Source organism: Bacteroides sp. D55t1_190419_B8 (assembly GCF_015558905.1).
GTDB classification, from domain to species: domain Bacteria; phylum Bacteroidota; class Bacteroidia; order Bacteroidales; family Bacteroidaceae; genus Bacteroides; species Bacteroides vicugnae.
Genome location: NZ_JADMOU010000008.1, coordinates 1 through 57,671 on the forward strand (window position 1 = coordinate 1; position 57,671 = coordinate 57,671).

Annotated in this window: 30 protein-coding genes, 1 tRNA gene and 1 pseudogene (1 of these 32 running past the window's edge); 14 read left to right on the forward strand and 18 right to left on the reverse strand. The window is 43.8% G+C overall.

Translation table 11 applies throughout. The annotated features are described in order from the left end of the window. Positions 1 to 75: 75 nt before the first annotated feature. From I2I13_RS09435 to I2I13_RS09475, 9 genes and pseudogenes are all read right to left on the reverse strand, one after another. Positions 76 to 3,142: pseudogene (locus I2I13_RS09435) on the reverse strand (two-component regulator propeller domain-containing protein); the annotation flags it as partial. Positions 3,143 to 3,359: 217 nt separating this feature from the next. Further along, on the reverse strand, positions 3,360 to 5,066 hold the full coding sequence (locus I2I13_RS24475; protein WP_229128603.1) for a sialate O-acetylesterase: 1,707 nt from the start codon (positions 5,064 to 5,066) through the stop codon (positions 3,360 to 3,362). A 14-nt stretch (positions 5,067 to 5,080) separates the two neighbouring features. Further along, positions 5,081 to 6,811: a RagB/SusD family nutrient uptake outer membrane protein gene (locus I2I13_RS09445; RefSeq protein WP_195649318.1), complete on the reverse strand. Its 1,731-nt coding sequence runs from the start codon at positions 6,809 to 6,811 to the stop codon at positions 5,081 to 5,083. Positions 6,812 to 6,826: 15 nt separating this feature from the next. Next, on the reverse strand, positions 6,827 to 9,991 hold the full coding sequence (locus I2I13_RS09450) for a SusC/RagA family TonB-linked outer membrane protein (protein ID WP_195649319.1): 3,165 nt from the start codon (positions 9,989 to 9,991) through the stop codon (positions 6,827 to 6,829). Between the two features lie 46 nt (positions 9,992 to 10,037). Further along, a complete protein-coding gene (locus I2I13_RS09455) occupies positions 10,038 to 11,720 on the reverse strand; it encodes a fasciclin domain-containing protein (RefSeq protein WP_195649320.1) in 1,683 nt (560 codons plus the stop codon). Between the two features lie 44 nt (positions 11,721 to 11,764). Beyond that, complete coding sequence (locus I2I13_RS09460; RefSeq protein ID WP_195649321.1) at positions 11,765 to 13,564, reverse strand: fasciclin domain-containing protein; 1,800 nt, start codon at positions 13,562 to 13,564, stop codon at positions 11,765 to 11,767. A 24-nt stretch (positions 13,565 to 13,588) separates the two neighbouring features. Next, positions 13,589 to 15,205 (reverse strand): RagB/SusD family nutrient uptake outer membrane protein, encoded by a 1,617-nt coding sequence (locus I2I13_RS09465; protein ID WP_195649322.1) that lies wholly within the window; start codon positions 15,203 to 15,205, stop codon positions 13,589 to 13,591. Between the two features lie 11 nt (positions 15,206 to 15,216). Continuing rightward, complete coding sequence (locus I2I13_RS09470) at positions 15,217 to 18,543, reverse strand: TonB-dependent receptor (RefSeq protein ID WP_195649323.1); 3,327 nt, start codon at positions 18,541 to 18,543, stop codon at positions 15,217 to 15,219. A 36-nt stretch (positions 18,544 to 18,579) separates the two neighbouring features. Continuing rightward, positions 18,580 to 21,000: a fasciclin domain-containing protein gene (locus tag I2I13_RS09475; protein WP_195649324.1), complete on the reverse strand. Its 2,421-nt coding sequence runs from the start codon at positions 20,998 to 21,000 to the stop codon at positions 18,580 to 18,582. Between the two features lie 326 nt (positions 21,001 to 21,326). Here I2I13_RS09475 and I2I13_RS09480 point away from each other — a divergent pair, with 326 nt between their 5' ends. Both I2I13_RS09480 and I2I13_RS09485 read left to right on the forward strand, forming a co-directional pair. Next, positions 21,327 to 22,817 (forward strand): glycoside hydrolase family 28 protein, encoded by a 1,491-nt coding sequence (locus I2I13_RS09480; protein ID WP_195649325.1) that lies wholly within the window; start codon positions 21,327 to 21,329, stop codon positions 22,815 to 22,817. Positions 22,818 to 22,836: 19 nt separating this feature from the next. Continuing rightward, a complete protein-coding gene (locus I2I13_RS09485; RefSeq protein WP_195649326.1) occupies positions 22,837 to 24,729 on the forward strand; it encodes a rhamnogalacturonan lyase in 1,893 nt (630 codons plus the stop codon). 296 nt (positions 24,730 to 25,025) lie between these two features. Here the strand turns inward: I2I13_RS09485 and I2I13_RS09490 are convergent, their stop codons facing one another. From I2I13_RS09490 to I2I13_RS09510, 5 genes are all read right to left on the reverse strand, one after another. Continuing rightward, the gene (locus I2I13_RS09490) at positions 25,026 to 25,961 is read right to left on the reverse strand and encodes a rhamnogalacturonan acetylesterase (protein ID WP_195649327.1); all 936 of its coding nucleotides are present in this window, start codon (positions 25,959 to 25,961) and stop codon (positions 25,026 to 25,028) included. Positions 25,962 to 26,061: 100 nt separating this feature from the next. Beyond that, the gene (locus I2I13_RS09495) at positions 26,062 to 27,675 is read right to left on the reverse strand and encodes a fimbrillin family protein (protein ID WP_195649328.1); all 1,614 of its coding nucleotides are present in this window, start codon (positions 27,673 to 27,675) and stop codon (positions 26,062 to 26,064) included. A 49-nt stretch (positions 27,676 to 27,724) separates the two neighbouring features. Beyond that, positions 27,725 to 29,521: a fimbrillin family protein gene (locus tag I2I13_RS09500; RefSeq protein WP_195649329.1), complete on the reverse strand. Its 1,797-nt coding sequence runs from the start codon at positions 29,519 to 29,521 to the stop codon at positions 27,725 to 27,727. A gap of 27 nt (positions 29,522 to 29,548) precedes the next feature. Continuing rightward, positions 29,549 to 30,448 (reverse strand): fimbrillin family protein, encoded by a 900-nt coding sequence (locus I2I13_RS09505; protein WP_195649330.1) that lies wholly within the window; start codon positions 30,446 to 30,448, stop codon positions 29,549 to 29,551. 11 nt (positions 30,449 to 30,459) lie between these two features. Continuing rightward, entirely contained in the window at positions 30,460 to 31,332 is an 873-nt protein-coding gene (locus I2I13_RS09510; RefSeq protein WP_195649331.1) for a FimB/Mfa2 family fimbrial subunit, read from the reverse strand. 248 nt (positions 31,333 to 31,580) lie between these two features. Between I2I13_RS09510 and I2I13_RS09515 the strand changes: the two genes are divergently transcribed. From I2I13_RS09515 to I2I13_RS09535, 5 genes are all read left to right on the forward strand, one after another. Next, positions 31,581 to 33,695: a hypothetical protein gene (locus I2I13_RS09515; protein ID WP_195649332.1), complete on the forward strand. Its 2,115-nt coding sequence runs from the start codon at positions 31,581 to 31,583 to the stop codon at positions 33,693 to 33,695. A gap of 118 nt (positions 33,696 to 33,813) precedes the next feature. Further along, positions 33,814 to 35,052, forward strand: coding sequence for a rhamnogalacturonan acetylesterase (locus tag I2I13_RS09520; RefSeq protein ID WP_195649333.1), 1,239 nt, complete (start codon positions 33,814 to 33,816; stop codon positions 35,050 to 35,052). 25 nt (positions 35,053 to 35,077) lie between these two features. Continuing rightward, positions 35,078 to 37,615, forward strand: a complete 2,538-nt coding sequence (locus I2I13_RS09525) for a glycosyl hydrolase 115 family protein (protein ID WP_195649334.1) — start codon at positions 35,078 to 35,080, stop codon at positions 37,613 to 37,615. Between the two features lie 21 nt (positions 37,616 to 37,636). Then, positions 37,637 to 40,471: a glycoside hydrolase family 2 TIM barrel-domain containing protein gene (locus I2I13_RS09530; RefSeq protein ID WP_195649335.1), complete on the forward strand. Its 2,835-nt coding sequence runs from the start codon at positions 37,637 to 37,639 to the stop codon at positions 40,469 to 40,471. A gap of 58 nt (positions 40,472 to 40,529) precedes the next feature. Next, complete coding sequence (locus tag I2I13_RS09535; protein ID WP_195649336.1) at positions 40,530 to 41,294, forward strand: hypothetical protein; 765 nt, start codon at positions 40,530 to 40,532, stop codon at positions 41,292 to 41,294. A gap of 76 nt (positions 41,295 to 41,370) precedes the next feature. Here I2I13_RS09535 and I2I13_RS09540 read toward each other — a convergent pair whose 3' ends face one another. Beyond that, entirely contained in the window at positions 41,371 to 41,643 is a 273-nt protein-coding gene (locus I2I13_RS09540; RefSeq protein WP_004296482.1) for an HU family DNA-binding protein, read from the reverse strand. A gap of 221 nt (positions 41,644 to 41,864) precedes the next feature. Between I2I13_RS09540 and I2I13_RS09545 the strand changes: the two genes are divergently transcribed. The 5 genes from I2I13_RS09545 (at position 41,865) to secDF (ending at position 49,818) form a co-directional block, all read left to right on the forward strand. After that, a complete protein-coding gene (locus I2I13_RS09545) occupies positions 41,865 to 42,539 on the forward strand; it encodes a rhomboid family intramembrane serine protease (protein ID WP_008776855.1) in 675 nt (224 codons plus the stop codon). Further along, positions 42,520 to 43,425, forward strand: coding sequence for a rhomboid family intramembrane serine protease (locus I2I13_RS09550; protein ID WP_195649337.1), 906 nt, complete (start codon positions 42,520 to 42,522; stop codon positions 43,423 to 43,425). The genes I2I13_RS09545 and I2I13_RS09550 overlap by 20 nt, the downstream gene beginning before the upstream one ends. Before the next feature lie 4 nt (positions 43,426 to 43,429). Then, on the forward strand, positions 43,430 to 44,515 hold the full coding sequence (locus I2I13_RS09555) for an endonuclease/exonuclease/phosphatase family protein (protein WP_148365598.1): 1,086 nt from the start codon (positions 43,430 to 43,432) through the stop codon (positions 44,513 to 44,515). Between the two features lie 32 nt (positions 44,516 to 44,547). After that, positions 44,548 to 46,632 (forward strand): M3 family metallopeptidase, encoded by a 2,085-nt coding sequence (locus I2I13_RS09560; RefSeq protein ID WP_195649403.1) that lies wholly within the window; start codon positions 44,548 to 44,550, stop codon positions 46,630 to 46,632. 165 nt (positions 46,633 to 46,797) lie between these two features. Further along, the gene (gene secDF / locus I2I13_RS09565) at positions 46,798 to 49,818 is read left to right on the forward strand and encodes a protein translocase subunit SecDF (RefSeq protein ID WP_148365599.1); all 3,021 of its coding nucleotides are present in this window, start codon (positions 46,798 to 46,800) and stop codon (positions 49,816 to 49,818) included. A 175-nt stretch (positions 49,819 to 49,993) separates the two neighbouring features. Here the strand turns inward: secDF and I2I13_RS09570 are convergent. Then, positions 49,994 to 50,065 (reverse strand) — tRNA-Arg (locus I2I13_RS09570). Positions 50,066 to 50,268: 203 nt separating this feature from the next. Here I2I13_RS09570 and I2I13_RS09575 point away from each other — a divergent pair. Both I2I13_RS09575 and I2I13_RS09580 read left to right on the forward strand, forming a co-directional pair. Beyond that, the gene (locus I2I13_RS09575; RefSeq protein ID WP_195649338.1) at positions 50,269 to 52,119 is read left to right on the forward strand and encodes a 2-oxoacid:acceptor oxidoreductase subunit alpha; all 1,851 of its coding nucleotides are present in this window, start codon (positions 50,269 to 50,271) and stop codon (positions 52,117 to 52,119) included. Positions 52,120 to 52,122: 3 nt separating this feature from the next. After that, positions 52,123 to 53,133: a 2-oxoacid:ferredoxin oxidoreductase subunit beta gene (locus tag I2I13_RS09580; RefSeq protein WP_148365601.1), complete on the forward strand. Its 1,011-nt coding sequence runs from the start codon at positions 52,123 to 52,125 to the stop codon at positions 53,131 to 53,133. Between the two features lie 103 nt (positions 53,134 to 53,236). On the opposite strand, the gene I2I13_RS09585 is transcribed toward I2I13_RS09580, so the two are convergent. Further along, a complete protein-coding gene (locus I2I13_RS09585; RefSeq protein ID WP_195649339.1) occupies positions 53,237 to 55,237 on the reverse strand; it encodes a RagB/SusD family nutrient uptake outer membrane protein in 2,001 nt (666 codons plus the stop codon). Positions 55,238 to 55,248: 11 nt separating this feature from the next. Further along, positions 55,249 to 57,671 carry the 3' portion of a TonB-dependent receptor gene (locus I2I13_RS09590; protein WP_195649340.1) on the reverse strand. Its footprint extends 844 nt past the window's final position, so 2,423 of the gene's 3,267 nt are visible here — the last part of the coding sequence; the start codon falls outside the window, past its right edge; the stop codon is at positions 55,249 to 55,251.

A 57,671-nucleotide genomic window follows, 5' to 3' on the forward strand; every position in this document is an offset into this window, starting at 1 on the left:
AAGGCTAAAAGCTGGGTGGGATGAAAAATATTTATCAAAACTTTTACAGGATAATGATTTTTAATGCGTCTGCCCTGTTACCTTATCCAAGTTGCCTTTATCAATAAACATTTTATAGGAAGGAACAGAAGGATTAAATTGAAAATCCATCTTCTTCTGTTCGGCTATATCGCCGAAGCTAAGGAATATTTCATAGAGAAATGAGATCACATCTGTTTCCTCCAACGACAAGGCGAGTTTATTATTCTGCATTTTGCGAAATTCCAATAACTGATTAATCAACCTCAACATACGCTGTGTACTCTTATCCATCGTTTTCAGCGGATGAACCAGTTCTTTCGGAATATCACCGATACGCTGTATCCGTTCCAGTGCACCTTGAATCAATGTTAGCGGGGTGCGGAACTCATGAGAGATATTGGTAAAGAAAACCAGTTTATATTCGGTCAACTGCTTCTCTACACTGATTCGATTGCGTAAACGGTTGAAATTGCGAACTACACGATACGTAAAATAAAGAGCTACCATAGCCAACAAAGCATAGCAAAGGAAAGCCCATCCCGTTTTCCAGAAAGGCGGCTTGATAACGATAGTCAGAGTCGTCTCTTTATCACTCCAAATGCCCGCCTCATTGCAGGATTTTACATGCAGGATATAAGTACCGGAATTCAGATATTTGTAAGAAGCAAAATTAAGTGAGGAAGGAGCACTCCATTCCTTGTCATAGTTTTCAAGCCAATACATATACTTGGCCTGTCCGCTATCGGAATAATCAAAGGTAGAGAAGTCTATCAGGAAAGAATTCTGAAAATACTTCAGTTCCATTTCGCTGGAGTAAGCCAACGAATAAGTCAGCGGAGAATCCGTTCCACCGGGAATCACCTGAATACCATTCACATATAAATCAGTAAATACTACCGGAGAGAAAGATTCATTGCTCTTTATTTGTTTGGGATCAATGACGGTCAATCCGTAGTTCGTGCCGAACAACAATTTCCCGTCTGCTCCTACATAAGCACAGTTTTCACTGTATACATTGCTCAATGTATAAGAAGAAAAGAAATAATTATCGAACGAACGGATATCAGGATCAAATTTGGAAATCCCGTATTCGGTCGCAATCCAAAGTTTTCCCTCCTTGTCTTCCAAAATGGATTGTACAACATTGTTAACCAACCCCTCTTTAACGCCATAGTGTTCATACTTCAGGACATTGTAATTATCTTCCGGCTGGCAGAGATTAAGTCCCATACCCGAAGTACCTGTCCAAATCCGTCCTTTACTATCCTGAAAGATGCATCTAATTTCATTGCTGCAAAACTTGCCGTTCGTATGGCTGAACCAATGATAATTTTCAGGATCGGCTATCAAAGAATCAGGATGGAAGATGCAGATTCCCTCACTGGTTCCCATCCAGATCATTCCATTCCTGTCTTCCTGGAACACACGAACCATCTGCACGCCATACCTTCCCTGAAAGAAATGCTGAAACTTATATTTACCATTGGGAGTAGTTTCAGCCAAATCAAGTCCGCCGCCAAATGTTCCGATCCACATACGGTCTTTGGCGTCTCGGCAAATAGCGAAGATATTATTATTGGATAAGGTGGCAAGATCTAGTTTGTCATGCCTGTACCAATCATTTCCTATTTTCAACCCTTCACCACGAGTCCCCATCCACAGTTTCCCATCAGCGTCTTTCTCGACAGCATAGATATTCGACTGAAAATAGGTCTTGTTCATCTTCTGATTGAAATGTGTATCATACGAGCCCTCCTTTACGAGTGGTAATACCAATATCTCCATTCGGCATTTCCCCTATCGTACGTATAGCATTGGAACGGTCGAATAATTCCGGATTTTCCGGATAAATGCGGGAAGTCCCCTCATTCAGTACCGAAATACGGGCTACTCCCGAGTATTCCGAGCTTACCCAAATTCCTCCTGCCCTATCCTCCATGACAAATAGAAGAAAGTCGGAATTGATATAACTATTTTCTGTAATGCCGGCGGCAAAATGTTCCAACTTGTCCTCTGCAGTGTTATAAGCAAATAGACCGTTTCCGTAAGTCGAGATCCAGATGATTCCCCTTGAATCATGGACGATATGATAACGTTCAAAGTCAATATGGTCGAGCTTCTCTTCAGGAATCAGTTGAAAAGATTTAGTCTCACCCGTAGCGGCAAGCATATAATGAACACGTCCGGTATGATTATAAATCCAGTAATCCCCGTGATTGTCACGAATAACTTCTCCTTTCTTTATATTCAGGTGAGGATCGGGAGTCAGTGTATAAGTTATGAGGTCATAATTATAGACCCCTGCGGTGGTAAGTATCACCCATTTGTCTTTTATGCGAAAGTCATCGGTAAGAGACGTTTTTCCTGCAACAGAAGAGATTGCCGCCTGTTTTACCAGTTCCCGGGCTTCTTCCTGATAAGAATAAATATCGCCGTTCTCTGTGAGGAAATAAACAGTATTTCCGTTAGCCAGCAAAGAGACAAAATGCAGGGAGCGATTTACAATCTTTACTTCGCCATTAACTACTAATGCCAGTCCGCGTTTGGTTCCTATCCAAATACGTCCATTCTCATCTTCACGTACAAAGTTCACCCGGTTATCCGGCAAATTGCCGGCTTCTGTTTTGAATACGGTAGAAGTCAGCGTACCATTTTCCTGATGAACCACCCGTCGGGAACCATTGTCCGGATGCCAAAGCCAAACATCACCACCAGAAGCCAAAAAGAGTTTTGAATAATTCCGATCCTGTTCCTCCGGTTCCATATAATTCACGAAACAGGCTTTCCGCAAATCATAACAGCTATACAACCGGACAGTAGTCCCCATCCAAAGAAAGCCATGCTTATCTTCGGTGATATTAAAAATCCGGTTATCTGCCAGTGACGGCTTTCCATCATTTCCCGGCTGAAAAGTTAGAAACGAATTACCATCATAACGGCTTAACCCGTTCAATGTTCCCAGCCACAAAAAGCCTTTACTATCCTGATACATGTACCGGACAGAGTTACTGGGCAGGCCATCACTTGTTTTCATTTGGTGGGATCGCAATTCGATACTAGCATATGTATCAAGAGCGGAGACTATGAACAAAATAAAAGCGAACAGGAATCTTTGTTTTATCATAGATTTCAAGATTAATAATAAATTGTCTAACAAAAATAGCGAAGAATTTTGGAATAATAAAATTAGTCCGAACCGGAAATAAAACGAATCCACGCTTCATCCAGTCCAGACTTTACATAATTATCAAACAATCTAAAAACCTCTATATTTACCTATTCCGGCATATTCAAAGAATACCGGTATATTCAAGTGGGGCATATTCTTTACAATTCATTTATAGGGTTTCCAACCAATTTTCCAAATCTCTCATCATTTCGGCACGCTGTGCAAATGGTCTTTTATTATATCCCCATCCATGCTTACCATTAGCATAGATATGTATTTCCGAAGGTATTTTCTGTGCTATCAGTGCCTTGTGATAATTCACAGAATGAACAGGCTTCACACTTTGGTCATCACCGGACAGCGCAATGAAAGCACAGGGAGTCTTTTTATTTACCTGCCATTCATTACTATATTTCTTTACCAACTTTGAATTTGGATTCTCTCCCAACAGATGCTTTTTCGAACCTTGATGAACATTCCGACCACCCATTGTAATCACCGGATAAAAAAGAATCTGAAAAGCCGGACGTAATTTAGCAGGAGCATGAGTAGCAACAGTAGAAGCCAAATGTCCACCAGCCGATGATCCCATTATCCCGACACTGTCCGGAAGAATATTCCACTCCTTCGCATGTTCTTTTATGTAGCGCATTGCCTCATAAGCATCCGAAACCGGAACTTCGGGATTACCGTTTGGCATCCGGTATTTCAGTACGACTGCCGCTATACTCCTTTTATTGAAATATAAAGCCCAGTCATATCCTTCATTTTTCATAGCTAAATGGTCATACCCGCCTCCGGGACAAATCAGAATAGCTTTAACCGGCTTCTCCGAAGCAGGAAGAAATACCCTGACAGACGGTTTATAATTATGCTTTTTATCGTCGTATCCTTCCGGTTCCTTGCCATTCGAATTAGGCAATCCCTTCTCCCATAAATCAATATCAAATGGTGATTGCATAGAGGTTACATTCACAGAAGAGGCTTGTATCATTGTATCATACATCTGCTTACCCAAATATTCGGCAGATGTCTTATCGAAATGAAGACGATCTTTCAACAAAGTAGCTTTCGACATATCTATTAAATAAGCATTCTTATCTTCCGAAGCCAGTCGCTTCATCGCTGCTTCCACTTCTGCATTATAGCGTTTGTTCGACTTGGCGACAGAACCGAAAATGAAAGGCAATTCTGAATAGTCTTCACCTGTTTTACGGGTGAGATGGTCACGTACATAGCTCACTACATTTTTCAGATTTTCATAATAATCCGGTCCATAGGCCGAATCACTTTCTCCCTGATGCCACAGAAAAGCGTCTATATGATAACCTTCCGGCAAATGTGACAGTGTTTTTGAAACGCTATTACTTATTTGTTGAGCGAATGAAAGAAGTAACGATTTTCCCTTTTTCGCTGTAGGAGTATTTTGTGCCAACCATTCCGGTGTCGCAGACCAATACCCACCACGGGAATCTGTATTCTCCGACGTTATTGATGTGCCACCTACCGCCCATTTTATTACATAGAACTCTTTCTGATATAACTGTTCCAACAGGTAATAAGTGACAGCATCATAGCCCCAACGGTTACGACGAGGCCAAAAGGGAACAAACTTCCCATCCACACGATTCTGTGAAATTTTACAATATTTATAAGCTCCTTTTGCAAAACCGGTACTATCTATTCCCATACTCTTGATATATTCCGGCAAATCCGCAACAGGCACCCGTCCGTCAGTATTCGACTGTCCGGCTACAATAATGACATGAGCGGGTTCCTGTGCACGTGTTGACGGACATAAAATTCCCAATATCAACAGACAAAAACAATGCCTCATCACTTTGCATACATACAAGTCCTTTAAAACAGTTTTCATCCTTCTTCCTATTATTACTTTGATACATTTAGATACCATTTATCCTCCGACGAGAGATCCGGCATTGTCAATCCCGAACGTTCATATTTTTTGCCGATCACCTTTTTCAGGTATTCACTGCCGGAGCCTGCCTTTTCTTTATTCATGCGTCTTGCCACACGGACAAGATCTCCCCAGCGATGACCCTCGAACGCACATTCCAATGCGACCTCTTCGATCAACATCTTTTCCATACACTGTACCTCTGTCTCGTCTTGTTGTGGTTCTAGTGGTTTCGCTTTCAACGAAACACGTCCCCGTATCCCGTTAAATTCCCGCCAGGGAGCACGATGATAAGGTGCATCCATCGAACGCGCATCGAAATAGAAGGGCGCTGGATAAGGTTCACCGGGACCGTAGCCTGTCTGCCTGTTCTGGTCGCCGTACTCGTCTCCCCATGTATATGTATTCTTGAAACCTTCATTCAGAATGGAATAGGCCAAATCCGTATATCCACAACGGTTGGCTGCCTCTGCGTAACGTAACAGAACCAATGCTGCACGATTCAAGAACCAGCGTCCACGCTTCATATAAGGCTTGGCCGGATCATAGTCGTACAGATATTTCTGCACTACACACTGGCCGTCCACCCATTTGAAGGAAGAGTCTTCCCCACGTCCGTCAAACGGTGCTCCATTGGTTTGTCTCTGGGAAGCCCACAGACTTTCGACTGCATAATCCGAGGGTTTCAATTGATATTTTCCCTTTCCCTGATTGGCAAACAGTTCAATCATTGGATAATAAGGCTCAAATTTTTCATCATAACTAATAGTCCAGATCAATTCACTCCATAAAGCCGACTTGTCTGCCTGAAAGGAAAACATATTCAACCATGTATTTTTATAGCTGTTTATATCCCCTTCCATATAGCGCTCATAGAAGACTTGAAAATAGGTATCGCCACCTGTGGAGTAAGTCCCGCAGCGATATCTTACACTATTAGCCGTTGCCGATTTATCTTCATCGGTTGCCAGGAATTTACGGTACTGCACAGCTGCTTCTCTATAATTATTGTTCCACAGATACAAATCACCCAACAGGATACGCTTATTAATAAAGAAACGCTTCAAGTCATACGTGTCAAGCTTATACTGTACCAGCGCACTGTTCTTGTAATCATCCAGTGTAGGAAGATTCTCCATACATTCTATCAATAACGGTAGCAGTTCATCCAGTCCTATTTTGGTCTGATGTTCCAACTTCTGCGCATCCTCTACTGATACGGTAGGAGTGGTCACATACACAAGTTTACCGAAATACATACCCACTTGCAAATAAGTCCAGCAACGGATAGCGGCAACGTCCGAATAGCGCTCCGCATATTCATCCTGCGTCATCCGGTTGTTGGCCAACATCTCGTCGAAACCGGCGAGCATATCATTACAGTTCTGAATGACAGCATAATAATTCGTCAGGTCGGCATATTTATTGTTGGCAGAAGGAGTATTGGCACTAATTTCCTGCAATTCAATGGACGCATTATTCGTAACGTCCATCAGGTCGGCACGCAATTCTCCCAGTACAACAGTCTGTTCCGCCAGGTTCATAAACAACCCATATAAACCCAAGATGGCATTATCCGCATCAGGGATTGTGTTATAGTGGTTCTTATATTCAACGACAGATTCAAGTTCCGTATCCACACAAGCTGTGAATGTGCTTATCAGCACTCCACAAAGCATGATTATATTTCTGATTGATTTCATAGTCCGTACTCCTTTTTATAATCCTAGTTTTAATCCCACATAAAATGTACGCGCCTGTGGCGTCATAAAAGCATCGATGCCATAACCCAACGGGTTAGTGCTGGCACTGAATTCAGGATCGTACCCTTTATATTTCGTCCAGGTGCAAATATTCTCCGCTACTGCATAAACCTGTATACCTGTAATGAGCCCCTTCTTTATAGGCACATCATACGCCACCGTCAGATTCTTGAATTTCAGATAAGAACCGTCTTCAATCCAGCGGTCGGAAAAACGGGCATTTCCCATCGGATCACCGTAAGTCACTTTAGGCATACTGGTCACCTGTCCTTCCGCTCTCCAACGGTTTAGGACTGCCTGCGTCTGATTTTCCAATCCTGACATAGATTCCAAAGTCCGGCGGGTATAATTATAGACATCATTTCCCAGAGAATAAGTAAACCGGGCCGAGAAAGTGAAATTCTTCCACAGGATACGCGTATTTAATCCTCCGTAAATATCCGGGTTAGGATCACCAATTACTGTCATATCTTCTTCATTGATATATTTGTCACCATTCATGTTCACAAACCGTACATCACCGGCTCCGAACGGTACGTCTGCCAAACCGGAACGTACCTGCAGTCCGTCTGCCTCTGCATCTTCCGTAGTGGCGTATATGCCATTCGTTTTATAGCCATAGAATACTCCCATAGGTCTTCCTACTTCCGTAAGGATAGTTCCGTCGGCAATATCCGTCAGATAGCTGTTTCCTTTCAGTTCGGTTATTTTGTTTTTATAATGCGATACGGTTGCTCCCAAATCCCATTTTAACGAAGGCAGGTTGAGTACGCGGGCATTGATTGCCACATCAACGCCTGTGTTTCTCATCTCCCCGCTGTTATCTATATAAGTAGAAAAACCGGAATAAGAAGTTATAGGTGAATAAGCAATCATATCCTTAATGGTGGAACGGTAGACGTCCACACTCAATGACAGACGTTCATTCATCACAGCCACATCCACACCGGCATTCAGACGAGCCATCCGTTCCGGTTTCAGATTCTTGTTTACCAGATTTCCCCGTACCAGTCCGTAATTACCCAGCAGATTCTGTGAGGAATAATAACGGCGGGCTGCATAATTGCCAATATCATCATTACCGGACATAGAATATCCGCCACGGACCTTCAGTAAATCCACCCAGGATAATTGGCGCATAAAGTTCTCCGACGATACCATCCAGGCTGCCGACAACGCCGGGAAGACCTGGAACTGTCCTATATCTTCTCCATAACGGGAAGAAGCGTCAGCCGAAAGGGTTGCATTCACAAAATATCTGTTTTTCAATGAATAAGCCACATTTCCATAGAATGAAAGCCAGTTCCACGTTCCAATGGAACCACCCATCTGACGAAGGTCGTTCAAGCCATACTGTAACGAGCGGAATCTGTCACTAGTTGAATTATACGATTTGCCCCAGTCATCCTCACTCCGGTTATTGAAATAACGCATCCCTAAGGTAGCATCCAACTGGTGCTCTACACCCAACTTAAACAGATAGTTGGCACGGGTTTCGTCAAACAAGGAAAATATGCGTTCCGTACGATACTGCATCTGATTGGTCACTTCGGATGTAGCGACATCCTCATAAGGAATTCCCTCCTCCGGACGGAAAATACGCTCTTTCTCCTTATTCAGGCGGAGTCCGAAACGGGTGCTCAATGTCAGTTCTTTCCAGATTTTATATTTAAGATGTATATTGGCGAAGAATCCGTAGCTGATATTCTCCTGCAGCATATTATCTACAATGGCAGTCGGATTTGACATACCGAAAAGATCCACTTCTTCATAATTCGGAGATAGCTGATCCTGTTCGTTATAAGTAAAACTCGCCATAAAGGGAGATTTGACCAATGAAGCATAAACCGGATTCTGCGGACTGACACTTCCTTCCTGCATCAGGTTCTTCTTGCCATACACAAAATTCATATTGGTCTGTACCGTAAACTTCGGTGAGAAGTTTATATCCGTATTGATACGGGCCGAGAAACGGGAGAAGTCAGTACCTTCCACCAGTCCTTCGTTTTGCAAATATCCCAATGACAAAGCATAGAGTGCAACATCATCACCACCCATCACACCAATGGAGTAATTCTGTTTGAATCCTTGTACAAACAATTGATCCTGCCAGTCCGTATTCTTGTTATAACGGTAGTAATCGGCGTTTCCCTCGTATCCCCAAGAATGTTGTTCGGGCTTCGTATCATTGATAAACGGAAGTTTCTGTATGTCACCGGCAGAATATCCCCGGCTCTGATATACATCCATCAGATAACGTTTCGACTGCACGGCATCCAACATTGGAATACTGCTCGGTTTTAAGTTCATACCGGTCGTTATCTGTGCGGTAATTCGTGTTTCGGCATCCTTGGCACGCTTCGTCTCAATAACAATGGCACCATTACTTCCTTTTACCCCATACAACGTAGCCGCATCCTTCAGGACAGTGATCCGTTCAATATCCTTCACATCAATCGTACTCATCGGAGTAGACAGATAGCCGTCTATCAGAGATACCCCTGCCGAAAGATTTTCCACTACCATTCCGTCAATAATCAGCAATGGCTGGTTGTTGGTGTAGATAGAGTTGAATCCTCCTATAAACATATTTGCGCCGGCATTTTCCATACCCGAACGGAATAAAGTATTCAGTCCCGGCACTGTTCCCTGAAGCAACGCTTCCGGACTGGTGGCCGGACTCAAGGAGTTATCCCCGTTCAACTGGGTCAGAGCCGTTGTCATCTGACTACCCGCCATATCACCCAGCGGGGTCAACACATCTTCAAACAGACTCTTATGCGTTTCATCATACAAACGCACCGTTATCTCTTTCTCACCACGCAAGGGAATCCGTTTCTGCTGGTATCCGGGACTTGAAACCAGTAGTTCCACCTCATAAGAAGGAATCCGGATTGAAAACTTACCGGACTCATCCGTCATAGCCGTACTAAGGCCCGGCACTGCGACACGTACACCATTCAACGGACTGCCCGTAGCCGCATCTACAATAGTACCCGATGCCCTTTCCTTATACTCTATCCGCTTCTTCACTTTCAGTGTACGCACTTTCTTGTTGAACTTCTGTGCATTCCCGGATAAAGCAAATACACAAGCTATCAGAAGAAATATATATTTCATTTTATTATTCATAGCATTATCTTTCCTTTAGTCGTTTCACTTCTCGTTACTCTCCATCCGCTATGCGGGGAACAAACTTGATGTAATCAAGAAACATCATTCCACCACGTTGACTCGCTTTGGAATATTCATGGCAACCGGCAGTGTTACAAACCATCACCTGCACCTTTCCCATCCGCGGCACTTCAAAGTCATAAGCATCGGCCTCCTCTACCGGTGTAGTAGGAATCATATAAGAGCCCAGATTATACTTACGGAGATGTACCGGCGTGTTTTTATACATTTCATCACCTGCTATCGAATATCCTACAAAACCACATTCCTTTCCCCAATAATTATTATCTATGGAAGAAGTACTCCCCGACGGACGACGTAACACCGGATCGCCCGGCATAGAAGCCAGTAACTTCTGACAAACCGCGAGTGTAGTGGCCTCATCCGCTTCTTCATTCTGTCTGATATGGTTCTCCATATCATCATACGACCCCAGATATACATCATAAATCACTGAATTCAAGTTGACCGCATATTGAAGATAGAAGTTGGCATCAGTATTCATATTACTTGTATTAAAAGTGAAGGAATACTCCGCCCCGGTGACAGGGTCTGTCTGATAACTTCTTGAAGAAACCATCACATCCTTCCCACCGCTTGCCCATGTGCGGAGACGGGTATAAGTTTTGGAAGCAGCATAAGTGTCCAGATAATCTTCTGCTTCTACAACTACTGTCTTTACTTTATTTTCCTTTATTTTAATATCAACCCCGTTCAAGAAACGTATCGTTCCGTTGGAAGCCTGATATTCCCTGACTCCGCCCAGTTCAAAAGATACCGCCTTGGAGAAATCAACTTCTACGCCACTCAAAGCTGTTGTCGTTCCCGGTTTGAAAACCAAATCCCGGATCAGTTCATCCGTCACCAAAGAATCTGTGAGCTCTTCACTACTCTGATTCATATATTTGGCATATTTTTCTTTCAGGCTCTGGAAATTCACCTGCCTCAACAAAACAAAAGTATAGGCAGAATCCTCGTCGTTAACCGGCATCTCCTCAAAGAAGTAATTGCGTGTCGTCCAAATCGTATCATATACCGGCTGTCCTTTTTCATTCACTCCCTTTTGTATACTCCTGTCCTTATCCATTATTTTCGTAGTCTTAGCATACAAGCTGTCCAGTTGTTCATACTCTTCGGGATACAATGCGCGCAAATACTGCAAATATTCATCAATATTCATCAATGGTTCCATTACCTTATCTACCACATGGAGCATTCCGTTACTACAAAGTACATCCGAATGTTCCGGCTCAAAGGTTAACTCATTCATTATCCTGTTTTTCCCGTTAATCATCTTCAAATGATTGCCCGGTTGTAAAAGCTCCGTCAGGTTGAAAGTGCCGAAAGCAATATGGTTTCTGACCATCAGCAGTTTAGCCTCTTCATTCCATTCATCTTCTGTCAGGCTTTTCACATACTCGGCAAAAGCCTCGTCTGCAGGTGCAAGAATCGTATATTCATAAGCTCCCTGCAATACCTTGTCATAACCTGTTTCCTGCAACAAAGTATAAAAGCCTGAAAGTTCTCCATTCGCTTTGACAGCCTCCAGCACACTTCCTTCGAGAGTAGGTATATCTACCGCCACATAATTGTCCCACTGGTTATTGCAAGCTGCAACCAGTGTTGCAACTACCAATACCAATGCCCATCGTATTTTATTGAATTTTCGTTTCATGATTTTTCGTTTATCGATTATTTAGATTCCACATCCTTCTGTTCTCATTCATACGGCCATACTTCCTCTTTGCCCGGAGAGTATTCACCGATTTCCATTCCTGTCAAATCAAGCATAGGCCAAACCTGATCTTCAGTTGTAGGAATAAACTGAATCATATCCAGCATTATACCAACAGAATCGTCTTTCTCCAAATCAAACCGTAACACATGACGTCCACTCGAGAATACCTTTATAACTCCCAATAAATTACTGTTCATATAGACATGCGGATAATAGGTATACTGTTTCCATCCGTAATTAGTCTCCATCGCAGCATGATCTACCATCCTGACTCCGCGCTCGTCCGTCTTTTCCTTACCGTCTGCACCTTTCACATAAGAAATGGCAGAAACTCGTTTTACAGTTACAATCTTATCCAGGATTTGATCTTCCTGCCCTTCCTGTTTGAAAGTAGTTTTAAGAGTCGGGCCATTTTTATTGGCATCCGTATGACGATAGCACAACCACACTTTATACGTTCCTTCAATCAGTAAGGGAAGTGTAAACTCAACTGCTGTAATCAAATCACTCTTTCTCATACGGAAAGTCAGATAATCCCCATTGACACATTGCATTTGCTGATTTAATGTAGGTTTATTCTTATCCAGCACCTGGGCAACCGTATAGGTGATGGCAGCAGTACTACTTCCGCGCCCGTATTCTATCTTAATATCCTGGGTCAACTGGCCTTTCTCAAATTTCTTTGTCTCTTTGAGATAAGAAGCCGATGCCTTGATTTCCGGTAAAGTACACACATCGAAGTTTACCCGGTAAGGTGCCCTTTCTTTGATTTCCAACATACCATCTACTTCCTGCAATACACCATCCGCACAAGTCCGGTCTGCATATTCGCTATCCCGTATCAACTCTATTCCCGGTTCGTATCCGGCTACACTGTTGAACCTGTTCAATACAATCTTTTGTCCGTCCATGATACAGGCAATCACCTGATTCTCGACCTTTGTCATTACGGCCGAACTACTCATCAGGTCCACTACATACTGGCGACCGGTTCCAATATGATAAGTGAGGAAGTTTTGAACTAATGTTTCGCTATCATTTATACCCGGAGTATTCTTCTTCAGACGTGTTATCAACTCGTTCTTATTATGAATACCTTCATTATTGAATGTTTCATTACTCTGCACATAGACCGTATAACAAGTATCAGTTGTCATCACCGAATTGAGATAGTTCTCATACTCGGCAAACAAATCTATAAAAAGCGAGTAACGTTCCATCGGCAAGGCAGCCACCTGTTCACGCAATGTCAGTTCCGGCCTTTCCAATACGGCATCTACAATGTGCAGAATACCGTTACCTAAAACCACATCTTTCGTCAACAGACGTGCATTACGGTCTACTTCCACATATATGGTTCCGTTTTCATCACTTTTGGTTTGCGTAGTGAGATAATAGTCGCGTATATTGGCTGTCGGCATCTTTCCGTCCTGAAAGCGCGACGAGGTAATCGTATCATTGATTACATGATAACCTACACACTCGTTCGCTTCTTCTTTGGAAAGCTGTTCTATATCTATTCTGTTTTCTTCCAGGTATTTCCGCACGGCATTATCCGTCGGCACCATACAAGTATAAGCACCATAGGCATGCAACATCCCGCGATAGTCGGACTTATCGACAATCTTGAGGAACTCGCCCAAATGGTCGGCCATATATTCATCGAGCATCTGCTGCTCGGTGGTCTGATATACGGTTCCATCAAGGGGATCATCGCAGGCATTCAGAAAACAGAGCATTAACAAACTCACAATCAGGTTCAATCCTATTTTGTTTTTCATATTCATATAGATTCCTCCCATTGATTAGTTAGCATAAAATTCATTTTGTTCCAGCAAAGGATTAGCATCTATTTCTTCACTGTAAATAGGTAAATAATGACTGTGATAATTGCGATACTTGGCCTTCAAGCTGTTAACTTTGCTGGCCGGAGCGCTATATTCTGCCAATGTCATCAGGTAATTGAGATTCTCACCGTCATAATTGTTACGTTTTGCCTGACGCAACACATCAAACCAACGTTTTCCTTCAAATATCAACTCCCGTCCGCGTTCTGCCAACACAAATTCTTCCATAGCCTTTCCACTATACGAACCTTCCGTTTGCCCGATGTCCGTGGTAGCCACTGCGGTAGAGCGATCTCTTATCACTTTCACCGCCGCATACGCTTCTTTCAGTAATTCCTGATTATCACTGTCCAGAATAGCCATTTGGGTCAGCGCTTCCGCTTTCATCAAGTAGATTTCAGCAAGGCGGTAAATAATAAAGTTATTGGTATATTCTTCCTGCGCACGTTCCGAACCGTTCGGTTCCACACCGATATATTTCCAAAGGCAGGACTTACTTTGAGAAATCACACTACGGATATCAAAACATTCGCCACTATAAGCCTCATCCGCCAACGGTGGAAAAATATCAGAGTTCACACGTTCGGTTTTTACTCCGATAACCCCTCTACCCGAACTCATTAAGCCATAAAAAGGGTTCAGGTTATCAGTAGCGAATTGCAATTCAAAGATACTTTCCATTGAGTTTCCTTGATAATAAATTTGTTGGAACAGGGAATAATAAGAAGACTGGTCAGGAGCATAATATATATCCGTCGTGCCTTCTTCCGTATTTTCCACCTCTATCTTCCGGCTTTCCACAGGAACCAACAATAATTGTCCCGAACCGATAATCTCATCGCATTTACGGTTGCATTTTTCATATTCTTCCTGCCACAGATAAATATCAGCCAACAATGCTTTTACAGCCCACATTGTCATGCGCCCTTTGTTCTGTGCAACGTCCGTAGAACTGTATTGTCCCGGTAAATAGTTACCTGTTTCCACCATTTCCAGGTCTGCGACCAAGCCTGACAAAATCTCTTTCTCACTACTCTTGGCTACACTCATTTGCTGGGAACCGTTCACATAGGCTTCCCGTATAAACGGTACGTCACCAAACGTTCTTACCAAATAAAAGTACATCAGACTGCGGATGGCAATAGCCTGTCCTTCATATTCTTTCAGTTGTGCTTCTGAAAAAGTAGGATCATTGGCTTGGGCGGTAGGAGCAAACTTCAATATGGTATTACAAATATTAATAGTCTGATAAAAAGAAGCCCAATCCAAATACGTGTTATCTATGGAGATTTCACCATTAAAGACACTTACTATGCTGGAATTCGTTCTTCTTCCGGTAGTAATCATATCCGCACGCCATTCACCATAGAGAAAAAGGCGTTGTACCAGTTCATTGGCTGTCATAGACAGGTAGGCTCCATTCACTACCGAACGGACATCTTCTTTCGTTTTCCAGAATTCATCCAACGGTACACCATCGTTAGGCATCAGATTCAACCAGTCCGAACAGGAAGTCGTTGTCATCCCTTGCAAGGCCAGCAAGCCAATCATTATATATTTCGTTATTTTCTTCATGATCTTCAGTTTTAAAAAGTAACACTCATACCTAATGTAGCAGTAAAAGAACGAGGGATACGGGAGTTATCCTCACCCATTTTAAACGCCCCTCCGGTCAATGCTATTTCCGGGTCCATGCCAGAATAATTCGTCCAGACATACAGGTTGCTCAATGTAGTCCATATCTGACAACTCTGCAAGAAAGTATTCTTCAACTGTTTCTTATCGAAGGTGTACTTCACTGTCAACGTTTTGAAGCGCAGGAAAGAACCATCTTCCACAAAGCGGTCGGAGCCCAAATAGTTGTAGGCATTCTTCGAACCGTACACTGCTCTCGGCAACAAATCGGTCGGTGCCGTCGTTTCATCCTCATACGGATGCCTCCAACGACGAAGTACAGCCTTACTCTGATTATTATATGATGCCATATTTTGCAGGCTCATTCCCATTTTGTTGATAACTTTGTTTCCATAACGGAAATTAAAGAACGCGCTTACGCTGACACTTTTATAGCGGATGTTAGGCCCAAAACCACCCGTCAGTATCGGGTTGGCATTCCCTAAATAAACAACGTCCTGATAGTCGATATTACCATCGTGATTGATGTCTTCATAGATCGCATCTCCCGCCTTGAACTGATAGTCGATGGTAGGATAAGCAAAACGCATCTGCACCGGCGTCCGTTTGCCACTCGCATCGTACGAATAAATCTTGTTGCCATTTGCGTCACGGGCAATCGTTTGGTCATCATTCAGATAAACTCCCTTGTAACGGAATCCATAAATCGCACCTATCGGCTGTCCCAACTCAAATCGGCGGACATACTGGCCGTTGGTTGTCAACACACCTTTCTGCATCGGATATTGGTCGGGCACATCAAGAATAGAGTTGATATTACGAGCCAGGTTGATGTTGAAAGAAATATTCCATGCCTTCGAACGATATGGAACCGTATTGATCGAAAGCTCGAATCCCTTGTTCTCCATGGAACCGGAGTTGACATCTGCCTTGGTGAAACCGGTGGTAGAAGGCAAGGACAGGTTTTGGAAGTATTGATCTTTCGAACGTTTTTGATACACTTCCACATCGATATTCAAGCGATTCTTGAAAGCCGCAAAGTTCATACCGAAGTTCACCTGTGTTGTTGTCTGCCATTTCAGATTACTCAATTCAAGATTGGCGGGATAAACACCCGTTTCACCCAAATAGGAGTATTCATAAGAGTCGTAAAGACTGATATGCGTATAGTTATTATTTGTTTTCGGTGACGAGCCGTTCAGACCATAACTGGCACGAAGACTAAGTTCATTCAACCATTTCTTCCACGGTTTCATAAACGGTTCACCGGAAAGCCTCCACCGCAAGGAAACGCTCGGGAACAAACCCCAGCGATTTTCTTTTCCAAACCGGGAGTTACCGTCATAACGGGCGGTCGTATTGACAATATAACGGTCGAGCAGACTGTATTGAATACTCCCCATCATACCGACAGAACGTTCCTGCTGAAGGGTAGTGGAAGAAGTCAGATAGCTGGCACCGGTCACACGTGAAGGGATAGAAGGGTCTTTCAGATAGGGACTTGCCAAGTTACCGCCTGTCAGGCGGAAGTTAGTCGAACGCTTGTCGGAAGTAGTCAGCGCAAGCAATCCCTGAAAGCTATGTTTCTTGCCAAGATCAGGTGTAAATATCACTTTGTTCATCGTATAGATCGTGAAGGCTTCGCCGTCGCGGTCGTCGGCACGGTTCACCGTTGCTTCATTCCAGGGACGTCCCGTAGCCGTTTGCGGCAAGAAAGCATTCTTCTTATTATTGGATACGTTCAGACTGAAGTCTGACTGATAACGCATCCATGTCAACGGACGCCAAATCAATGAAAGATTGGATACCACATTATTGGATAACGTCTGGAAATAACCATCTTTCGCCATTGCCACAGGATTGTAAACACCTCCCGAAGAACTGCCCGGATTCCATTTTCCCTGCGGGGATTCCTCCGGAGTAAAGAAATTGCCAGTCCATAATCCTATCTCGTTATATTCGTACACACTCATGTTCGGCATACGCGTGAAAGCCATACTCGTAGCATTCTGCCCGGTAGAAAAATAAGAGATATAGTTTTTCCGGTCGTCAGTACGTGTATATGCCATACTGGCGGAGAATTTAAGCTGCTTCGAGATATTGTAATCCACATTCAGACGGGCGTTGATACGGTCTAATCCGGTTCCTATGACCACACTATTGGCATTATAGTAACCGATAGAAGCACGATACTGTGCCTTGTCTCCACCACCACTGATAGAAGCCGTATGATCCTGGCTGAATCCCGTACGGGTTACCTCGTCATACCAATTGGTATTGGCTCCATAATTATAAAAATAATAAGGCTGATTGACATCATAAGCAAATTCAGGATCGGCTGTCGGGTCATAAATCTTTCCACTGTTCATCAATGCTTCCTGTATCAATGTCGTATATTCATCTCCCGAAAGAGTCTCAATGCCATGAGGACGGCTGATTACCGTACCTTTAAATGTATAGGAGATACGGGGTTTGCTCACTGTTCCCCGCTTGGTAGTAATCATCAATACACCGTTGGCGGCTTTCGCACCATAAAGGGCGGTGGCTGCCGCATCTTTCAACACAGTGATTTCCTTAATATCGTCCGGAGCCACATTCAACAACTGGGAATATTCTTCCTCATCTGCCGTTGCAAAATCAAAATCGTCATCCACAGATACGTCATAGGGAAACCCGTCTACTACAATCAACGGTTGTGAAGAACCTGTCATAGAAGTCGTACCACGGATTCGAATCGACATCCCCGCTCCCGGATCACCCGAACTAGCGGCAATATCCATACCGGCAATACGTCCCTGCAAAGCATCTTCCACACTGGGCGCAGTCATTCCGTCTTCCAAGTCACTCATAGAGATGCGGCTCATGGCTGTTGTCAAATCACGTTCGCTAACATCCATCATACCGTTGTTCACTCGTTTATTTCCAACGATAGTGGCACCTTCGAGCATCACTGTCTCATCCTGCATAACAATATTAATCGTCATTTTTCCTTTTACAGGGATAGTTGCCTTCTTCATACCTATATACGTAGCCACCAGATTATCTCCGGCACGCGTCTCCACACGCATACTATAATTACCGTCCATATCGGTAACTGCATTTCCTACCACACGTCCATCCTTGTTAACCAGCAATACATTCGCTCCCGGGAGAGGCAGCTTGTCAATAGCTGCTGTCACTACACCCCGAATCACCACCTTTGTTTGTTGGGCGGATGAAAGTGCAGGCATACAACACAGTACTGTCAGAAGGATGAACTGATATACATATCTTCTCATTATCATTGTGTTTAATTAGGTAAATATTAGATTCAATTATTCTTTGGGATGTGTTGTAAACCCAATGATACCATCCACGGCATGTATCACAGACAAGGGGCCTACATAGTTACTCTTACCAGATTCGCGTACAACATTGACCGGTGCATATCCCTCCACCTGAAGCCAGTCGTTTTTGGTTATATCCCGAAAACGGAAAGTCAAACTATTGTCTGCCTGTTTGGATACGACCACCGCAGTGGTGACCGACCATAAATCCAGCTCGCTATCCGTCAGTTTGTAGACAGTATTCAATGCAAGGCTTTCATTCTTTCCCGGTTCTATATAAGGCATTCCATCATCCGGCACTACTGTTCCGGTAAGGAAACAAAGTTGTATGAAACGTTCTACCATCGATTTGTCTTCCGATTCAAAAGCATCACTGCCGCTGGGTAAAGCGGGAAGAAGATCCGAACCCACTGCATTTTGTATCGCTTCGTCCGTAGGAATCAGAACTGTATAATTAGTACTTTCTCTGATAAAAGAAGGAGAAGTTCCTCCATAGACTCTATCCATATATTGCTTGAATAAACGGCAGTCACTATTCTCCTGTGCGTACATGGTGATACGGTCGTAAAGTTTAGGAACGGTAAATGCAGCCGTACCACCGCTGTTGCGCGGACTGTATTCGATCATTGTTCCGTTTGTAATACGGAAAACATGCCCATTGATATAGTCAAAATCGACTTCTTCCACCTCTACTTCCGTACCGTCAAGGATGTTGCCCAAACCTTGCAGCTTGTTATCCCTGAAGCGTATCATATCTCCATAGATATTTACCGCATAGCCATATCCATCGTAAGAAAGTTGGGGGAATCCGGCAAAATCATCCAGTTCCGTCAACCCCTTCGTACGTTTAAAGACGCACGAACGGAGCAGCCTTTTCATACGGTCTTCCGCATCGGAAGAAGCAGTCAGATTATCATTCAGAAATTTATTATTCACTTCGTCATAAGAGAATCCGTCCGCTTTCAGCAATTCGTCCGAGGGAAGTACCATGATATAATCTACTTCTTTATCTCCCGTCAACTTACTTTTGGTCATCTCCGGTATCCAATCGTTGATAAAAAACTTCTCGTAGGCTATATTCGCCAAGTTACGACAGTCTTTATTCAGCAGGATTTCGGAATAAACAGTGGTGAAGTATTTACTCTGCACGATTTCTTTCGTATCATACAGTACACCGTTGCTGGCAAAGCTGCTCTTTGTTACACAAGCATCAAAATCCGGCCCGTCTTTTCCTTCACCATTCAGATATTCTTCATTGGAGTTCTGTTCCGAGGCAAAGTGCGAAGGCCATACAATACGCGGCACCATATGGGCTTTCAGAAAATAGGTCAATGCGGTCAGTGAAAGTTCTGACAAGTCGCCCACCTCGGCACGCTCGCATAACATTTCCGCAAACCGTTGCACAGACTTGTTGGAAGGAACAAGCAGGGTATATCCATGTTGTTCCGTCGTACCGCTTTCCGTACCTTTATAATCTTCATTATTTAATAAGTAAGGTAAGTTTTGATAAGTCTTGCAATAAACTGCAGAGATATTACGGTCCGGATAAAGTTTTTTATAAACTTCGGTTGTATTTTCACCTAACAAGTAAGAGACAAACAGATAGGAATTTCCTACTTTCGTTTCTAAAATCTTACGGAAGGATTCATGCTCGTCTCTTCTCAACATTTCATCCAGGTTATCCAACGGCAAATTAACCGCATCCACCTCGTGGATAATTCCATTTTCGGCATACATATCCTTATTCGATACGCTTCCGGCAGCAGCATTCAATCCTGAATAAGCAGCATCCGGAAAGAATTTCTCATAATCGGTTGCAGTCAACAGATTACCCGTAAAATAAGAATCGGTAAAAATGGGTAAAAACTTATAAGGAGTAACAACAGCCGTCACATCGGCAGGACTGTCTACCACCCACTGTTCCACTCCGTCGATAGTCTCTTTATAAAGTGTCTTATAATAAGAGGAGCGTTTTTTGATAGAAGTCCCGGTTTCCCAAACACCACTGTTCAAGACATCTCCCAGGCGGGCAGTCTCGAAGCGGTTGAATACCATCGAATAAGCGACAACTTGTGTCAGCACATCCACGGGAACTTCATCAACAGAAGTATAATTGTGTTCGGAAAGGAATTTACGGAAAGCATCATCGTTCGGGGCAAATACAGTATAATTACCGGCTCCTTTGAGGATGGAGCTATACAACGTCTTATCCGCCGCATGCAAATACATGGAGAAATTACCTTTCCCTGCCAATACTTCATAAATAGGTGGTTCCAACCACGAAGGACGTTCATACTGTTCCTCCGTATCGGTACAACCTGCCAGCAATAGCAACATCAACATGACCAGGCCGCAAGTTTCCAACTGGCTGAAACGTTTCTTGCATAAACCAAATAACGTGTGTATCATAGTCTTAAAATTAAAATAGAATTATCAACAAGATTTTATTATACGGCAAAGATAGGACTGCACACCCCTGCCGGGAATGGACATTCGTACTTTTGTATGGACTATCAATGTACCCCATCCTGAAGGGATTCTAACTGCGAATATCTAATAAGGATGGACTTTTTATGTGATTCATGGACATTCTATCACAAGCAGTCAATATACAAGAAATAGTCCATGCTTTCGTACACCACTCCATTCGCCTCTCCAATAAAAGCCGCTAATTTAGTCGAAAAAATTACGTAGACAATATTTCTTAGAAATCTTAATCACCAAAAGTTTATCAAATGAGAATAAACAGCATTCTTACTTCCCTCTTAACCGGTGTACTCCTGACAGCCTGCAATTCCGGCAAACAGACTCACCACACCTATGACTGGGGAAAACTGCCGCAGCAAGTGGACTTGAGTTGGGCAGACAGCGTCGGTAGCAGACAGCAACCGGACGGGAGAATTATATCCGCCAACTCTTTCGGCGCAGTAGCCGACAGCACCCGGCTTAGTACGGAAGCTATTCAAAAGGCGATTGACGAATGTTCCGCCGCAGGGGGCGGAACCGTGATACTGGCTCCCGGATACTATCTGGTGGGAGCTCTGTTTATCAAAAGCGGTGTCAACCTGCAACTGGATAAAGGGGTGACCTTACTCGCTTCTACCGATATAAACAACTATCCCGAGTTCCGTTCGCGCATCGCCGGTATTGAAATGATATGGCCGTCGGCCGTTCTCAATGTCATCAAGCAAAAGAATGTAGCTATCAGCGGCGAGGGAATGATTGACTGCCGTGGAAAGAAGTTTTGGGACCAGTACTGGAGCATGCGCAAGGAGTACGAAAAGAAAGGTTTACGCTGGGCTGTGGATTATGATTGCAAGCGTGTACGCGGTATCTTGGTCGAACGGAGTACAGACGTGACTTTAAAGGACTTCACCCTGATGCGTACCGGTTTTTGGGCTTGTCAGATCCTCTACTCCGATTATTGCAGCATCAACGGACTCACCATCAACAATAATATCGGTGGACGCGGACCGAGCACGGATGGAGTGGATATAGATTCCTCTACCAACATATTGATAGAAAACTGTATGATAGACTGCAATGATGATAATATCTGCCTGAAATCAGGTAGAGACACGGACGGGCTGCGCGTCAACCGCCCGACGGAGAATGTAGTCATACGCAACTGTACCACCCGCAAAGGTGCCGGACTTATCACCTGCGGAAGCGAAACTTCCGGCGGCATACGGAATATCCTGGGGCACGACCTCACAGCCCAAGGCACCTGGAGTGTATTAAGACTAAAGAGTGCTATGAACCGGGGCGGAATCATAGAAAATATCTATATTACCCGTGTCAAAGCAGACAGTGTACGCAATGTACTCGCCGCTGATCTGAACTGGAATCCGCAATATAGTTACAGTACCCTGCCCGAAGAATATTCGCACAAAGAAATCCCCGAGCACTGGAAAATACTGCTCACTCCGGTAGCGCCCGAAGAAAAGGGGTATCCGAAATTCCGTAACGTCTATCTTTCGCATGTCAAAGCCACCAACGTCAGAGAGTTTATCTCCGCATCGGGATGGAACGATACATTGCGTCTGGAGAATTTCTTCCTGTATGCCATCGAAGTACAGGCACAAAAAGCAGGACGAATCCGGTATAGCAGAAACTTTAATCTGGCGGAAATTATGTTGGATACCAAGGACAACACCACTATTGCATCCGAGAACAACGATCAATGTAATATCCATCTGAAAAGTACGCCTTCCGGGAATTTATAGAAACTAAAAACTATTTGGTATGAAAAGATATATTTACTGGTTGATGTGCGTATTCGCATTATCATCCGCATGGACAGCAAATGCCCAACCCAACTATAACTATTCAAAACTACAAAAGGAGAAACTCGGACGCGGTGTAGTTGCTATCCGTGAAAGTCCCTCGACAGTGGTAGTCTCATGGCGGTATCTTTCTTCGGATCCGATGGAAACAGCTTTCAATGTATATCGTGACGGTAAGAAGCTGACTACTCACCCGGTGGTCACGGGCACTTTGTTCCGTGACGAGAATAGCAGTCTGGAAACGGCGGCATACGAAGTACGCCCCGTACTGAAAGGAAAAGAGACGCATCACATTGACGGCAAATACACACTTCCCGCCAACGCTCCTCTCGGTTACCTGCAAATTCCATTGCAGAAACCTGCAGACGGTGTGACTCCGGCAGGCGATACATATACGTACAGTCCGAATGATGCTTCTATTGGTGACGTAGATGGTGACGGTGAATATGAAATCATCCTGAAGTGGGAACCCAGCAACGCAAAAGATAATTCTCATGACGGATATACAGGCGAAGTATATTTTGACTGCTACCGGCTGAACGGCGAGCAACTATGGCGCATCAACCTGGGAAAGAACATACGTGCCGGAGCACACTACACCCAATTTATGGTGTATGATCTCGACGGTGACGGCAAAGCGGAAGTAGTGATGCGTACTTCGGACGGAACGGTAGATGGTAAAGGAGAAGTGATAGGAAATACCAAAACCGACTATCGCGAACCCGGCGTATTTGATAAGAAAAAGAATAAACTTACCCGTCAGGGACGCATACTGGAAGGTAACGAATATCTGACCGTATTCTCCGGACTTACCGGTGAAGCACTTTACACTACTGACTATATCCCTGCCCGTGGAAATCCCAAAGACTGGGGTGATACGCGTGCCAACCGCAGCGACCGTTTTCTCGCCTGCATCGCTTATCTGGACGGTGTTCGTCCCAGCGTAGTGATGTGCCGCGGTTACTACACGCGTATCGTACTGGCTGCCTTCAACTGGGATGGAAAGAAACTGAATAAGCATTGGGTATTCGATACAAACACCCCCGGAAATGAAAAGTATGCCAAACAAGGAAACCATAATCTCCGTGTAGGAGACATAGATGGTGACGGGTGTGATGAAATCATCTACGGTTCGTGCACCATCGACCATAATGGCAAAGGGCTCTACTCTACCGGCCTCGGACATGGAGATGCCATCCAACTAACTCAAATAGACCCTGCACGAAAAGGTCTGCAAGTATGGGCCTGCCACGAAAACAAACGTGACGGCAGTACTTATCGGGATGCTGCCACCGGAGAAATCATCCTGCAACTCAAGAGTACCCGGGATATAGGCCGTTGTATGGCCGCCGACATCGACCCGACGAATCCAGGAGTGGAATTATGGTCACCGGGAACAGGTGGTATCATCAATTTCAAAGGTGAACTGCTTGCTCCGAAGACTAAAAACTTCCCTGTCAACATGGCTGTTTGGTGGGATGGTGATTTATTGCGCGAGGTATTGGATAAAACCCGTATCAGCAAATATGACTGGGAACAGAAACGTTTTATCCCGTTTGTAGAATTTGAAGGGGTTGCTTCCAATAACAGTACGAAAGCTACTCCCTGCCTGCAAGGAGATATTATCGGAGACTGGCGCGAAGAAGTCCTTTTCCGCTCCGAAGATAACAACTCCCTGCACTTATATGTATCAACAATTCCAACAGAATATCGTTTCCATACTTTTCTGGAAGATCCGATATACAGAATCAGCATCGCCACCCAAAATGTAGGATATAACCAACCCACCCAACCCGGATTCTATTTCGGCACGGACTTAAAAAGAACTTTCAGAGGATATCAGTTCAAATAATAGTAAACAAAGAAAATTTATTCATGAATTTATTCGTCTGACAATTGTTTATTTTTCGTCTGACAACTGTTAGACGAAAGAATAACAACTGTCAGACGAAAGTTTAACAGTTGTCAGACGAATAGAATTATGCAGCTCTAGGGATAAATTCTTTAGATGCTAGAAACAAATAGATGCTGATTGGTACTAATTCTGAACGATACGAAAACGGCTCATGTCTCGAAAACATGAGCCGTTCCAGCGTTGTGGTGGGAATTATAGTTTTTCTATGTCTGCTATTCAAATGACGTTTCCTGCTAGATTGCCGGACTTCCGTAAGTGACGCCTTCATCTTCCGTAATCTTTATCAACTTGTTTCTAATCTCCGGTTTGGGACCATATTGCCCTGTACGTACAAGCACTGTACATTTCTTCCTTGCCGGAATCGCTTTCAAAGCCTCATCCAAGGTGAAGAAATCACCGCTTCCGTCCGTGGCTACCACATAATCGAAGTGACGGATATATTTCTCCAGTTCGGGAATTTTCTTGCCGACCGCATCAATCGCCATTCCGGCAAATACGCGGGAACCTTTGATATTCAGATGTGTATCATCTTTCTTTCCAGCCCACATATACAGTTCTTTCGATTTCTCCGGCCCCATCTGTTGCACCAGATCATGAGTCATCTTGTTCATATCAATGAAGACCACATTCAGTTCTTCGGCTATCCGTTTAGGAGAAAGAAGATAGTCACCATGCGTATCAGAAAGTGAATCGGTAAAGTTCCCCGCTGCGTCCTGACAGAACTTACGACGGACGATAGAATTGAAAAGGACGGGAATACCGCCTTTTGCACGGGTTTCATTCACGAACTTACGCAGATTATCGTCGAACGTACCGCCCGGTTCGGTATAGAGTTTCGGATTGTCTTTTTTCTCGTCATTATGTCCGAACTGGATAAACACATAGTCACCCGGCTTAATCTGATTGACTACCCGCGTCCATCTTTTTTCGTCAATGAAACTTTTTGTGCTGCGACCACTAGCTGCATGATTGGCAACTACCACTTTATCGGCAGGGAAAAAGCTGCCTAGCATCATTCCCCATCCACGTTCCTTATTTCGCGGACTCTTCGCTAGATTTCTATTTGCCATAGTCGAGTCACCAATCATATAAATTGTTACCGGAGAATTGTCTGTGATGGCGGAAGTAAAAAGTACAAGAGCCACCAGGAAAAGAAATTTCATTTTCATAATCATGATTCATTTAAGTGTGACATAGTTCTCATGCGAAATACCTTCAAGGCATTCCGGCATGAGAACTAACATTTAATATATATATCTTTTGTGGTTTCTAAAATGAGAGTACACAACGAACTCTGCGGTTACTGTTACTTGTTTTAGTGGCACCGGTGGTTGTAAGGGAGGTAGCAGTCAAAGACACAGAATGTGCATAAACCAATCCCTTATTATTTCTATTGTGTTCTGAACTCGACCAGTAATTTTTCGAACTTTCAAATTCATCGACTGATGATGATGCAGCTTTCAGGCAAGTATTCAGATTTTCGAATACCGATTCTCCACTCAAACTAATTGCGATATTGCTAGATGTCGTCTCGTTATCTTTCAGAGTGGCCAGTCCTTTCGCTTCTCCCAAGTTCTCAAAAATATCCCACCATTGGCCTATACTTGGCAAATACCAACCACTGGTGCCTTTGGGAGCTTTATATGATGTCGTTGCCGCCGTTTCTCCATACTGGCTGGCCTGATAAAAAGCTCCGTTCACCTCCTGAAAAGTAGCCTCATTTGCATACGTATCCACCATATACTTCGTTTTCACATATCCGCCTATCTCCTGATACATCCCCTTATAGGTAGATGCATGTTCCGCAAATGGGGAATTTTCCCCATCGCCTTCCGTGGCTGCCTTTCCCCATTTGGAGTCTTTACCTGCATTAGTCAGTGCCATGACGCAGCCATGTGTCCATCCCTGTGCCAGTTCATCGGCACTCATACGCTCCGTATCTGCCTGAAACACAATTCCGATACAGCCTTCAGGTACACTGGCTACATCTCCGGGAAGTATAGTTCCATCACTCATATAATAATCTCCTACCTGAACATCACGGCTACCCGGAGGTTCTACTCCCTCATCAAGCGTATAGAAAAGATAGTGTTTAGCAGCTGCATCGGAGGCAGTAACCGCTATGTCGAATTTCCGTGTACCTATATAATAAGGGTAGCTGCCTTTCAGGGAGAAATCCGCATCCGGCTTGATGATATAACGCAGGATTCTTTCATCCGAAGTCTGATAAGGAACCTTCCCTTCTTCCCACGAAAAAGCAGGTGCACCCAAAACCGTAGTAGCCGGATGATATTTCACTTTACCGTCTTTGGTAGTCGCGCATTTACCCAACGGCACTTCGATTACGATCAATGCCATCTGATGTTCCAAATTGACATTCAATGTAGTTCCTGATACGAGTCCTTCTCCTTTCATCAGGTCGCTTTTCGTATAATCCTCGTAAGTGGCTTGGTTCAGACGAGGTTCGAATGAAGTACAATATGCCTCCAGTTCCTCTTTACTGCTAACCGAAATATAAGGATAGTAAACGATATACTCATCCCCCTGCTTATGTAACAACGGTACTCCTGTCCAGTTGCCCTCGTCATCAAGAGTAAAGCGATAATTTTTAGCTACTGTCTCTCCTCCATTTCCGGATGACGGTGTTAGCTGCAAGACACCAATCTCGTCACCGGAAGTGAATTGAGTAGTGTAACCTTCTTCTACCATGCGTGTTTCAACAGTGCCAGTAGATATATAATTGTCCGAAGTGACTTTGAGAGTGAGAGGAAGTCCCCCTTCCGGCAAAGTGGTAAAAACATCTTCTTCCTTGGAACAGCCAGATAAAGCTGTCAGCAGAAAAACAGAAGCTGACAGAATAAATAACTTATATAATTTCATCATATTCTTATTTTTATTTTTTCATATACGGAATGTTTCTTCAGGAGCCCACTTAGAAAGCCAGAATGCAGCGGACATTCGTAGAAGGATTATCCTTATTATTATCTCCAATTCGCAAAGAATATTTCTTACCCGAACCATCGAAAAGGACACGTCGGGCAACACCGCTACTCTTTTCCGAGCTCGACCAATAATGAACATCTGCCTTAAATAAAGTAACAGTCTGTCCACTAGCATTCATAAGCTCGTTCATCCGATCTATGGCAACTTGGGAAACTCCATTTTTGAGTTCAACAGTGGTTCCTGAACTATTTCTCAAGGCTATCAATCCATTAACATCACCCAGATTTTCCAGAATATCCCACCACTGTCCGATAGTAGGCAGATACCAGCCGGAAGTCGTTCCATCGGCAGGCGCAGCATACTGTCCGCTACCATCCGTTCCATAATTTTCCGAGTGGTAGAAAACATCATAAAGTGTGCCATCGGCAGTTGTTACTCCGGCAAGTTTCTGTCCGGCAATGTATACTTTCTTGCCATATCCGTCAATATCGCCATACATATCAGAGTTCGTTGGCAGATTCGGGAAATAATTAATACCTTCAGTCATTTCTCCCGTATCTTCATCTATGGTCTTATCACCCCAGGTACACTTTTCGGCAGCATCAGTCAAAGCCATCACGTACCCGTGTGTCCAGCCTTTTGCCTTTTCAAGTGCACTGATACGTTTCGATTCTGTCTGGAAAACAATGCCGATACATACTCTCCCGTCTGTAAAATCAACAGGACTTTGCGCCGGAGTTTCCCACTCTTTTTCACCTGTTGCATGATTCACTTTACGCAAACCACCATCACTTACTGCCCAACCCGTTCCATCTGCCGTACGGTAAAAGAAATCACCGGGTTTCATATCGTCCGCCGTGTAATAAGTACTGCTGACAACAGTTTGCTCTTTCCCTTCTGTCCAGGCAGGACCGGAAACGGCAAGAGTTACCTCGATCTCGTTTCTGTGGGTTATCTCAATATTGTAAACATACAGGTAACCGGCTTGCAGGTTTGCATCATCCTCCGCCGGGATATAATAGGCCTCAACGCCATCCACTACTACTTTAATAAACTGCTTGCCTCTCATTTGTTGCGGCACCAGTAAGGCTTGCAGTGTTTGCAAACAGCCTTCTGTTACACTCTTTTCATCCAGTCTTTGAGGGATAATCGTTTCCTCTCCGGTAGTTTGTGCCACTTCACCCGTAGCCATGTTTATTTCACCCGAAGCTAATGCCATGTTGACAAAGGTTACTTCTGCATTCTTCACTGTTTCGGGATCTTCCACTCCTTCGCCGACTTTCAGATTCAGTTTCACTTTTGCAGGCAGATGATAAAAATCCAAAGCTGGTTGTTGACCGGAAAAGGAAAAAGTACCTTTGGCTCTCAAAAAGTCGCTGTTCTGGAAACCATCATTTTGGCTCTGATCCTGTTGCACCGAGAACGATGCGGGCAGCGCTTCTGTACCATTGCAAGGAAACCATGCCAATACATCAACCGTTGCCGTCTTGCTTTCCCAATAAAAGGGGGTATCTTCTGTTGTCAAGGTTCCGTATATATCTGCCTTATACAACTTTATTCCGTCACCGACTTGTACGCCCACTTCTTCCGTTCCAGTCCATGTTCCTTCCGAAGTAGTTCGTGTGATCGACTGGTTAAAGACCTGTCCCACAAACTCCATCGGATATTTATTGTCCAGTAAACCGGAAATTTCTTTTTCATCAGATGTGCATGATGTCAGTACACTGCCTGCTGCCATAACAAGCAGCCAGGCGAACATCCGTAATTTTTTACTATCTGGTTTCATAATTATCAGACTCATTAACAGGTTGAATTATATATTTATGTTCACATCCTTATCTCCGGGAGTTTCATCCCACCCGTGGATAGCGGAAGAAGAGATGGTGAGCCGTTCACGGTTCACCGTAACGTTATACTCGTACACTTTACCCGGCGTCAAAGCCAAATCAGCAGATTCTTTCCCGGTCAGGCGTGCTCCTTCATGGACAGTTCCATCCTCCTGGGTGAATGAGAGTGCAACACCGCCGGAAACAGTTTCGGGCAGGAGGATAAACGAATAAGTATTTCCATCCGGTACAATGGTAGTTCCGGCAATAAATTCAAGTCCGCCCGCTTCTTCCGCAGTAATTTCAGCACTACCGGTGACGGTATTAAACGTACCGGTGGGATGTAAAGAGGCAAACCGGATAATACCGTTACTAAAGTCCGCATCTTCCGCAAAGCCGCTACCCGGCAGGAAGTTCAGCACTACCTTGCACATCTGATGCCGGAATTTAAAGTCCAGAAGCGGAGCTGCCTCCGAACCTTCCGCAGTAGCATATAAATAATCGAAGTTTTTACTTTCATTCTGATTACTCACATTTACTTCAAACGCACCTCCCATTTCGTTGAAAGGATAGTAAGCGGAAAATTTCACCATCTCCTTATTTATATAGTAGATTACCTCTCCCGCAGGAATGAAAGACGAACCTTTGGAAAAGTCATATTGCCTGTTCGTATATTCAACATTTCCACTTTTTCCGGATATACCGATTGCATCTCCGGTTTCCCATACATCGTTCGTAACCCGGGTAGTCAGCCCGTTTGTATTGATAGTTCCCCATACATTGACAGCTACCGGTATTTGGCTGATAGCCTCTTCTGTCTCTTGTAGATTGTTACACGCGGTCAATATCATCAGCGATACTGCCATCAAAAGAAATCTGATTCTCATGGTTCTATATTTTAATGAATTTCGACATCATGCGGTCCGTCCTCAAATTCCGGTTCCCATGGTAGAATAGTGCCGGAGCCTTCAACTCCTCCGGGAAGTTCGAGCGGAGCCTTCAGGGAAAGCGGAGCTATATCATTCCCGAAATACCTCAAGGCTTCGGTCAGATCACTCTTCAATTCATAATGTCTTCCTTTGGATAAGTTCAGTTGGAGAGTGAGTTCCTGTTCTCCTTCAGGCACAACACCTAAGATGGATAAAGTAGCCGAATAAGAGCCGGATGACTGTTTTTTAAAGACAATAGCAATATTCCTGGCTTCCGACAATTCTTCTGTTGTCATATTAAAGGTTGAAGCGATGCTGGACAAAGATGCTTGCAGTTCCGTTTCTTCAATCTGCGCAGGGTCGCCGCCCTGTGGAACTAACGTTAATGTCAGTTGCCGAACCCGTTGTTTCATTTTCAGGGTAGTTTTCACAGTCTTGTCCGATTCTACTACTACCGATTTGATACGGGTATTGGAAAAGAGATAACCCGGTTGCAGAAGTGTTCCATCTTCGTGAAGTCCCACACTGGCGATAAGGTTATCGACAGTCATATTTGCAGGGATATGATAAGCAGTTAGTCCGTATGTCCCTGCGTCGAGCAAGGATTGAAAAGTGGCAGTACGACTATTCATCGTCTGTTCACCGACACCGGTAATGACAAGGGTATAGCTGCCGGGGAGTTCCGCTTCCGCCGAATAATCATCCCAACTGGCCGCAATCTCCACACTGCCTTGTTGAGCATCGCCATCGGACTGACTGTCCGAGCAGGAAGTTTGGAGCAACGTAACTGCCGGCATCAAGAGCAGGAAAGCATACGCAATCTTCAATTTACGAGTTTTCATAATAGTATTATTTTTATAGTTCAACTTTTACTAAAATACAGAGATACATTCATCAATGTATTGCAAATGTAAGCAGAGAATAAGTGCCGGAGAATGGACATCCGTACACAAACCAGCACAGATTATCAAATCCGCCCCGAATAAAAAACAGCACGGACAAATAATCCATGCAAACGTACGAGCGTCCATGTTACGGACACGATACTCTCATCATCTTTGTAAGCGAACGTTAACCAAATACATTGACCATGAAACATTTACGCTATTTATCCATATTCGGAATACTTCTTTTTATTGTTGCCTGCGGAGATGAACAAATACAATCGCCGGCAAGTAATAATACGGAGAATACCGAAAAAAAGGAAGAACCTGAAAAAGAGATTATAATAGGGGAACGCGGTATGTGGGTGAGTTATGATCCTACACCCAGAGGGATGTTAAACCACACTTCCGGCTATTCACATGCCTTAGTCAGCTGGCGACTACTCCCCACCGACCCCGATAACCTGGCATTTGATATTTATAAAAGCGAAGATAACGGCCCGGAAGTCAAACTGAACGAAACTCCCGTTACAGACGCTACCTGTTGGGCGGATAAAAGCATTCATGCACAAACGACCCATAGATATCGTGTCACTGTTGCCGATTCGGAACAGACGCTCTGCGAATATACATTCACTCCCCAAATGGCGGAAACATTTTATCGTGCCATCCGACTAAACAGCAATGTCCCCGACCCCAGCCTGACCTATGCTGCCAATGATGCACAGGTAGGTGACCTCGACGGTGACGGAGTAATGGAAATCGTGCTTAAACGCCAACCTTACGACGGAGCAAACCAAGGCGGGTGGCGAGAGGGCACTACCCTGCTCGAAGCCTACAAACTGGACGGCACTTTCCTTTGGCAGATAGACATGGGTATCAATATACGTTCCGGCTCTCATTACACTTCTTTTATCGTGTATGACTTTGATGGTGACGGAAAATGCGAAATTGCCTTCCGCAGTTCCGAAGGTACTAAATTCGCCAATGGCGAAAAAATAACGGATGCCAGTGGAAACATAAACGATTACAGGCAAAAAGATCCTTTAGGGAAAGGGTGGTATTCAGGAAAGTCGCTACATTCTACCTGTGGTTTAATTTTCGACGGACCGGAATATATATCCATCGTCAACGGACAGGGGATGGAAGTAGGCCGTACCAACAATATTCCGCGTGGCGGTGAAGGGAGTAACTATGAGCGTGCCAAATACTGGCATAATTACTGGGGAGACGACTATGGCAACCGCATGGATCGTTTCTTTATCGGAGCCGCTTATTTGGACGGAATCCCTCAAAACGGTGTAAGAAAAGCGAATCCCAGCCTAATCATCACTCGTGGAATCTACAGGAACTGGCAGGTATGGGCACTCGATTTCAACGGTTCTTCCCTGCTTCCCCGCTGGAAATTCAATACAAACGATAAAGGAAATGAGTCTTACAGGGACATGGGTTCACACACATTCAGAGTAGCAGACCTGAACGGTGACGGATATGACGAGATTCTCTACGGATCAGCAGCCATCGCACGCAACGGCAAAGGACTTTATTGCACGGGAAACGGACACGGAGATGCCCTCCATGTAGGGAAATTCATTCCCGACCGACCGGGATTACAAGTGGTGGCCTGTTTCGAAAACCCGAATAAATATATAAATAACGGATTTGGCTATGGCTGTGCCGTATTCGATGCAGCGACAGGGAAGTTTATAACCGGCCATGCAGGCGGATCAGGTTCCGGAAGTAGCGAAGATGGTGCAGATGAAGAGGATGAAGATAAAGACCCTCCCGGAGATATAGGAAGATGCCTGGTAGCAGACATTATTCCGGATAGTCCCGGACATGAATATTGGTCGTCCGAGGCCAGCGGTGTGTATAGTTGTCAGACCGGACAGTTGCTTAGTACGACTTTGCCTTCTGCCAAAACCGGCTCCAAAAGCTACAACAACGCTATCTTCTGGACAGGCGACCTGACCCGCCAAATGCTGGACGACGTGATGGTACATAGCTACACGAAATCCGCTCCGTGGGATAAATCGCGGGTAGTCACTTTTACCTATTACGGCAGCGGGGTTTATTCCAACAACTCCACCAAAGCCAATCCCTGTTATTACGGAGATTTCCTAGGTGACTACCGTGAAGAAGTGATATACCGGAGCAAAGACGGAGAGTACATTTATATATTCTCCAGCAATCATCCCACCAGACACCGGTTTGTACATCTAACGAATGACCATACGTATGATATGTCACAAGCCATGCAGAATGTAGGCTACAATCAGCCGACACATCTGGGATATTATATTGGTGCGGACAGCAAATAACACAATTAATCCATATTTTCACACGTATGTCCATTATACATGAAAGAAAAACGCACTATTTTAGCTGCGGAAACGAGAAACAAGAATTTCACTCACACATATTCTAATTTTACCTGAAATGAAAATAACTTTATTGAGCCTTTTATTACTGGCATCAGTTAGTATAGAAGCACAAAATTTACCACAGACTTTTAATTTAGCCGACGCTCCCCGCTACTCGGAAAAGACCGGATATGGATACGACCGTGTAGACACACCTAAAAAAGACAGTAATGAACCTTTTTATTTCTCCGTGCGTGTTCCTGACGGAAATTATCGTGTCACTGTACGCTTAGGGAGTAAGAAGAAGGCAGGAAATACTACAGTACGTGCAGAGTCACGCCGTTTGTTCATAGAGAACCTGCCTACTAAGAAAGGAGAATTCGTAGAAGAAACATTCATCGTTAATAAACGCAGTCCGCGCATTTCCGCTAAAGAATCCGTGAAAATAAAGGATCGTGAAAAGAGCAAATTAGATTGGGACGACAGACTGACAATCGAAATTAATGGAGATATACCTGTATGCGAAAGTATTCACATAGAAGCTGCCGACCCTTCTATTCCTACAATCTTCTTATGTGGAAACAGTACGGTAGTGGATCAGGAAAATGAGCCTTGGGCAAGTTGGGGACAAATGATTCCCCGCTTTTTCAATTTCGAAATAGCGATTGCCAATTATGCAGAAAGCGGTGAAAGCGCTAATACCTTCATTGCCGCAAGGCGTCTGAAAAAAGCACTTTCAGTAATGAAAAAAGGAGACTACCTGATGGTGGAGTTCGGACATAACGATCAAAAACAGAAGGGTCCCGGTAAAGGAGCATACTACTCTTTTATGACAAACCTGAAAACATTCATTGACGAAGTGCGCGCCAAAGGCGGACAACCGGTATTGGTCACCCCGACACGCCGTCGTAAGTTTGACAAAGAAGGACGTACCGTCAATACCCACGGCGAATATCCTGACGCAGTACGTTGGATTGCAGCAAAAGAAAATGTACCTTTGATCGATTTGAATACAATGACCGGTACACTGTATGAAGCATTGGGCGAAAGTGAATCAAAAAAAGCCTTTGTACACTATCCGAAGGGAAGCTTCCCGGGACAAAAGAAAGCATTGGCCGACAACACACACTTCAATCCTTACGGTGCTTATCAAATAGCCCAATGTGTAATTGAAGGAATGAAAAAGGCAACGCCGGAATTGACGAAATTCCTGAAAACAGAGGTTTCCTATGACCCAGCCAAACCGGACGACAGAAACAATTTCCATTGGTGTCCGGCCCCTTTCTGCGAAATGGAAAAACCTGACGGAAATTAATAATATAACCATAAAAACTAATATCATGCTTTTACGCTCTATCTTACTAATCATCTTTTTTGTATGTAGTCAGATTGTACGCAGTAACGACTTCGTTTGGTACAATGGAAAACAGGCCATATCGTACGCTATGCCCCAGTCTACCACCCCAGTTGTAAAAATAGCTATCGACATGTTTGCTGGGGACATGAAACAAGTGACGGGCCTCGTACCCAAACAAGTCCCTGCATCCAGAGCAACTATCCGCATCATACAATTGGATAAAGCAAACAAAAAACTGCAGAAGGAATTGCGCGGACTAAATATTCCCGTCGATAACATCGCAGCCAAAAAAGACGGCTTTTACATTACGGTAGCTGGCAGTTCTGCGAACAGGCAACTGTTCGTTGTAGGCAGCGACGGCCGGGGAACTGCCTATGGAATACTCGAATTGTCACGTTTGGCAGGTGTATCGCCCTGGGTATGGTGGGGAGATGTGACCCCTGAAAAACAGACCCAACTTACCCTTGACAACAACTACAAGAATTTTCAAAGTCCGTCTGTCGAATATCGTGGGATTTTTCTGAATGACGAAGACTGGTCGCTGCAGCCTTGGAGTTGGAAGACATTCGAACCTTCCAACATCAAAGGACGTATCGGAGCCCGTACCTATAAAGAAATATTCAAATTGTTGCTCCGGCTGCGCGCCAACGCAATATGGCCGGGCATGCATGGCATTACCACTCCTTTCTATTTCGTACCTGGCGCCAAAGAGATGGCTGATAGTTGCGGTATCGCCATCGGTACTTCGCACTGCGAACCTCTGATGCGCAACAATGTAGGAGAATGGAGTGTAAAAAGACGTGGTGATTATAATTATATCACCAATCGTGATTCTGTACAGGCTTATTGGATAGAACGGCTGAAAGAAGCCGGAAAATATGAGAATATGTACACCATCGGTATGCGGGGAATCCATGACGGACACATGGAAGGCGTAAGCACTATGGACGAAAAGGTCAATGCCTTGCAACAGGTCATCAATGACCAGCGCAAGATGCTGGCTAAATACACCAATCCTGACGTTACAAAAGTACCGCAAGTATTCGTACCTTATAAGGAAGTATTGCAGATTATGGAAAACGGCTTGCAAGTTCCTGATGATGTGACACTCATGTGGTGTGACGACAACTATGGTTACATGACCCGCCTTAGTGACGAAGAGCAGCAAAAACGCAGTGGCGGAGCCGGTGTCTATTACCATTTAAGCTATTGGGGACGTCCGCACGATTATATGTGGCTATGTACCACCCAACCGGGACTTATCTATAACGAAATGAAACAGGCGTACGATCATCATGCACGCCGTGTGTGGATCGTCAACGTACATGATTTGAAACCATCGGCCTATAATCTTGAGTTATTCCTGGATATGGCATGGGATATTAATTCCGTGACTCCTTCCACCCTGAACGAACATCAGGAAAAATGGCTCTGTCGTGAGTTCGGAGAACAAGCCGGCAAAAAATTATTCCCTGCCATGCATGAGTTTTACCGCTTATGTGGTATTCGCAAACCAGAACACATGGGATGGACACAGGTAGAACTGGACAAAAAAAGATACCCCAGAGGGTGTTCACAAGTAATCGACACTGAATTCAGCCTGACTGAATTCGGCGGTGAACTGGACCGCTACATGGAATCTTACGAAGCTATCAAAAAAACTGTTGCGGAAGTAGAAACCATGATTACCCCAGAACGTAAAGACGCCTTTTTCTCACATATCAAATATCAGGTATTTGGAGCTGCCGCCATGAGTACCAAAATGCTGGAAGCGCAACGTGCCCGCTCCTATTCTATGGGACAGTGCGACGAATCTCTTTGGGGACGTGACAAAGCCATGTTATCCGCATGTGCAAGAAGCATGAAAGCCTATCAGGAAATCAAAGACCTGACTGATTACTACAACAACGATATGTCCAACGGAAAATGGAAACATTCCATGTGCTTCTACCCACGGGATCTATATGTATTCTATCCACCAACCCTACCCATAGGGCTGACCGACAAAGAAATAGATAAATACCTGATTGAAAATCCAAAGAAAGAATCTCTTCATAAAATCAAAACGGATAAATGCATTGCCTTCAACGCTTGTGATTATACAAAAGCAACTGAAGGAACCACTCCTATACAAGCATTGGGCCATAGCATGAATGCCGTATCTCTTCCCAAAGGCGGTTCGTTGACTTTTGAGTTCGACTGCCCGTGGGAAGGGGAAGCCTTATTACGTACTGCCGTCATTCCTACCCAGCCGAATGACAAAGGCGATATCCGTTTTAGTGTCAGTATAGACGGTGGAAAACCGCAGGTTCTTTCTTTTCGTGAAAAAGGACGGACGGAGACATGGAAACGCAATGTGTTGCGCGGACAAGCTATCAAGGAAACCAAGCACTCACTTAAAAAAGGCAAGCACACGCTAACTATCACCGCTTTGGATAAACATGTTGTAGTAGACCAATGGATGATCGACTTCAAGCCGAACCGTAAGTTTTACGTGTTCCCTGTCGAGGGGAGCAAATAATTAATATCCGACAAATTTGATATGATAACAAAAAGAATAAAGAAGTTCTTTATCGGAATCAGTTGCTTGTGCGCAACTACGATAAATGCACAAAACACAGAGACTCTGTACCTGTCCGGAACTGGGCTGGGAAAGACCGTCACTTGGGATTTCTATTGTTCCGGTGGCATGAACAGCGGCAAATGGAGTAAAATAGAAGTGCCCTCACAGTGGGAACTGCAAGGTTTCGGGGAATATACATTCGGCCGTTTCTACCTGGTAAAGGAAACCAAGCCGAGTGATGAAACGGGGCTATACCGTTACAAGTTCAAAGTTCCCGCGGATTGGAAAGACAAGCAGGTCCGCATTGTATTCGAAGGGGTAATGACAGATACGGAAGTGAAGATAAATAACCAACTTGCAGGAGAAATTCATCAAGGAGGTTTTATCTGCTTCAATTACGACATTACTGATAAGCTCAAATTTGGTAAAAGTAATGAACTGGAAGTAAAGGTATGGAAAGAGTCTGCCAATAAATCGGTGAATGCGGCAGAACGCCGGGCCGATTGGTGGCTGTTTGGTGGCATCTACCGTCCGGTTTATCTGAAAGCTATGCCCAAGACGCACATCGAACGCATTGCCGTGAATGCAACAGCTGATGGTAAGTTGTCAACAGAAGTTTATATGAATAATCTGCCAGAGGGATATTCCTTGGCTACTTCACTGACTCCGGTAGGGGAAAGCAGAGCCATCGGAAAACAAACAAATACGTTGGGAACCGGGAATGTACAAACCATTTCGACTGACTGGAAAGGTATCCGTACCTGGGATTGCGAACACCCCAATCTCTATACGCTCCGGTTGGAACTGCTCGACAGCCAGAAGCAAATTGTACATGTACACGAAGAACGAATCGGATTCTGCACCATTGAGTTCCGCCCTAAAGACGGGATTTATGTCAATGGGACGAAAGTGATAATGAAAGGTATCAACCGCCATAGTTTCCATCCCGACGGAGGACGTACTACCAATAAAGAGATCAGCCTGCAAGATGCACTGCTTATCAAGGAAATGAATATGAATGCAGTCCGTTCTCACTATCCGCCCGACAAACATTTTCTGGATGTATGTGATTCACTGGGACTTTTCTATCTGGAAGAGTTTCCCGGTTGGCATGGAAGATATGATGAGAAAGTGGGAGAGAAATTACTAAAAGAGATGATGGCTCATGACGTGAACCACCCCTGTATCTTCTTATGGAGTAACGGCAATGAAGGCGGATGGAATAAGAAACTGGATACCCGTTTTGCTGATTATGATCCGCAAAAGCGCCATGTGATTCATCCGTGGGCAGATTTCAACCAACTGGATACGCATCATTACCCAGCCTATCAGACCGGAACCGGACGCCTTGCCAACGGATACAATGTCTTTATGCCGACAGAGTTTCTACACGGACAATATGATAAAGGACTGGGCGCAGGATTGGAAGATTATTGGAACAATTACACTTCCAATCCGTTATTTGCCGGCGGCTTCTTATGGACTTTTATTGATGAAGCCGTTTCACGCAGTGATAAAGGTGGTATCCTCGATTCTGACGGACCGAATGGCCCGGACGGTATTGTCGGTCCCAGGCGGGAAAAGGAAGGTAGCTTTTATACAGTTCGTGAAGTATGGGCACCTATCCAATTCAAAAATCTATTTATCACTCCCTCTTTCAACGGAGAATTTATGGTGAGTAATACTTATTTATTCACTAATCTAAAGGAGTGTAGTATGAAGTATCGCCTTTACGCTACTCCCTCCCCATTAAAAGGTGGTGAGCGCTCGCTATTGAATGAAGGGACAGTCAGTCTGCCGGCTATTGATCCGGGGGAAACAGGTAAAGCACGTATGCAGTTACCGGAAAACTTTTTCCTGGGTGATGTACTGGAACTGGAGGCTTATGACAGAAACGGGAAAGTGATTTGCAACTGGACGTGGCCGGTGAAGTATGCAAAAGAGTACTTTGAAACTCAACACATACAAACAACCTCTACAAAACCGGCAGAGATAAGAAAAGGAAACGAAAGCATTACTCTTTCTGCAAACGGCATTTCGGCAACGTTTAACAGCAAGGGCGGAGCATTGGTAGAGATAAAAAGCAATAAGCAAATTGTTCCTCTGAACAATGGCCCTCTACCCGTAGGAATAAAAGCCGACTTCAAAAAGGGGGAGGTACGCATGGACGGCAACGATGCCCTTTTCGTCGTAAGATATACGGGAGCCATTGATTCTATCGTTTGGCGTATGACAGCAGATGGCTTGCTGGGAATGGATGCTATTCTGCTGAACCGCGGTAATGGTGGCGGATATAAAGGTGAATTCTTTGATAAAAACATCTATTACCTGGGACTTAGTTTTTCTTTCCCGGAAAAAGAAGTAAAAGGGATGCGATGGATGGGACGTGGTCCGTATCGCGTCTGGAAAAACCGGATCAAAGGGGCAAATTATAATATTTGGGAGAAAGAATACAATAATACCGTTACCGGAGAGAGTTTCGAGCAACTGATATATCCCGAGTTCAAAGGATATCATGGCAACCTATACTGGGCAACCATGGAGTCGGACAAAGTACCGTTCACTGTTTATTCGGAAACGGATGGTTTGTACTTCCGTGTATTTACCCCGGAAGAACCGGTGCATCGCAGGGATGGAGAAAACAGTATGCATAGTTTCCCGGAAGGCGACCTTTCCTTCCTTTATGATATTCCTGCCATACGTTCTTTCAAATCAATACCGGAACAGGGACCCAAAAGCCAGCCTAGTACCATCCGTATCAAATCGGGAGACGAGGGATTGCGCATGAAACTTTGGTTTGACTTCCGTCGCTGATATATTTGGACCCATGAATCAACAACAATATAAATTTTAATTAATAACAGAAATAGCCATGAAAAAAGTACTATTAACGCTGGCATTAGTTGCTACAGCTTCATTAAGCAATGCTCAAGTATTGAGAAACAATTTTCTCAACGGATGTAAAGAGGGTGAACCGATCGAAAAAGCAGCATACGCTGCAAAGAAAGCCCCTCTTAACAAAGATGTATGGAGTGCCGCATTCAGTGAGAAAGAGCCTTATGTAGGTGAAAGTCCTGTTGCAGGCAAAGAACTGTCTTACAAAGGATACTATGAAAAAGGATTGTCGATCACTTTAGGCGGATTGCCGGAAGAAGCAACGTTCCGTCCCAGCATTTACGGATTAGAATCCGGAAGGGCGTATTCTACCGGAACGTATTACCTGTCATTCTTGGTAAATTTCTCCAAATTCAAAGCAAAAGGTTATACAGATTTTATTTCCACAAGTGCCAATCATGCTACCGGAACAAGCCGGGGATTCGTCTTCGCCTCTAACCAGGGAAACAAACTCAAATTCGGAGTAGGCATACAGAAACAACGTGGATCTGCAACCAAGACTTATGATTTGAACACGACCCACCTGATTGTATTAAAAATCGACTTTGCAAAAAATCAGGCTTCCCTGTTTATTGATCCGGAATTGAAAGACCAGGAACCTACACCGGATGCGGTAGCCACTGAAGAAGGAGTTTTGAAAGCCGGCATCAAAGGAATAATGCTTAAAAATCGCAATAATTACGCAGGGAATATAGGTAACTTCCGTTTTACAGATAGTTGGGCAGGAATTATTGGAAAATAACTATAGTCTACTTATGGATAATTAAAAAAGGTGTCTTTTAAAGGACACCTTTTTTAATTTCTTTCAACTATCTATCTTATTCAACAGCTGCAGATAATTCAGCACCAGCTTTAAATTTAGCTACTTTCTTAGCAGGAATAGTAATAGTTGCCTTTGTAGAAGGGTTAATACCAGTTCTTTCAGCTCTTTCGCTTACTGAGAAAGTACCAAAACCTACGAGAGATACTTTGTCACCAGCTTTCATAGCGTTAGTAACTGAAGTGATGAAAGCATCAAGTGCTTTTTTTGCATCGGCTTTGCTCATTTGAGCTTCAGCAGCCATTGCACTAATAAGATCAGACTTATTCATAATACGTAAAATGATTAATTAATATATATGTTACACAAAAGATTATCCCACAATGGATTGATTTCACAAATATAGCCGAACAAAACAACATATCAAATAAAAACATAAAAAAAACGCAGCAAATTATTGAAAAAGAGCTAATAGGAAGCATTTTTCATGCTTTAAAACAGAATTTATTCGTACTTTTGCGTCTATTATCTAAATATTCAGAAATTAAAATGATGCCAACTGTAACTAAAAACCTGATAATTATCAATGTACTAGTATTTTTCGGAACAATCGTAGCCCAACGTTACGGTCTGGATTTAACGAATTATCTGGGATTACATTTTTTCCTTGCAAGTGACTTTAATCCGGCGCAGCTAATCACTTATATGTTCATGCACGGCGGATTCAGCCACATTTTCTTTAATATGTTTGCCGTTTTTATGTTCGGACCGATTCTCGAACAAACCTGGGGCCCCAAACGTTTCCTCTTCTACTATATTCTATGCGGTATCGGTGCGGGACTTATTCAAGAAGGAGTACAGTATATTCAATATGTAACGGAACTTAGTCACTACGCACAAGTGAATATAGGTACAGGCGTTATCCCAATGGAAGAGTATCTGAACATGATGACCACCGTAGGTGCTTCGGGAGCCGTTTACGCCATATTGCTGGCATTCGGTATGTTATTTCCCAATAACCGGTTGTTTATCTTCCCGCTGCCTTTTCCTATCAAAGCGAAGTTCTTCGTTATAGGATATGCCGCAATTGAATTATGGTCAGGACTTGCCAATAGCGCCGGAGACAATGTCGCTCACTTTGCACATTTGGGAGGAATGCTGTTCGGATTGATCCTGATTTTGTACTGGAGAAAAAAAAGCAATAACAATGGGACATATTATAGCTGATTTAAAGGAGACATTCAGAAGAGGAAATATTTTTATCCAACTGATTTATATCAACGTAGGCATCTTTGTAATCGGCACGTTGATCAACGTTTTCTTACGACTGTTTGAAGTAAGCACCCCCGATATATTCGGTATATTTGCCCTGCCGGCATCCTTTATCGGATTTATTCATCAGCCGTGGTCGTTATTTACTTATATGTTTATGCATGCCGGCATCCTGCATATTCTATTCAATATGCTTTGGCTGTATTGGTTCGGAAGTTTGTTTCTCTACTTTTTCTCGGCAAAACATTTAAGAGGTTTATACGTACTGGGAGGTATTTGTGGAGGTTTGCTGTATATGGTTGCCTACAATGTATTTCCTTTATTCAGCTCGCAAGTAGCGGGAGCAACATTAGTAGGAGCATCGGCCTCCGTGTTAGCCATCGTAGCTGCCACAGCTTATCGTGAGCCTAATTACAGGGTACAACTTTTTCTTTTCGGTGCCATCCGTCTCAAATATCTGGCACTGATCGTTATCGGAATTGATGTATTGTCCATTACCTCAAGCAATGCCGGAGGACATATCGCCCACTTAGGCGGTGCCCTTGCAGGACTTTGGTTTGCCGCCAGCCTAAGCAAAGGAACTGATTTAACTTCTTGGATCAACTGGATTCTGGATGGTTTCATCTCCCTGTTTCAGAAAAAAACATGGAAACGGAAACCGAAAATGAAAGTACACTATGGCAACAGTGCTACCGGTCGTGAGAAGGATTATGATTACAACGCTCAAAAGAAAGCACAGTCTGATGAAGTAGACCGTATCCTGGAAAAACTAAAAAAATCCGGCTACGACAGTCTGACAACAGAAGAAAAGAAAAGCTTGTTCGACGCAAGCAAAAGATAAAAGAATGGAACATATTGGCAAATTTGTCACATATCTGATACTTGCTGTCAACGCTCTCTTTGTGGGAACGTTGATATTAAGTGCTTATAGCCCTTACCTTAACCCGAAAATAAATCCACTTGCCTCCAGTCTGGGACTTGCATTTCCGATATTCCTGACTATTAATCTAATTTTTATCGGTTTCTGGGCATTCGTCAATTACCGCTATGCTCTTTTGCCCGCCATTGGCCTTCTCATTTGTATTCCACAGATACGGACTTATATCCCTTTCAACTCCACCACTAAAACTATTCCGGAAGGAAGCATCAAAATCCTGTCGTACAATGTAATGAGTTTCAGCAATCTGGAGAAGAAAGGCGGAAAGAACCCGATATTGTCTTATCTTGCAGATAGCAATGCCGATATTATCTGTCTGCAAGAATATAACACTGCTACCAACAAAAAGTATCTGACAGAACAGGATGTAAAAAAAGCATTGAAGGCCTATCCTTACCAATCCATCCACCAGCAAGGAAAAGGAGATGTTCAGCTTGCCTGTTTCTCCAAATTCCCTATACTTTCGACACATCCTATCGAATATAAAAGCAATTATAACGGTTCCATGAGATATGTACTGAATGTGAATAACGACACTCTTACATTAATCAACAATCATCTGGAATCTAACAAACTCACCAAAGAAGACAGAGGGATTTATGAAGATATGATTAAAGACCCGAATGCCAGGAAAGTAAAAACCGGACTCAGACAGTTAATAAGAAAACTAGCGGAAGCATCGGCCATTCGGGCTTCACAAGCAGATTCCGTGGCGAGAGTCATTGCCGAAAGTAAATACCCGACAACCATCGTATGCGGTGATTTCAACGATGGTTCCATTTCGTACACACACCGCATCCTGACTCAAGAGCTGGACGACGCATTCACACAATCCGGCAAAGGTCTGGGGATCTCCTACAATCTGAACAAGTTCTATTTCCGCATAGACAACATCTTGCTCAGTCCCAACCTGAAGGCCTACAATTGCACCGTAGACCGGTCTATCAAGGCATCAGACCATTACCCGATCTGGTGCTATATCAGTAAACGATGAGAACTGAAAACTCTAATAAAAAAACACTTATGATGATTAAAAAGACACTAACCATTTTAGCAGTAAGTTGTATGATGTACTCCTGTGCTACGAAAACAGAAAGCAATCCTTTCTTTACAGAGTTTCAAACCGAGTATGGTGTTCCTTCTTTTGACAAGATTGAATTAGAGCACTATGAACCTGCCTTTTTAAAAGGTATAGAAGAACAGAATCAAAACATCGAAGCCATCATCGAAAGTCCGGAAATTCCGACATTCGAAAATACGATTGTAGCTTTAGATAACAGCGCACCTATCTTAGACCGGGTAAGCGCCATTTTCTTCAATATGACAGATGCGGAAACTACTGATTCGCTGACCGCACTTTCCATCAAACTGGCACCGGTTCTTTCGGAACATAATGATAATATCTCCCTGAATGGGAAACTATTCAAACGGGTGAACGATGTCTACCAAAAGAAAGATTCATTGAATCTGACGTCGGAGCAAGAACGTCTGCTGGACAAGACTTATAAAAGATTTGTCCGTTCCGGAGCAAACCTTAGCGAAAAAGATCAAGCTCGCCTCCGCGAAATCAACAAGAAGCTTTCTACACTTGGTATCACTTTCAGCAACAATGTGTTGAATGAGAATAATGCTTTCCAACTTTTCGTTGACAAGGAAGAAGATCTGGCAGGATTGCCTGAATGGTTCCGCCAAAGTGCCGCTGAAGAAGCGAAAGCAGCCGGACAACCGGGAAAATGGTTGTTCACCTTGCACAACGCCAGCCGTCTGCCTTTCCTGCAATATTCAGAAAATCGCCCTCTCCGGGAGCAAATATACAAAGCTTATATCAACCGCGGCAACAACAACGATGGAAATGACAACAAGGAAAATATCCGCAAAATCGTTTCTCTCCGCCTGAAAAAAGCGAACTTATTAGGTTTCGACTGTTACGCAAACTTCGTCCTGGATGAAACCATGGCAAAGAACGCCAGCAACGTAATGAGCCTTCTGAACAATCTATGGAGCTATGCACTCCCCAAAGCGAAAGCAGAAGCTGGCGAACTCCAAAAGTTAATGGACAAGGAAGGAAAAGGAGAAAAGCTGGAAGCATGGGACTGGTGGTATTACACCGAAAAATTGCGGAAAGAAAAATACAATCTGTCAGAAGAAGATACAAAACCTTACTTCAAACTGGAAAATGTACGCGATGGTGCTTTCGCCGTAGCCAACAAATTATATGGCATCACCCTAAGCAAACTGGAAGGCATACCGACTTATCACCCGGATGTAGAAGTCTTTGAGGTGAAAGACGCAGATGGTTCCCAGCTCGGTATCTTCTATGTAGACTATTTCCCACGTTCCGGGAAAAGCGGGGGTGCATGGATGAGCAACTACCGTGAGCAATGCGGAACAACCCGTCCGTTGGTATGCAATGTTTGTAGTTTTACCAAGCCGATAGGCGACACTCCTTCTTTATTGACCATGGATGAAGTGGAAACCTTGTTCCACGAATTTGGTCACGCCCTGCACGGACTGCTGACCAAATGTGAATACAAAGGAACATCAGGAACCAATGTGGTACGTGACTTTGTAGAACTCCCTTCTCAAATCAACGAGCACTGGGCGACTGAACCGGAAGTGCTGAAAATGTATGCCAAACATTATCAAACAGGAGAAGTGATACCCGACGAAATCATCGAGAAGATACTGCAACAGAAAACTTTCAACCAGGGCTTCATGACCACCGAATTACTGGCTGCCGCCATCCTCGACATGAACCTGCACACGATGACAGATGTAAAGAATCTGGATATGCTTGCATTCGAAAAAGAAGCGATGGACAAGCTTAATTTGATTCCCGAAATAGCACCGCGTTATCGTGTGACTTACTTCAACCATATCATTGGCGGATACGCGGCCGGATACTATAGCTACCTATGGGCCAACGTATTGGACAATGATGCTTTCGAAGCTTTCAAAGAACACGGAATCTTTGATAAAAACACCGCCGACCTGTTCCGCCATAACGTATTGGAGAAGGGAGACAGCGAAGACCCGATGGTGCTTTATAAAAATTTCCGTGGAACGGAACCAAGCCTGGAACCACTACTGAAAAACAGAGGAATGAAATAATTCAGCAAAAAAGCCCTTAAACATCAAATATTTGAGGGCTTCTTACATATAAATGTGAAAAAAAAACTATATTTGCAGCCTTGTATACGGCAAAAAGAACTTGTGTACGACAGAATTTAACTGAAAATTAAATTAAAAAAGTAATCATCATAAATTAAAAGTAAAATGCAAAACAAAGGATTTGTAAAGGTTTTTGCGGTACTACTCACATTGGTATGTTTGTTCTACCTTTCCTTCTCCTTCGTAACACGCCATTATACCAACAAGGCGAAAGAAGTTGCGAACGGTGACCCGAAAGTGGAACAAGACTACCTCGACTCTCTCTCCAATGAGAAAGTATGGTTGGGTAACTGGACGCTGAAACAATGTCGTGAGATGGAGATTAGTTTAGGTTTGGACCTAAAGGGTGGTATGAACGTTATCCTTGAAGTATCTGTACCTGATGTTATCAAAGCACTGGCTGACAACAAGCCGGATGAAGCTTTCAACAATGCATTGGCAGAAGCTGCAAAACAGGCTGTCAACAGCCAGGACGATATCATCACCCTGTTTGTTAGAGAATATCACAAAGCTGCTCCTAACGCAAAACTTTCCGAACTCTTCGCAACACAACAGTTGAAAGACAAAGTTAACCAAAAATCATCGGATGCAGAAGTTGAAAAAGTATTGAGAACAGAAGTAAAAGCTGCTGTTGAGAACTCATATAACGTACTTCGTACCCGTATCGACCGTTTCGGTGTTGTTCAGCCGAATATCCAGAGCCTGGAAGACAAAATGGGGCGTATCATGGTGGAATTGCCGGGTATCAAAGAGCCGGAACGTGTGAGAAAACTTCTCCAAGGTTCTGCTAACCTGGAATTCTGGGAAACTTATACAGCTAAAGAAGTTCTTCCTGCCATGCAATCTGCAGACGCTAAATTGCGCGCTATATTGGCACAGGAGACAGATGTAGACTCTGCCGCTGTAGATTCTTCCAAAGAAGCTCCGCTTGCAGAAGCTACTCCGGCCAAGAAAAGCGTAAGTGCTGCCGACAGTCTTGCTGCTGCCCTGAAAGGAGATGCAGTTGCTGAAGAGAATTCAACAGCCAACCTAGCAGAAATTAAAAAACAATATCCTCTGCTGGCTATCCTGCAATTAAACTCTAGCGGACAAGGTCCTGTCATCGGTTACGCTAACTACAAAGATACTGCTGATATCAACAAATATCTGGCTATGCCGGAAGTTAAAGCAGAACTCCCGAAAGACCTTCGTCTGAAATGGGGTGTTTCTCCTTCTGAATTTGACAAGAAAGGACAGACTTTCGAATTATATGCTATCAAGTCTACCGAACGTAACGGCAAAGCTCCGTTGGAAGGCGATGTAGTAACAGATGCGAAAGACGAATTCGACCAATACAGCAAACCGGCTGTCAGCATGACAATGAACTCTGACGGTGCACGTCGTTGGGCACAGTTGACCAAACAGAACATCGGCCGTTCTATTGCTATCGTTCTTGATAACTATGTATATTCTGCACCAAACGTAAACTCTGAAATCACAGGTGGACGTTCACAGATTACAGGTCATTTTACCCCTGAACAAGCAAAAGACTTGGCAAACGTATTGAAATCAGGTAAGATGCCGGCTCCGGCTCACATCGTACAGGAAGATATCGTTGGTCCGTCATTGGGTCAAGAATCTATCAATGCAGGTGTATTCTCATTCGTAGTGGCTCTGATTCTGTTGATGATCTATATGTGTATGATGTACGGCTTCATACCGGGTATGATTGCCAATGGTGCATTGTTCCTGAACTTCTTCTTCGTATTAGGTGTCCTCTCCTCCTTCCAGGCAGCATTGACAATGTCCGGTATTGCCGGTATGGTGTTGTCACTAGGTATGGCAGTGGATGCGAACGTACTTATCTACGAACGTACAAAAGAAGAACTTCGTGCGGGTAAAGGTGTGAAGAAAGCACTTGCTGACGGTTATTCCAACGCATTCTCCGCTATCTTCGACTCGAACCTGACATCCATCATCACAGGTATCATTCTGTTTAACTTCGGTACCGGTCCGATCCGTGGTTTTGCCACGACATTGATTATCGGTATTCTGGTATCCTTCTTCACCGCTGTGTTCATGACTCGTATAGTTTACGAACACTTCATGAACAAGGACAAACTGTTGAACCTTACATTCACAACCCCTGTTTCAAGAAACTTGATGACCAACACACGTTTTGATTTTATGGGAACAAACAAAAAATCCCTTATCATCACTGTAGCCATCATCCTCGTTTGTATCGGTTCATTTGCCATGCGTGGTTTAAGTCAGAGTATCGACTTTACCGGTGGACGTAATTTCAAAGTACAATTCGAGAATCCGGTAGAACCCGAACAGATTCGTGAATTGATCTCCAGCAAGTTCGGTGATGCTAACGTTAGTGTTATCGCTATCGGTACAGACAAGAAAACTGTACGTATCAGTACCAACTACCGTATTGAAGATGCAGGAAACGATGTTGACTCTCAAATCGAAGCATACTTATATGAGACTTTGAAACCTGTGCTGACTCAAAACATCACTCTAGCTACCTTTATCGACCGTGATAATCACACAGGTGGTAGTATTGTAAGTTCTCAAAAAGTGGGTCCAAGTATCGCAGACGATATCAAGACAGGTGCTATTTATTCTGTAGTATTGGCATTGATCGCTATCGGTCTGTATATCTTAATCCGTTTCCGCAACATCGCATATAGTATTGGCTCTATCGTAGCTCTATCGTGCGATACCATCATGATTATCGGTGCTTACTCATTGTTATGGGGCATCGTTCCATTCTCACTGGAAATCGATCAAACATTCATTGGGGCTATCCTGACAGCTATCGGTTACTCTATCAATGACAAGGTGGTAATCTTCGACCGTGTGCGTGAGTTCTTCGGCCTGTATCCGAAACGTGACAAACGTCAGTTGTTCAACGATTCATTGAACACTACACTTGCACGTACTATCAATACATCATTAAGTACATTGATCGTATTGCTGTGTATCTTCATCCTTGGCGGTGATTCAATCCGCAGCTTTGCATTCGCAATGATCTTGGGTGTTGTTATCGGTACATTGTCATCACTGTTCATTGCATCTCCGATTGCATACAACATGATGAAGAACAAAAAAGTTGTACCAGTAACTACGGAAGAATAATAAATTCCAGAAATAGAAAAAGCCTCTTCCGAACAATTCGGTAGAGGCTTTTTCTATTGATTATTAAAACAAATAGAAGCTATAAGACGTTCATCTTAAAAGAAGCCATTGTTAAACTTAAAACCAGATACAGCATGAAAGCAAACCAAAACAACTTCTCACAGATTCTCCGTAGTAGCCCCGAGGGGAATCGAACCCCTATCTAAAGTTTAGGAAACTTCTATTCTATCCGTTGAACTACAAGGCCGCTTCAAATTTGCTTGCAAAGATAACGGTTTCTGTCGATTTAACAAGAATAAAAATACAGGTTCCTTTCAGATATTTCAAATAATTGGCGTCAATAGGACAATAAAGTTCGATTTATTTTGATAATTCGATTAACTTTCCGACCTTTGCGCTCACAAATTGAAAGTAAAATCAGTTTTTAAATTAAATATAGTAATTAAAGTTATGGCAGACGAAATGATGGTTAAAGAATTGGAGGAAGTAGTAGTACGTTTCTCCGGCGACTCCGGCGACGGTATGCAGCTGGCCGGCAACATCTTCTCGAACGTGTCGGCTACGGTAGGAAATGACATCTGTACATTCCCCGACTACCCGGCAGACATCCGCGCCCCGCAAGGTTCACTGACCGGTGTTTCCGGTTTTCAGGTCCACATCGGTGCCGGACAGGTTTACACTCCCGGAGACCGTTGCCACGTATTAGTGGCTATGAATCCTTCCGCACTGAAAACACAAATCAAATTCTGTAAACCGCAAGGACTTATCATTACCGACTCCGACTCATTCGAAGCCAGAGATTTGGAAAAAGCACAATTCAAGACTGACAATCCTTTTGAGGAATTAGGCATAAAACAGGAAGTGCTGGAAGTTCCCATCTCTTCCATGTGTAAAGAGAGCCTGAAAGACTCCGGACTAGACAATAAATCAGCACTCCGTTGTAAGAACATGTTCGCACTCGGACTGGTTTGCTGGTTGTTCAACCGCAACCTTGCCGCTGCTGAAAAAATGTTGCGTGAGAAATTCGCCAAGAAACCCGAAATTGCAGAAGCTAATATTAAGGTATTGAACGATGGTTTCAACTATGGTGCCAACACACATGCTTCTGTCTCTACTTATAAAATTGAAAGTAAAGCTCCGAAATCAAAAGGACTTTATACAGATATCAACGGAAATAAAGCAACGGCTTATGGCTTGATTGCTGCTGCCGAGAAAGCAGGTCTGGAACTCTACCTGGGTTCTTATCCTATCACTCCGGCCACTGATATTCTGCACGAATTAGCTAAACATAAATCACTGGGAGTAAAAACCGTACAGTGCGAAGATGAAATCGCAGGTTGTGCTTCTGCCGTTGGTGCCGCTTTTGCCGGTGCTTTGGCTGTAACGACTACTTCCGGCCCCGGTATTTGTTTGAAAAGTGAGGCTATGAACCTTGCTGTAATTGGCGAACTTCCATTGGTGATTGTGAATGTGCAACGTGGCGGTCCGTCAACAGGTTTGCCTACTAAATCAGAACAGACAGACTTATTGCAGGCACTTTACGGACGCAATGGTGAAAGTCCAATGCCGGTGATTGCCGCAACTTCACCGACAAACTGTTTCGATGCCGCATACATGGCATGTAAAATTGCTCTGGAACACATGACTCCGGTTGTACTGCTGACAGATGCTTTCGTTGCTAACGGCTCGGCTGCCTGGAAACTTCCTAACTTAAACGAATATCCTGCCATCAATCCTCCATACGTGACTCCGGGCATGGCTGGTAACTGGACTCCATACCAACGCAATGAAGAAACCGGTGCACGTTACTGGGCGATTCCGGGAACTGAAGGATTCATGCACCGCATCGGTGGTCTTGAAAAGAGCAATGAAACAGGTGCGATCTCTACCGAACCTGAAAACCATAATAAGATGGTTCATCTCCGCCAAGCTAAAGTGGATAAGATTGCAGACTATATCCCCGAACTCGAAGTACTGGGTGATGAAGATGCAGATTTACTGATTGTTGGTTGGGGCGGCACGTATGGTCATCTCCGTCTGGCTATGGACTTTATGCGCGATCATGGAAAGAAAGTGGCTTTCGCACACTTCCAGTACATCAACCCGCTGCCAAAGAATACAGCCGATGTATTGCGTAAATACAAGAAGATCGTAGTAGCTGAACAGAATTTGGGACAATTCGCAGGTTTTTTACGGATGAAGATACCCGGATTGAACATCAGCCAGTTCAACCAAGTGAAAGGACAACCTTTCGTTACGAGAGAATTGATAGATGCATTCACTAAATTATTGGAGGAATAAAAGATGAGCGATAAAGTATATACCGTACAAGATTATAAATCAGGCCAACCTCGCTGGTGTCCGGGATGCGGTGACCACGCTTTCCTGAACTCACTGCACAAAGCTATGGCCGAATTGGGAGTAGCTCCGCACAATATTGCCGTCATTTCCGGTATCGGTTGTTCTTCCCGCCTGCCCTACTATGTAAATACGTATGGCTTCCACACGATTCACGGACGTGCCGCTGCTGTTGCAACAGGTGCAAAAGTGGCCAACCCTGATTTGACAATCTGGCAAATTTCCGGTGACGGTGACGGTCTGGCAATTGGTGGTAACCACTTCATCCACGCATTACGCCGTAACATCGATTTGAATATGATCCTGCTGAACAACCGTATCTACGGTTTGACAAAGGGACAATATTCACCGACTTCGGAACGTGGACTTGTTACGAAATCATCTCCTTACGGTACCGTAGAAGATCCATTCCATCCGGCAGAACTTGCTTTTGGTGCCCGTGGACATTTCTTTGCACGTTGTATTGCAGTAGACGGTGCCGCTTCTGTAGAGGTATTGAAAGCTGCTGCTAATCACAAAGGCGCCTCTGTTATAGAAGTTCTGCAAAACTGCGTGATCTTCAACGATGGCACTCATGCTTCTGTAGCCACCAAAGAAGGACGTGCCAAGAACGCTATCTATCTGGAACATGGCAAACCCATGTTGTTTGGTGAAAACAAGGAATTCGGATTGATGCAGGAAGGTTTCGGACTGAAAGTGGTGAAACTTGGTGAAAATGGTATCACAGAAAAAGATATTCTTATTCACGATGCCCACTGCCAAGATAATACGCTTCAGTTGAAACTAGCGTTAATGGAAGGTCCTGATTTCCCGATTGCACTCGGTGTGATCCGCGATGTAGATGCTCCAACCTACAATGATGCTGTAATTGGACAGATTGAAGAAATCAAAGGCAAGAAGAAATATCATAATTTCCAGGAGCTGTTGATGACGAATGATACTTGGGAAGTGAAGTAATCCACCACTTCAATCCATAAAATAATAAAGGCGTAGACAAGAGAATCAACTCTCTTTCTACGCCTTTCATTCTTTCTATCGTGTAACCTATATTTATATCAACCTATTCGAGAGCAGTGCCACCCACTTTTTCCGGCCAATACGGATTCTGATAAATAACAGAATTATCTGTACTATTATCAGGAGACGCAAGTCTCATTTCATTAATAGCAACCGGGCTCAAATAGTTGGCCTTAGCCCAAGAATATCCATCATATACCTGATTATTGATTCTCACCTTGCTAAAAGGACGAATATACTTGAATGCTCTGGAGGAAATATTAGAAGTAGCATCATCCGGATCATCTTTTAAAGTAACGTCTTCCGGAAGTTCATAAGTTTTATAAGCCTCTTCCCAAAAGTTATACCCTTCAGGAATAAACTTATTAGTAAGTACGCCATCCCAAGCTCTCCAACGCACCAGGTCATCCCAACGCATTCCTTCGCCAATAAACTCGCAACGACGTTCGCGACGGATATTATATAAGGTAGCATCCACTTCATACGAACCGGGATGAGCGGCCAAATCCGTCTCCTTATTCATATCGGTATTGTCAATGGTTGTCTGGAAATTGCCTGTAATGCCTGCCCGATTGCGTACTGCATCCCAATAGCTTTTCGCTTTACCGTCTACCTTATTATTACGCAAATAGTAGGCTTCCAGATAATTCAGATAAGCTTCGACACCACGAAAGATAATGCAGCCTGTAGTCGATTGCGACTGACCGGAAATAATCTGCTTATTATTATATGTCAAGCATTTCCGAATCCGATACCCTGTATTATCAGATGTTTGGGCTTCCAATGATATAATATTAGGCTGTTTGAATTCTTCAAGTGCAGGCTCTTCTGTCGAACTGGATGGAAGCAAATCCTTCTCGCCCAAAACAAACATTTGCAGACGCAGATCACGATTCTCTTTCACATCCATGATAGTTTTGTCACCTTTATATTCATTTCCTGCTGCATAATAGGGAAGTCCGTCTTCCATGACAAAACAATCTACAAAACTCTTCAGCATACCATTATTGCCTCCACTAAAAATATAAGCCGGTGTACCATGCGTGATTGACACGCCACTACCATTCATATATTGCTTCCAGAAAAGAACTTCGGAATAACTGCTCATATCTTCTTCCGCAAACATCTCGAAATACGGATTCCAGCCAACAATCCCCGATATGTTTTTCGGATTGGTCAGACCGGTATTATTGGTCAAAGTAATATCATCAGCCACCTGTTCCGCTGCTTTCATAGCCTCATCCAGAAAGAAATTGATTTCATTATCCATGTTCGTGGAGAAATCGGTATGTATTCTCTTACCCGGCCAGGTCGCATCCCCTGGCACACGCCCTGTCCCTTTATGATACTTTTCAAATGTAGCCTCATACAAAGCAACACGCGACTTTATTAATAACGCACAATTCTTTGTTAATCGTGTTTTGTTTCCTGAAATATCATCCACCATATATTTGGCGGCGGAATCGAGCTGATTGATGATAAAACGAGCTACGAGATTACGCGGCTGACGAACAGATTTCTCTATCAAAACAGACTGATCATCCGGCAAGACTTCGGTTATAATTGGAAAATCTCCGAATGATTTCAGCTTACTGTAATAAATCCATGCACGGATAAAGTACATTTCGCCGACATAGTGAAGAATCTGTTCACGATTGCCCTCAATCTTGCCCGCCTCGAATTTAGGAAGCACATTTTCGAAGAAATAATTGCAATAGCGGATTTGAGTAAAATCCCAGCCACCTCCAGTATTAGGAACACGCCACTGGTCTTTCTCAAAATAGGTAGAAGAATATCCTCCGGCTACCATATTATCTGTATTCTGGTCATTGTTCACTGTACCGACTCCATATCCACCATGCGTTGAAAAGATACTGTTGTACTGCGAGATACTATATGCAGCCAAGTGGTCCGTCGTATTGAAATACTCTTGCGGAGTCACCTGATCCAGAGGCGCCATATCCAGAAAATCATTACAAGATGTAAGCGACCACGTAGCTCCTGCCATCAAGATTGTTTGTAATATAATATGTTTCAGTTTCATAAGCCTTAAAATTAGAAGTTAACATTTAAACCTACCGAGATGGTGCGCTGCAACGGATAGAGTTTACCATTATTCGCATCATAAGTGCTTTCCAAAGCCTCCGGGTCGAAAATCTTGGACATATGAGAGAATGTCAACAGATTGTCACCCGACACATATACGCGAACTGAAGACATTCCAGCTTTATTCGTCCAGCTCTTAGGCAACGTGTAGCCAATCTGAACATTCTTAATACGGCAGTAAGCTGCATTCTGAATATAACGGCTCTGCACCGCCATATTTCTCGAATCACTTTTCAACACGCGTGGATAATAGGCATTTGTATTAGCACCCAACGGGTCACCCTCCGGGCGCCAGAAGTCCCAATGTTCCTTAAATCCGGTAGCCTGCCATTCGTCCACTCCATTGGCTCCCCAGAAATAGGGACCGCTCAACACATAATCGCGCTTGGCCACTCCTTGCAGAAATATACGGAAATCCACACCTTTCCATGCTGCATCCAACGTGATACCATATTTAAATCGAGGTGTATTATTGCCCAAAATCACACGGTCACCGGGTTTCTCTGTGGTATTATCACCTGTCGAGATCACTCCATCGCCGTCTACATCCTTATACATGATATCACCTGCTCCCCACTTGCTTCCCAAAGAAGACTGATCCACTTTGGCCAAGTGAGCATCCATCTCTTCCTGTGATTGTGCGATACCTACCGTTTCATATCCCCAGATTTCTCCTTTCATCATTCCCGGATAATATGCTTCGGAAAGTTTGTTGTTTTCATTCGGATAGCGAGTGATTTTCTGTTGGTCATCGGCTAACGTAAATTTGGCACCATAAGAGAAATCACCAATCATATCTCTCCACCCCAGTTCCAGCTCAAAACCATAGGATTTCATATCGGAATTGTTGATTTTCGGAGGAGTAGCACCCAATACGGAAGATAATTCCGGAGCCGGGCCAATCATATCATACGTCCAACGCACAAAGTAATCGAACGAACCGGTCAAGCGATTATTAAACAGCCCCCAGTCCAAACCGACGTCCCAGGTTTCAATCGTTTCCCAAGTCTTCAAGCTGGAGACGATACCGGGTAAGCTTGCATAATTCGGTCTTTTTCCATTCACCAACCAGTTGTAATCAGTGCCTTGTGGCATCGTCTGATAGAAAGGATACCATGCATCCTTAGTATCCGTATTTCCCAACTGTCCCCATGAACCTCTTAATTTCAATACATCAACATGAGCTTTATCAGCTATATCCCTGAAGAAATCTTCACGTGCTATATTCCATCCAACTGACAATGACGGGAAAAATCCCCAACGCTTGTCATTAATGAAACGGGACGAACCGTCATAACGACCGTTCAACTCTATCAGATAACGCTCTTTATAATTATAGTTGATACGCCCGAAGAATCCAGCTACCCCATTGTGTGCATATCCACCGGAAGTAGTAGGAGATTCCGTTGCTGTATTCAGTGTAGGCACAGAATTGGAGATCAGCGTATTCTTCTGCCCCGACAAACTTCTTGTTTTATACAACTCTGCATTAAAACCTGCCATCACTTTAAAGTAATGACCGCTTTCATATTGTTTAAAATAATCGGAATAGATATTCGTGCTGTAATAATTCTCTTTATAATTATATTCGTTCACAACGGAACTGCCGGCTCCATAACCTCCCCATGGTATAGAATACGGATTACCGTCACCGTCATGAGAGAAGATAGGCAATACTTCCCAATGTTCATTTTTGTTTTCCGTTCTTAGAGCACCCTCGATATTAATTGTCCAGTTCTTGATCGGTTCAAACACAAACTGCAACTGTTGAGTGTTCAGGTCTTTCTGGTTAGTTTGCCGGCCACCATCCTCCAATTCTGTGATTTCCACACCATTCATGGGATAGCCATTGGGATCGTAAGCCGGACAGGTGGGCCAGCGGCGAGCGATATTATGGAAGAATAAGCCGGTCAGATAAGAGGGTCGGTCAAAGTCCTCACGTGTCCATTTGGTAGAATAATTCACTCGGAACCAATCTGTGATCTGCGCTGTAATGGTGCTATTCATTGTATAACGTTGCAAATTATCTTCACCATGCCGCAACAGACCGTTCTGGTCCATAAAACTACCGCTCAATGAGAATTGGATTTTCTCATTACCTCCCGAAATACTTAGATTATGCTCTTGAGATGGCACCCAGTCATTGTAAAATTCTTTAAACCAATCCGTATTAGCATTCGCTCCGCCATAATTGTTCCAACGGTTATTATTCGTATTCAGTGTTGTGACGAATGTTGTCTTTCCTTCCTGATAATCTTTTATTTTCTGTAACTGCTCGGATGAGAACGGAGCCTCACCGGATCTGCCCGCATTCTCTGCGGCACGATTAAAGTACTGGGCAAAAGTATATGAGTCCATCATTTCAGGCACTG

Coding starts and splice junctions, on each gene's coding strand:
- I2I13_RS24475 (WP_229128603.1), bottom strand. CDS start 5,066: ATGAAAACTGTTTTAAAGGACTTGTATGTATGCAAAGTGATGAGGCAT.
- I2I13_RS09445 (WP_195649318.1), bottom strand. CDS start 6,811: ATGAAATCAATCAGAAATATAATCATGCTTTGTGGAGTGCTGATAAGC.
- I2I13_RS09450 (WP_195649319.1), bottom strand. CDS start 9,991: ATGAAATATATATTTCTTCTGATAGCTTGTGTATTTGCTTTATCCGGG.
- I2I13_RS09455 (WP_195649320.1), bottom strand. CDS start 11,720: ATGAAACGAAAATTCAATAAAATACGATGGGCATTGGTATTGGTAGTT.
- I2I13_RS09460 (WP_195649321.1), bottom strand. CDS start 13,564: ATGAAAAACAAAATAGGATTGAACCTGATTGTGAGTTTGTTAATGCTC.
- I2I13_RS09465 (WP_195649322.1), bottom strand. CDS start 15,205: ATGAAGAAAATAACGAAATATATAATGATTGGCTTGCTGGCCTTGCAA.
- I2I13_RS09470 (WP_195649323.1), bottom strand. CDS start 18,543: ATGAGAAGATATGTATATCAGTTCATCCTTCTGACAGTACTGTGTTGT.
- I2I13_RS09475 (WP_195649324.1), bottom strand. CDS start 21,000: ATGATACACACGTTATTTGGTTTATGCAAGAAACGTTTCAGCCAGTTG.
- I2I13_RS09480 (WP_195649325.1), top strand. CDS start 21,327: ATGAGAATAAACAGCATTCTTACTTCCCTCTTAACCGGTGTACTCCTG.
- I2I13_RS09485 (WP_195649326.1), top strand. CDS start 22,837: ATGAAAAGATATATTTACTGGTTGATGTGCGTATTCGCATTATCATCC.
- I2I13_RS09490 (WP_195649327.1), bottom strand. CDS start 25,961: ATGAAAATGAAATTTCTTTTCCTGGTGGCTCTTGTACTTTTTACTTCC.
- I2I13_RS09495 (WP_195649328.1), bottom strand. CDS start 27,675: ATGATGAAATTATATAAGTTATTTATTCTGTCAGCTTCTGTTTTTCTG.
- I2I13_RS09500 (WP_195649329.1), bottom strand. CDS start 29,521: ATGAAACCAGATAGTAAAAAATTACGGATGTTCGCCTGGCTGCTTGTT.
- I2I13_RS09505 (WP_195649330.1), bottom strand. CDS start 30,448: ATGAGAATCAGATTTCTTTTGATGGCAGTATCGCTGATGATATTGACC.
- I2I13_RS09510 (WP_195649331.1), bottom strand. CDS start 31,332: ATGAAAACTCGTAAATTGAAGATTGCGTATGCTTTCCTGCTCTTGATG.
- I2I13_RS09515 (WP_195649332.1), top strand. CDS start 31,581: ATGAAACATTTACGCTATTTATCCATATTCGGAATACTTCTTTTTATT.
- I2I13_RS09520 (WP_195649333.1), top strand. CDS start 33,814: ATGAAAATAACTTTATTGAGCCTTTTATTACTGGCATCAGTTAGTATA.
- I2I13_RS09525 (WP_195649334.1), top strand. CDS start 35,078: ATGCTTTTACGCTCTATCTTACTAATCATCTTTTTTGTATGTAGTCAG.
- I2I13_RS09530 (WP_195649335.1), top strand. CDS start 37,637: ATGATAACAAAAAGAATAAAGAAGTTCTTTATCGGAATCAGTTGCTTG.
- I2I13_RS09535 (WP_195649336.1), top strand. CDS start 40,530: ATGAAAAAAGTACTATTAACGCTGGCATTAGTTGCTACAGCTTCATTA.
- I2I13_RS09540 (WP_004296482.1), bottom strand. CDS start 41,643: ATGAATAAGTCTGATCTTATTAGTGCAATGGCTGCTGAAGCTCAAATG.
- I2I13_RS09545 (WP_008776855.1), top strand. CDS start 41,865: ATGCCAACTGTAACTAAAAACCTGATAATTATCAATGTACTAGTATTT.
- I2I13_RS09550 (WP_195649337.1), top strand. CDS start 42,520: ATGGGACATATTATAGCTGATTTAAAGGAGACATTCAGAAGAGGAAAT.
- I2I13_RS09555 (WP_148365598.1), top strand. CDS start 43,430: ATGGAACATATTGGCAAATTTGTCACATATCTGATACTTGCTGTCAAC.
- I2I13_RS09560 (WP_195649403.1), top strand. CDS start 44,548: ATGATTAAAAAGACACTAACCATTTTAGCAGTAAGTTGTATGATGTAC.
- secDF (WP_148365599.1), top strand. CDS start 46,798: ATGCAAAACAAAGGATTTGTAAAGGTTTTTGCGGTACTACTCACATTG.
- I2I13_RS09575 (WP_195649338.1), top strand. CDS start 50,269: ATGGCAGACGAAATGATGGTTAAAGAATTGGAGGAAGTAGTAGTACGT.
- I2I13_RS09580 (WP_148365601.1), top strand. CDS start 52,123: ATGAGCGATAAAGTATATACCGTACAAGATTATAAATCAGGCCAACCT.
- I2I13_RS09585 (WP_195649339.1), bottom strand. CDS start 55,237: ATGAAACTGAAACATATTATATTACAAACAATCTTGATGGCAGGAGCT.